The 45,911-nt window shown below is 57.7% G+C and carries 40 protein-coding genes and 2 pseudogenes; 13 read left to right on the top strand and 29 right to left on the bottom strand.

Annotation, left to right across the window (positions count from 1 at the left end; translation table 11 throughout):
• The coding region (locus tag B2W96_RS05915; RefSeq protein WP_293009364.1) for a cyclic nucleotide-binding domain-containing protein at positions 1-350 on the bottom strand (350 nt) is incomplete at its 3' end.
• Positions 351-540: 190 nt separating this feature from the next.
• On the opposite strand from B2W96_RS05915, the gene B2W96_RS05910 reads away from it, so the two are divergent.
• Positions 541-990, top strand: a complete 450-nt coding sequence (locus tag B2W96_RS05910) for a CBS domain-containing protein (RefSeq protein ID WP_293009363.1) — start codon at positions 541-543, stop codon at positions 988-990.
• A 205-nt stretch (positions 991-1,195) separates the two neighbouring features.
• Here the strand turns inward: B2W96_RS05910 and B2W96_RS05905 are convergent, their stop codons facing one another.
• The 4 genes from B2W96_RS05905 to B2W96_RS05890 form a co-directional block, all read right to left on the bottom strand.
• The gene (locus tag B2W96_RS05905; protein WP_293009362.1) at positions 1,196-1,696 is read right to left on the bottom strand and encodes a hypothetical protein; all 501 of its coding nucleotides are present in this window, start codon (positions 1,694-1,696) and stop codon (positions 1,196-1,198) included.
• Positions 1,693-2,613 (bottom strand): M56 family metallopeptidase, encoded by a 921-nt coding sequence (locus B2W96_RS05900; RefSeq protein WP_293009361.1) that lies wholly within the window; start codon positions 2,611-2,613, stop codon positions 1,693-1,695. Before B2W96_RS05900 ends, B2W96_RS05905 begins: the two co-directional genes overlap by 4 nt.
• A gap of 3 nt (positions 2,614-2,616) precedes the next feature.
• Positions 2,617-2,982 (bottom strand): BlaI/MecI/CopY family transcriptional regulator, encoded by a 366-nt coding sequence (locus B2W96_RS05895; RefSeq protein ID WP_293009360.1) that lies wholly within the window; start codon positions 2,980-2,982, stop codon positions 2,617-2,619.
• Positions 2,983-3,161: 179 nt separating this feature from the next.
• Positions 3,162-4,940: an ABC-F family ATP-binding cassette domain-containing protein gene (locus B2W96_RS05890; RefSeq protein WP_293009359.1), complete on the bottom strand. Its 1,779-nt coding sequence runs from the start codon at positions 4,938-4,940 to the stop codon at positions 3,162-3,164.
• A gap of 229 nt (positions 4,941-5,169) precedes the next feature.
• On the opposite strand from B2W96_RS05890, the gene B2W96_RS05885 reads away from it, so the two are divergent.
• Positions 5,170-6,087: an RluA family pseudouridine synthase gene (locus tag B2W96_RS05885; RefSeq protein ID WP_293009358.1), complete on the top strand. Its 918-nt coding sequence runs from the start codon at positions 5,170-5,172 to the stop codon at positions 6,085-6,087.
• A gap of 37 nt (positions 6,088-6,124) precedes the next feature.
• Here B2W96_RS05885 and B2W96_RS05880 read toward each other — a convergent pair whose 3' ends face one another.
• Positions 6,125-7,210, bottom strand: a complete 1,086-nt coding sequence (locus B2W96_RS05880; protein ID WP_293009357.1) for a metal ABC transporter substrate-binding protein — start codon at positions 7,208-7,210, stop codon at positions 6,125-6,127.
• A gap of 358 nt (positions 7,211-7,568) precedes the next feature.
• Complete coding sequence (locus tag B2W96_RS05875; protein ID WP_293009356.1) at positions 7,569-8,726, bottom strand: FtsW/RodA/SpoVE family cell cycle protein; 1,158 nt, start codon at positions 8,724-8,726, stop codon at positions 7,569-7,571.
• A 203-nt stretch (positions 8,727-8,929) separates the two neighbouring features.
• Here B2W96_RS05875 and tsaE point away from each other — a divergent pair, with 203 nt between their 5' ends.
• From tsaE to upp, 3 genes are read left to right on the top strand one after another with little or no spacing between them, the layout of a single operon-like run.
• Positions 8,930-9,358: a tRNA (adenosine(37)-N6)-threonylcarbamoyltransferase complex ATPase subunit type 1 TsaE gene (gene tsaE / locus B2W96_RS05870; RefSeq protein ID WP_293009355.1), complete on the top strand. Its 429-nt coding sequence runs from the start codon at positions 8,930-8,932 to the stop codon at positions 9,356-9,358.
• Complete coding sequence (tsaB, locus tag B2W96_RS05865) at positions 9,355-10,065, top strand: tRNA (adenosine(37)-N6)-threonylcarbamoyltransferase complex dimerization subunit type 1 TsaB (RefSeq protein ID WP_293009354.1); 711 nt, start codon at positions 9,355-9,357, stop codon at positions 10,063-10,065. Before tsaE ends, tsaB begins: the two co-directional genes overlap by 4 nt.
• On the top strand, positions 10,062-10,694 hold the full coding sequence (gene upp, locus B2W96_RS05860; protein WP_293009353.1) for a uracil phosphoribosyltransferase: 633 nt from the start codon (positions 10,062-10,064) through the stop codon (positions 10,692-10,694). The genes tsaB and upp overlap by 4 nt, the downstream gene beginning before the upstream one ends.
• A 244-nt stretch (positions 10,695-10,938) precedes the next feature.
• On the opposite strand, the gene B2W96_RS05855 is transcribed toward upp, so the two are convergent.
• From B2W96_RS05855 to B2W96_RS05840, 4 genes are all read right to left on the bottom strand, one after another.
• Positions 10,939-11,181 carry a DUF3343 domain-containing protein gene (locus tag B2W96_RS05855; protein ID WP_293009352.1) on the bottom strand — a complete coding sequence of 81 codons (243 nt, stop codon included), beginning with the start codon at positions 11,179-11,181 and terminating at the stop codon, positions 10,939-10,941.
• A complete protein-coding gene (locus B2W96_RS05850; protein WP_293009351.1) occupies positions 11,178-11,381 on the bottom strand; it encodes a sulfurtransferase TusA family protein in 204 nt (67 codons plus the stop codon). The genes B2W96_RS05855 and B2W96_RS05850 overlap by 4 nt, the downstream gene beginning before the upstream one ends.
• Before the next feature lie 15 nt (positions 11,382-11,396).
• Positions 11,397-12,512: a YedE family putative selenium transporter gene (gene yedE, locus B2W96_RS05845; protein WP_293009350.1), complete on the bottom strand. Its 1,116-nt coding sequence runs from the start codon at positions 12,510-12,512 to the stop codon at positions 11,397-11,399.
• Positions 12,513-12,696: 184 nt separating this feature from the next.
• The gene (locus tag B2W96_RS05840) at positions 12,697-13,602 is read right to left on the bottom strand and encodes a selenium metabolism-associated LysR family transcriptional regulator (RefSeq protein WP_293009349.1); all 906 of its coding nucleotides are present in this window, start codon (positions 13,600-13,602) and stop codon (positions 12,697-12,699) included.
• 288 nt (positions 13,603-13,890) lie between these two features.
• Between B2W96_RS05840 and B2W96_RS05835 the strand changes: the two genes are divergently transcribed.
• From B2W96_RS05835 to B2W96_RS05825, 3 genes are all read left to right on the top strand, one after another.
• A complete protein-coding gene (locus tag B2W96_RS05835) occupies positions 13,891-14,070 on the top strand; it encodes a hypothetical protein (RefSeq protein ID WP_293009348.1) in 180 nt (59 codons plus the stop codon).
• 87 nt (positions 14,071-14,157) lie between these two features.
• Entirely contained in the window at positions 14,158-14,559 is a 402-nt protein-coding gene (locus tag B2W96_RS05830) for a hypothetical protein (protein WP_293009347.1), read from the top strand.
• A gap of 795 nt (positions 14,560-15,354) precedes the next feature.
• Complete coding sequence (locus tag B2W96_RS05825) at positions 15,355-16,713, top strand: LysM peptidoglycan-binding domain-containing protein (protein ID WP_414692958.1); 1,359 nt, start codon at positions 15,355-15,357, stop codon at positions 16,711-16,713.
• A 183-nt stretch (positions 16,714-16,896) separates the two neighbouring features.
• On the opposite strand, the gene B2W96_RS05820 is transcribed toward B2W96_RS05825, so the two are convergent.
• The 9 genes and pseudogenes from B2W96_RS05820 to B2W96_RS05780 all read right to left on the bottom strand — a co-directional run bounded on the left by B2W96_RS05820 (position 16,897) and on the right by B2W96_RS05780 (position 23,360).
• Positions 16,897-17,259, bottom strand: a complete 363-nt coding sequence (locus B2W96_RS05820; protein WP_293009345.1) for a hypothetical protein — start codon at positions 17,257-17,259, stop codon at positions 16,897-16,899.
• Positions 17,184-17,729 (bottom strand): TRAP transporter large permease subunit, encoded by a 546-nt coding sequence (locus B2W96_RS05815; protein WP_293009344.1) that lies wholly within the window; start codon positions 17,727-17,729, stop codon positions 17,184-17,186. Before B2W96_RS05815 ends, B2W96_RS05820 begins: the two co-directional genes overlap by 76 nt.
• The gene (locus tag B2W96_RS05810; protein WP_293009343.1) at positions 17,726-18,271 is read right to left on the bottom strand and encodes a TRAP transporter small permease; all 546 of its coding nucleotides are present in this window, start codon (positions 18,269-18,271) and stop codon (positions 17,726-17,728) included. The genes B2W96_RS05815 and B2W96_RS05810 overlap by 4 nt, the downstream gene beginning before the upstream one ends.
• A 64-nt stretch (positions 18,272-18,335) precedes the next feature.
• Positions 18,336-18,971, bottom strand: a pseudogene (locus B2W96_RS05805) (TRAP transporter substrate-binding protein).
• A gap of 43 nt (positions 18,972-19,014) precedes the next feature.
• On the bottom strand, positions 19,015-19,425 hold the full coding sequence (dctP, locus tag B2W96_RS05800) for a TRAP transporter substrate-binding protein DctP (RefSeq protein WP_293009342.1): 411 nt from the start codon (positions 19,423-19,425) through the stop codon (positions 19,015-19,017).
• Positions 19,426-19,603: 178 nt separating this feature from the next.
• Positions 19,604-19,738 (bottom strand): helix-turn-helix domain-containing protein, encoded by a 135-nt coding sequence (locus B2W96_RS05795; protein WP_293009341.1) that lies wholly within the window; start codon positions 19,736-19,738, stop codon positions 19,604-19,606.
• Positions 19,739-19,855: 117 nt separating this feature from the next.
• Entirely contained in the window at positions 19,856-20,599 is a 744-nt protein-coding gene (locus B2W96_RS05790; RefSeq protein WP_293009340.1) for a sigma-54 factor interaction domain-containing protein, read from the bottom strand.
• A gap of 113 nt (positions 20,600-20,712) precedes the next feature.
• Complete coding sequence (locus tag B2W96_RS05785) at positions 20,713-22,434, bottom strand: hypothetical protein (protein WP_293009339.1); 1,722 nt, start codon at positions 22,432-22,434, stop codon at positions 20,713-20,715.
• Entirely contained in the window at positions 22,434-23,360 is a 927-nt protein-coding gene (locus B2W96_RS05780) for an AAA family ATPase (protein ID WP_293009338.1), read from the bottom strand. Before B2W96_RS05780 ends, B2W96_RS05785 begins: the two co-directional genes overlap by 1 nt.
• Positions 23,361-23,675: 315 nt before the next feature.
• Between B2W96_RS05780 and B2W96_RS05775 the strand changes: the two genes are divergently transcribed.
• From B2W96_RS05775 to B2W96_RS05760, 4 genes are all read left to right on the top strand, one after another.
• The gene (locus tag B2W96_RS05775; protein ID WP_293009337.1) at positions 23,676-25,514 is read left to right on the top strand and encodes an NAD(P)-binding protein; all 1,839 of its coding nucleotides are present in this window, start codon (positions 23,676-23,678) and stop codon (positions 25,512-25,514) included.
• Positions 25,508-27,253, top strand: coding sequence for a [FeFe] hydrogenase, group A (locus B2W96_RS05770; protein WP_293009336.1), 1,746 nt, complete (start codon positions 25,508-25,510; stop codon positions 27,251-27,253). Before B2W96_RS05775 ends, B2W96_RS05770 begins: the two co-directional genes overlap by 7 nt.
• A 65-nt stretch (positions 27,254-27,318) precedes the next feature.
• Complete coding sequence (locus B2W96_RS05765) at positions 27,319-27,690, top strand: RidA family protein (protein ID WP_293009335.1); 372 nt, start codon at positions 27,319-27,321, stop codon at positions 27,688-27,690.
• Between the two features lie 133 nt (positions 27,691-27,823).
• Positions 27,824-28,165, top strand: a complete 342-nt coding sequence (locus B2W96_RS05760) for a phenylpyruvate tautomerase MIF-related protein (protein WP_293009334.1) — start codon at positions 27,824-27,826, stop codon at positions 28,163-28,165.
• Positions 28,166-28,419: 254 nt separating this feature from the next.
• Here B2W96_RS05760 and rpoC read toward each other — a convergent pair whose 3' ends face one another.
• The 9 genes and pseudogenes from rpoC to B2W96_RS05715 form a co-directional block, all read right to left on the bottom strand.
• On the bottom strand, positions 28,420-32,208 hold the full coding sequence (gene rpoC / locus B2W96_RS05755) for a DNA-directed RNA polymerase subunit beta' (RefSeq protein WP_293009333.1): 3,789 nt from the start codon (positions 32,206-32,208) through the stop codon (positions 28,420-28,422).
• Between the two features lie 66 nt (positions 32,209-32,274).
• A complete protein-coding gene (rpoB, locus tag B2W96_RS05750; RefSeq protein WP_293009332.1) occupies positions 32,275-35,994 on the bottom strand; it encodes a DNA-directed RNA polymerase subunit beta in 3,720 nt (1,239 codons plus the stop codon).
• Between the two features lie 348 nt (positions 35,995-36,342).
• Complete coding sequence (locus tag B2W96_RS05745; RefSeq protein WP_293009331.1) at positions 36,343-36,528, bottom strand: hypothetical protein; 186 nt, start codon at positions 36,526-36,528, stop codon at positions 36,343-36,345.
• A 275-nt stretch (positions 36,529-36,803) separates the two neighbouring features.
• The gene (locus B2W96_RS05740; RefSeq protein WP_293009330.1) at positions 36,804-38,114 is read right to left on the bottom strand and encodes a D-serine ammonia-lyase; all 1,311 of its coding nucleotides are present in this window, start codon (positions 38,112-38,114) and stop codon (positions 36,804-36,806) included.
• Positions 38,115-38,358: 244 nt separating this feature from the next.
• Positions 38,359-40,491, bottom strand: coding sequence for a methyl-accepting chemotaxis protein (locus B2W96_RS05735; protein ID WP_293009329.1), 2,133 nt, complete (start codon positions 40,489-40,491; stop codon positions 38,359-38,361).
• A gap of 160 nt (positions 40,492-40,651) precedes the next feature.
• Positions 40,652-41,761, bottom strand: a complete 1,110-nt coding sequence (gene ychF / locus B2W96_RS05730; protein ID WP_293009328.1) for a redox-regulated ATPase YchF — start codon at positions 41,759-41,761, stop codon at positions 40,652-40,654.
• A gap of 64 nt (positions 41,762-41,825) precedes the next feature.
• Positions 41,826-42,014 carry a tyrosine-type recombinase/integrase gene (locus tag B2W96_RS05725; protein WP_293009327.1) on the bottom strand — a complete coding sequence of 63 codons (189 nt, stop codon included), beginning with the start codon at positions 42,012-42,014 and terminating at the stop codon, positions 41,826-41,828.
• Between the two features lie 185 nt (positions 42,015-42,199).
• Positions 42,200-42,442, bottom strand: a pseudogene (locus B2W96_RS11840) (site-specific integrase); the annotation flags it as partial.
• Positions 42,443-43,384: 942 nt separating this feature from the next.
• Positions 43,385-44,557 (bottom strand): IS110 family transposase, encoded by a 1,173-nt coding sequence (locus tag B2W96_RS05715; protein WP_293009326.1) that lies wholly within the window; start codon positions 44,555-44,557, stop codon positions 43,385-43,387.
• Between the two features lie 347 nt (positions 44,558-44,904).
• On the opposite strand from B2W96_RS05715, the gene B2W96_RS05710 reads away from it, so the two are divergent.
• Positions 44,905-45,911 (top strand): IS256 family transposase (locus tag B2W96_RS05710; RefSeq protein ID WP_293009325.1); only part of this gene is annotated, 1,007 nt, incomplete at its 3' end.

The following is a 45,911-nucleotide window of genomic DNA, read 5'->3' as shown; positions in this document are numbered from 1 at the left end:
CGCTTTAATATGTGGGGAAAATCAATATACAGCACGTCACAGGCCGTCCGGCACACCACCTCCAGACTGTCGCTCACATCCCCGGAGAAGGCAAGACTGCGGCCAAAGACATTTCCGGCGGTGAGGTTTTCCAGAACTGTTGAAACCCCGTCCTCGTCAATGCGGATAAGAGAGGCCTCTCCCCGCTCCAGAATCCCCACCTGCTCCCCGGCGCGGCTGAAATCGTAGACTACTTCCTCGGGGCGATAGCTCTTTTGCACCGCCTGAAAGCAGTTAAGCATGGCAAGATAATTCTCGTAGCTGATTCCTTCAAAAATCGGGCTTCCCTCCAATTCCTCTTTTGACAGCATGAGAGTGCCTCCCTTTTAATTTTGTTGCATTTATCACATTTTAACATAAATTGTTGCCATTGTAAAGTTTCTTTTCCCGGTCAATGCAATTTAAAAATTTGTTCATCATTCACAGGTAAAAATCGGTTATAGTAAACTTACAAATTCCGGCACACCGTTGCCAGAATAAAAAATGAAGAGAGGTATGCGTGTGAACATCGCTTATTTCCTGACGCCGAAGAACAGCGTGTCCTATCTGTATGACGATTTCACGTTTCGTCAGGGTCTGGAAAAAATGCGGCGGCATGGCTACTCCGCCATTCCCGTCATCGCACGGGACGGAACCTATATCGGCACCGTCAGCGAGGGCGATTTCCTCTGGCGGCTGCTGGACGTGGAGGACGCGCAGGACGGGGTTTTTACCAAAAAGACGGCAGAAAAGCTGTTTGTGCAGGACCTTCTCCGGGACAATACTTATACAGCCGTCCCCATCACCGCTTCTATCGAGCATCTGCTCTCTCTGGCCCTGAATCAGAATTTTATTCCGGTGGTGGACGACCTGGGGAAGTTTATCGGCATCGTCACCCGGAAGGACATTCTCAGCCGCCTTTCCCAAAGCGCCGAATTTGCGGTGGGACCCCAGCTTCAAAGAATTGTCTGAGCTTATCCCATCTCGCGGCGAGGCGCATAAAAGAACTGCGCCGGGAGAGGGACAACCTCCCCCCCCTACGAGTATCACAGCGCAAAACAGCCCGGACCTGATTGGGTCCGGGCTGTTTTCTTTCCGATTTTTCCGGTTGCTCCCGGGGCAGGAAAGTGAAGCGGTTCAAACTGCGGCGGTAAGCAGATACTCTATCCGCTTCGGCTTACACGCGACCGCCAATATCAATTGTTGTCTCCACCTCATCTCCGCTGGCAGCAAGAATTGTCACAATCAGTTCTGTTCCGCCTTCTGAAAACGCAAGCTCCCTGATGTACCCGCCGTCCTCCGGCAACTCCACGGACGCAAGATACCTGCCCTCGTAATCATAGATATCGGACCAGAAGGAGTAGACCGCCGTTGTGAGATCATCGCCCCGCCAGATAAGATCCGTGCCTGCAAAATCCTTTATAAACTGTTCCGCTTCGGTGTCAAACACACAGTAGATCAAGTTTTTCGGCCCCGTATAACCCTCGACAACGATATATTTTCCAACCGGATATTGGCCCGTCAGCGCATTGATGGACTGATTGCGATCCGCCAGGTCGTAGTCCACGCCGTGATAGGTAAAGATGCTTGAAAAGATGATTTCTCCATCCCTGTCGGGTAAAGACGCTTGCTCCGTCTCCGCCAGCATCGCCGCCGTTTCCTTTTTCGGGTTCGTCAAAAGCACACAGCCACGGCTACGCAGGTGCATACAGACACTGCGACGACCCAAAACGCCGGTCTTTTATAGTGCAGAACGGATTGAATCCGTTCCTTCACCCCCACCTCGCCAAAGGCCAGCGGGCAGGCCATCCTCTTTTTGCCCGAAACGCTGCACGAAAGCAGCGCCTCGGAATAGGCAATTCTGTCGCCTTTTTCCATTGAACAAACAACCTTTTCATCACAGGCCAACTCAATGTCTCGGCAAAACAGGCCGTATGCCAGCCATATGAGAGGATGAAACCAATACACCGCCAGAAGCAGAAATCCCAGCGGCTTCCACCAGTGGTCCCGGCGTTTCAGATGTGCCAGTTCGTGGGCAATTATATAAGCCCGCTGCAATTCGTCCATGGCGGACGGAAGATAAATGCGGGGCCTTGCAATGCCCAAAAGAAACGGCGTTTTGATATCATCGCAAATCCAGATAGCATCTCGGACATGGAGCGACGGCTTTACCCGCCTGTACAGCTTCAGATAGCTGATTACTGCATACATCAGCATGACCGCTATCCCCGTAAGCCAAACCCATGGCAAAAGCTCCGTCAGCCCGCCGCCGGTGCCGCCCAGCTCCCCCGCGCTTTCGTAGGCATACTTCCCGAAATACGCGTTGAACGGCGCATCGATTGCATTTAAGCCCGAATTGATATCAAACGAACCGCCTGTAATCGCCGACCGGGAAACAGTCTGTGCGCTTGGAATCAGGCTGAACATACTCTCGAATGAAACCGGGCACACCAGCCGCAGGGCAACCACGGCCCACAAAGCGCAGGGCGCCCACTTAGGCGCTTTTTTCAGGAAAAAGCGCAGGGTAGCCACGGCCAGAATCAACCATCCTGCTGCGATGCTCCTATTCAGTATTTCGAGAAATACCGCGTCCATGGCTCACCCCTTTTCCACAGCATTGTCAATCATGCGGCGAATTTCCGTAGCCTCCCCTGCCGACAAGTCCTTTCTCCGGGTAAACGCCGCGATAAACGCCGGAAGTGAACCGTCAAAGGCGTCGTCCACAAACTGCCTGCTCTGCACCGCGTAAAACTCCTGCCGGGACAAAACGGATGCAACCGTGCCGCCCTCGTTTTTAAAAATTCCCCGGTCGCAGAGCTTGCGAAGCACCGTATAGGTGGTGGAGCGGTTCCATTTTAGCTCCCCCTCACACAGCTTCACCAGCTCCCGCGAGTGCAGCGGTTCGTTCTCCCAAATAATCTCCGCAAAACGGGACTCCACGGCCCCAATCTTTATTTCAGGCATAACGCGCCCCCTTTCATTTAGTCTATTCATAATAAACCAAATTCAGTTTACTCCCAATAAACCAGCCTGTCAACACAATTTTAAAACCCATCGCATTGCTGTTTTAATGAAAAAAAAGCTACGCTGCACACGGCTTTGGGCCGGGTACAGCGTAGGTTATAGGTTGACTGGGCGACGCGCTATTCCTGCGCGTCAATCCGCTCCTTCAGTTCGTTCAGATACATCCAGCGCTCGGTTTTTTCCTCCAGCGCCGCCTGCACCGTCCCCTGCCGCTCCGTCAGCGCCTGAAGCTTCACATAGTCACTGCCGCAATTCCCCATTTCGGCGGCTACGGCCTTCAATTCCTCCTCCAGCGCGGCCATCTCCCCGTCGATGCTCTCAAACTCCCGCTGTTCTTTAAAGGTAAACTTCAGCTTCTTTTCCCTCGGGCGGCGGCTGTCCTCCCGTTCGGCCTTCTCCGGGGCAGCGGGCCGCTCCTCTTCCTGCCGCTTGCGCGTATAGTCCGACCAGTTGCCCGTGTACCGCTCTACCCGGCCTTCCTCGCCCACGGCGAATATCTGCCCGGAAAGCCGGTCCAGGAAAAACCGATCGTGGGACACCGCAAGAACCGGGCCGGGAAAGGTGTCCAGATAATCCTCCAAAATGGAAAGGGTGGTCACGTCCAGATCGTTGGTCGGCTCGTCCAGCAGCAGCACGTTGGGCGCGGACATCAGGATGCTGAGCAGGTAAAGTCTTCGCCGCTCGCCGCCGGAGAGACGGCCCACAGGCACCGATTGCAGCTCCGGCGGAAATAGAAACCGCTCCATCATGTCCTTGGCGGAGAGGGTTCCTTCCTCCGTTTTTACCTCGTCGGAAATGCCCCGGATGAAGTCATACACCCGCTGGTTCAAATCCAGTTCCCGCCCCTCCTGCGAGAAAAAGCCGATTCGCACCGTAGCCCCCACGTCCACACTGCCGCTGTCCGGCGCCAGCTTCCCGGCGATCAGGTTCAGCAGGGTGGATTTACCCGCGCCGTTGCGGCCCACGATGCCGATGCGGTCGTCCCGCAGGACGCCGTAAGAAAAATGGGAGAGGACGGTTTTTCCGTCAAAGGCTTTGGACACATCGTCCAGTTCGATAATTTTCTTTCCCAGACGGCTTGAGGACGCAGACAGGCGCACGGCCTCGTCCGTCTCCGGCGCGTCCTGATCTTTCAAGGCTTCATACCGCTCAATCCGGTCCCGGCTCTTGGTGCTCCGGGCGCGGCAGCCCCGCATAATCCACTCCCGCTCCACCTTCAAAATCGCCTGCCGCTTCCGCTCTCCCGCCTGGGCGATCTCGGCGCGCTGCTCCTTCAGCTCCAGATATTTGGAGTAGTTCGCCTCGTAGTGATAAAGCTTGGCCCGGTCTACCTCGGTGATGTGATTCGCCACTCGCTCCAGAAAATACCGGTCATGGGTCACCATCACAAGGCCCCCGGTCCACCGGCGCAGCCGCTCCTCCAGCCAGGAAACCATCTCCGCATCCAGATGGTTCGTCGGCTCGTCCAGAATCAGCACATCCGCCGGGTGAATCAGCGCCGCCGCAAGGGCCACCCGCTTGCGCTGTCCGCCGGAAAGCGTGCCGATTTTCTGTTCTGTGTCCGAAATTCCCAGCCGGGTCAGCATAGATACCGCTTCATATTCGTTCAGCGCCCGAAACTCTTTGGGAAAGCTGAGAAATACCTGCTCCAGCACCGTGGCGCCGTCGTCCAGCTCGGGGTTCTGGGAAAGAAAGCTCACCTGCACGTTGGGATCCCGGCGCACCGTACCGCTGTCCGGCTCAATCACCCGGGCCAGCACCCGCAAAAAGGTGGACTTTCCGGTACCGTTCACGCCGATGACGCCCACTCGGTCGCCCTCGTTCAGATAAAAATTCACATCCTCCAACAACTGCCTGCCGCCAAAGTTGATGGACAGCCGTTCCGCCGAGATCAGCATAGGGTCCTCCTTCAAGGCCCGGACACAAGGTCCGCACCGTTTGTTTTCTTTTTTATTTTACTACACCCGGCCCCATCGCGCAAGCCGGGTCTGCTTGCCCTGCCGCCCGGCGTATGCTAAAATAGCCTAGAAGCCATTTTTTTCAGCTTTCAGCCGTGTTTTTTAGCCTTGCGGCAATTCATTATCACCCCGCGGCGGATTTTACCGCCGGAGGAAGGGAGCGCAAGCCATGCCCTATGTTTCCCACCGCGTTCTGGATGCGGAGGCCGATCTCACCGTCCGCCATGTTCTAAAGCAAAAGCTGCACTTTTCTTCCCATGCTATCTCCCGCCTGACCCGCGCTGAGGGGGGCATTCTGGTAAACGGGCAGCCCGCCCGCACCACCTTCGTCCTTTCCCCCGGCGACACGGTGAGCGCCGAAAGCGGGGACGTCCGCCCCCAGCGCGAGGCCCCCGTGCCGGGACCGTGGCTTCTGCCGGTGGTTTGGGAGGACGAGCACCTTTTGGTTGTCAACAAGCCTGCGGGCATGACGGCCCACGTATCCAATTTCCTGCCGGACACCCCCACCGTGGCAGGGGCTCTGGCCTACTCCCGTGGAACGGACTTCATTTTCCACGCGGTAAACCGTTTGGACAAGGGTACCACGGGGCTGATGGCGGTTGCCAAAAGCGGCCACGTTCACGATCTGCTGCGCAAAACGCTTCACTCTGGAAATTTTTTTCGGGAATACAGGGCCGTGTGCGTGGGGACTCCCCAGCCAGCCGAGGGAAGCATTGACCTGCCCATCGGACGGGATGAAACCTCCGCCGTGCGCCGAACAGTCCGCCCCGACGGACAGGCCGCCGTCAGCCGGTATCAGGTTTTGGAGACACGGAACAGCTTATCCCTCCTGCGGCTGCTTCCCGAGACAGGGCGCACCCATCAACTCCGGGTCCACATGGCGGCGGTGGGCTGCCCTCTGGCGGGAGACTGGCTCTACGGTACGGAAGACCCAGACCTCATCGCCCGCCCGGCCCTTCACTCTTACCGGATGGCGCTGACCCATCCCATCACCGGCCAGCCGCTGGAGCTTTTCGTGCCCCTGCCGGAGGACATGGCCCGCCTGCTTGAGAAATCCGGACCCACAGACAAAGAACTGACAAAATAAACCGCCGGGAGACGAAGGTGTCCCCCGGCGGCCTTTTTTACTGCATGGTGGTTTTCAGCGTTTCCAGATTTCCTTCCATCAGCGTGAGATAGGTGGCTCCCGCGTCCATCTCCGCCTTGGAAACATTGTGGCAGCTATGGAACAGCGCGGTCTGCGCGCCGGTGGCTTCCGCGATGCTGTCCGCCACCAGATGGTTGGAAAATTCGATGTAGTACACCGTTCCAAGTTTTTCTTCCTTCACCTTCTCCGTCAAAAACGCAATGGTGGCGGCGGAAGGCTCGGTCTGGGTGCTGCATCCGGGGAAAGCGGCATAGCAGTTGATTCCGTATTCATCCGCAAAGTACCGCAGGGGGAAGCGGTCGCCAAACACCATGGTTTTATTGGAAACCGTTGCAAAGAAGTCCTCAAACTCCTTGTCCAGCGCCATCAGCTTTTCGGAATAGTCCGCCGCGTTGGCCCGATAATTCTCCGCATGCGCCGGGTCCAGCTCGGCCATTCGCTCACCGATGGCGGTGGTGATGGCGGCGGCGTTCACCGGGGAGGTCCACACATGCTCGTCGTACTCCAAAACCTGTCCGGCTTCGTTCTCGTCATGCTCGTCCTCATCGTTGGCGTGGACATCTTCATCGTGGTGCTCCGCGTCTTCGTCATGCGCATCCTCGTCGTGATCATGGTCGTCTCCGCTGTGGCTGTGGCCCTCCTCTGCGGTCATCCCCTCGATCTCAGCCTCTTCCTTCAGCTCCACGCTGTCCATCATTTTCATGCGGCTCACACCGTCGTCCACGGTCTTCAGAAGTGTCTCCACCCATGTGTCGGACTCGCCGCCCAGATACAAAAACAGATCGCTGCTTCCCACGTTCACGATATCCTTTGGCGTAGGCTCATAGCTGTGGCTCTCCGCCCCGGGGGGCAGCAGCAGCGTCACCTCCGCCAGATCGCCGCACACGGCCCGGGCAAAGTCATACGCGGGGAACACGGTGGTCGTCACCCGTAGCTTGGTTTCCTGCTCCTGAGAAGAGGCTGCGCCTCCCGCGCTTTGCGCGGCGCCCCCCGTCGCACCGCAGCCAGCCAGCACCGCTGCGGCGGACACCACCGCCAGCAGCTTTAACATATTTATCTTCAATGTAATGCTCCTTTCAATTTGAGAACGATTTTCATATTCGGAAGTATAGCACAGTCAAAATCAAAATGCAACCCCAAATTTTCCATCTTTTTGCTTTCAGAATGCAGACTTTTTCAAAGGACCCGGCTTCATCTGCGTGTCTTTTCCGTAATTATAGAAAGTGGGGACCTATCGCCCCTCCGCTTTCACATTTCACCCCCAGCACCTATGCTTTTGCGCTATTTTTGTGGTTTTCCGTAACAGTTTCGACTTGAGCGTTCCGGTTCGGATGTCTCCCCAAACGCTCCGAACGAAAAAGGACCCTGCGCTCCGCCAAAGCGGAGCGCAGGGTCCTTTTTTCCTTAATCAATCGCAGCCGCTATCGGTTCCAGTTCATCAACGCCCGCTTTTTCACACCTGAGACGATGCCCATGGCGGTATACAACGTAACAATAGAGGAGCCTCCATAGCTGAAAAAGGGCAGCGTCAGTCCGATGACGGGCATGACAAACAGGCACATACCGATGTTTTCCACCGTCTGGAAAATCAGCATTCCCGCGATGCCTACACACACCAGCCGGGCATAATCCGTGGTGGCCCGGCGGGCCACCCACAGGCAGCGCAGGATAATCGCCGTCAGCAGCACAATCACCAGGAGACACCCGAAAAAGCCCAGCTCCTCGCCAATCATGGCGAAGATAAAGTCCGTATGCCGCTCCGGCAGAGCGCCCCGGCCCGCCTGAGTCTGGGTCCCCTGAAACAGCCCCTGCCCGAACCATCCGCCGCTGCCCAGCGCCAGCAGTCCGCGGGTCTGCTGCCAACCAACGCCCCGTGGGTCAAAGCTGTGGTCAAACAGCACGCGGAACCGGTCCGCCATGTGGGAGGGCAGCTTTCCCATAAAATACAGCGCCAGAACCCCTGCCGCCATTCCCCCGCCGCCGAGGATAAACCACCGCCACGCAACCCCCGCCACCAGCGCGACGCACACAAAAATGAACACATAAACCAGCGCGCTTCCCATGTCGCTGGACACCACGTAAATCAGCCCCACCATAAAGAGGAGGTGGCCCGTGGGCCCCGCCACACTGCCAAGGCTCTTTAGCTCCCGCCGCCGCTCCTTCACCCATTCAAGCTGCTTGGACAGAAGAATGATGAAGGCAATCTTCACCACCTCCGCCGGCTGGATGGAAAAGGGCACATGGGGAATCTCCAGCCACGCCCGGTTTCCATTCCGTACGACGCCCAACGGCGTTCGCAGCAGCAGGAGAAGTACCACGCTGGCCGCCAGGATGAGCTTCCAGTGCTTCACCAAAAGCTCCACATTCACCATGGACAGCAGCACGTAGGCAACAAGACCAATCAGCATGGCCGCGCCCTGAACACCTACAAATCGAATCATACTGCCGGTCCCCATGTATCGGGTGGCACTGGCAATCAGCACCATTCCAAACAGAGTACACCCGCAGCAAAGGCCCAGCAGAACCAAATCAGCCTGCTGAAAAAAATCGGACAGTGTGGCGCGAAGACGGTTGAACATGGCAGCTCCTATCAGAAAAACCGTGATTTTACAGAGTATATAGTATACCACAGGAGGTACGGCGTGTAAACCAATGAAATTTGTTTTTACACGGAGAAAAAACTGTGCTATACTATTTCCGGTAATTTTTTAGGGCACGTCCACCGCATTTTTGGCCAAGGCCGAAAATTGCGCGGCGGCGTTCCGGGAGAGGAGGCGGAAAAATGGAGTATCTGTCCCACAGCGAGGCCGAGACGGAGGCCATCGGCGAGGCGCTTGGAAAGCGTCTGTCACCGGGAACCGTGCTGGCCTTCCAAGGAGAGCTGGGCATGGGGAAAACGGCGTTTACCCGGGGGCTTGCCCGGGGACTTGGCTGTACGGGCCGGGTCACAAGCCCCACCTTCACCATTGTCAACGAATACGAGGGCCGCATCCCTCTGTTTCACTTCGATATGTACCGCCTGCCGGACTCCGACGCGCTGTTTGACATCGGCTGGGAGGATTACCCGGGCCGGGGCGGCGTGTGCGCCGTGGAGTGGAGCGAGCGGGTGGAGGACGCGCTGCCGGAGGACACGGTGTGGGTTCGATTTTCCCGCCGTCCGGAGAGCGACGACTGGCGCGGCATTACGGTGGAGGGAGTGGACGGCTTTTGAAAATTTTAGCGCTGGAAACCTCCGCCAAGGCATGCTCTGCCGCCGTGACGGAGGACGGGCAGGTGCTGGCCTCCTGTTATCAGAACACCGGGCTGACCCACAGCCGGACTCTGATGCCCATGGTGGAATCTTTACTGAAAAACGCGGATCTAAGCGTGGCTGATTTGGGCCTGATTGCCGTGGCCGCCGGGCCGGGGTCCTTTACCGGCATCCGCATCGGCGTGGCTGCCGCAAAGGGGCTGGCCTTCGCCGCAAATCTTCCGGCCGCAGGCGTTTCCACGCTGTACGCCATGGCGCTGGGGCTGAGCCATATGAATGGCCTGATTGTCTGCGCCATGGACGCCCGCCGGGCGCAAGTCTACAACGCCCTGTTTGAAGCGAAAGACGGCAAGCTCACCCGTCTGCGTGAGGACCGGGCCATCGGCCTTGCGGATTTGGCCGAGGAACTGCGCAGCGACCCCCGCCCGCTCATTGCCGTGGGCGACGGCGGCGCTCTGTGCCAGCGAGCACTGGAGGAGGCGGGAATCTCCTGCGCCTTAGCACCTGCAAGGCAGGTGCATCAACACGCCGTGGGCGTGGCCCTTGCCGCCGGAGAACTGGCCGAAGCGGGCGCACTGACCACAGCCCAGAATCTTTCCCCCGTATATCTGCGCCCCGCTCAGGCGGAGCGGCTGCGAGACAGAATAAAGAAGGAGAACGCGACATGAACGACAACACCCACATTCTGAACCATCCTCTGCTTCAGCACAAGCTGACCATCCTGCGCAACAAGGACACCAGCACCAAGGACTTCCGGGAGCTGGTGTGCGAAATTGCCATGCTGATGACCTACGAGGCCACTCGCGACCTGCCTCTGGAGGATGTGGAGGTGGAAACCCCCGTGGCCCCCGGCATTTTCAAGACTCTGGCGGGCAAGAAGCTTGCCATTGTGCCCATTCTGCGGGCGGGCCTCGGCATGGTGGACGGCGTTTTGAAAATGATTCCCGCCGCCCGGGTTGGGCATATCGGCCTGTTCCGGGACCCGGAAACGCTGGAGCCGGTGAAGTATTACTGCAAAATGCCCGCCGACATCGCCGAGCGGGACGTGATCATCGTGGACCCCATGCTTGCCACCGGCGGCTCCGCCTCCGCCGCCATCACCTTTATGAAGGAATACGGCTGCAAGCATATTAAGCTGATGGACGTGCTTGCAGCGCCGGAGGGCATCAAGCGCGTGGAAAAAGACCATCCCGATGTGGAAATCTATATTGCCGCTCTGGACGACCACCTGAACGACCACGGCTATATTGTCCCCGGTCTTGGAGACGCGGGGGACCGGATTTTCGGCACCAAGTAATTTCCGGCACAGTTCGGATGGCCTAAAATATCCGCTTTTATGTCTTTGGCAAAATTTGATTACCCTCCATTTGCTGAAAAGGGGTCCCGCCGTTTCAAAACGGCGAGACCCCTTTTTGCAGCTTAAAGCAGTTCCAAAACGGCCAAAGGTACCCCTGGAAAGCCTTTAAATTCCACGGCAACACACAAAGCCGCCAAAGCTGACGGGCTGCTCCAATTTCCCCAAAAGCCATGTCCGCCGCGCGTCACGCGTTTTTGATCAGCACGATGTATTGCTCCTCCGCCTCCAGCGTGCAGACCTGCTCCATGTCCACATCCATATCCGAAAGGCAGGGGTCCTCAGCCTCGTAGCGCACACAGGTGCCGCAGGAGGAGCTGAGCTTCCGGGGCGTGGGCATCATCTTGGCGGAAACCCCCCGATTCGCCAGAGCGCGGGCGGTGGTCAGCGCCGACAGATGGGTGTGAAACGTGGCGACGTAGCAGCTCATTTCTTGAGCAGCAGGCGGAAGTCCCGGCCCTCCGGCGTCACGGACACCTGATAGCCGCTGCCGCCCGCATAGCGGGTCACGTTTTCCACGGAGCACTGGTTGTCTACCAACACCTCCAGCTCCGCAGGACTGCTCTGCTTCACCTCTTTTTGCACCATCACCACAGGGGTGGGGCAGGAATAGCCTCTTGCGTCAATCATTTTCAATTCCTCCTCTTATACCGCCGTCGTCTGCCGGGCGGCAACTTTTTCCTCTTTCGGCAGGTTTACCACGGAAATCACGGCCAGCACCGCAAAGCCCAGAAGCACCGCGACCTTGCCGGTGCTGGAGATTCCACCCACCACCAGCTCCTTGGCCTCGTTCAGCGCGTCGGGATTGCCAGCCAGACCAAAGTTGTGGGCCAGCGCGCCGCCCACGATCATTCCGAACACGGTGACAGCAGAATCGCCGTTGCCCTCACCGGCCAGAATCAACTGGCGCAGCGGGCAGCCGCCCAGTAGCACAGAACCCCAGCCCACCAGCGTCATGCCCAGCAGATTCCAAAGATGGCTGCTATGGGCCACAGGCTGGAGCGTAAAGCCGAAGTGGAAATTCCCATTGATTAGGTTGCCCACCAGCACCACAAGAAAAATGGCAATGAAGCCGTACAGCAGCTTGAAATCCTGAAACAGCAGCGCATCCCGGATACCGCCCACGGTGCACAGTCTGGCCCGCTGAGCAAGCGCGCCCACCGCCAGCGCAACCACCAGCGCAATCAGCGCGGGCGCGTGTTTAGAGCCGGGGCCCTCCTCGCTGAACTTCAGCAGAGAGGGAACCGCCAGCAGAATCAGAAGCAGCCCCGCCATCACGGCGGGCAACACGCCGCCCTCGGCCCGGCCCACCTCATAGGCCCGTTTCAAAGAGAAGCCCCGCTTGAGGAACTGCACGCCCACCAGAATGCCCAGCGTGAAGCCCACAAGGCCCACAATCGCGTTGGCATCTCCGCCGCCAAGGCGCAGCACCATCCGCAGCGGGCAGCCCAAAAATGCCAGCGCGCCGATCATGACAAAGATTCCCAGAACAAACCGCGTGGCAGGAGAGGATCCCGCCTTTGCCCGGAATTCCTTCCCGGCCACGGACATGATGAACGCGCCCAGCACCAGTCCGATGACCTCGGGACGGGCATACTGCACCTTGGCCGCACCGTGAAGTCCCACCGCGCCGGCAATGTCCCGCAGGAAGCAGGCAATACAAAAGCCCATGTTGGCGGGGTTTCCCAGCATTGTCAGCGCCACCGCCGCCAGACCCACCAGTCCGCCGGCAGCCACCACAACCCAATTCACCTTTTTCATTTCAACTCTCCCAGCTATACAAAATTTCCGTATTTTTCCACGGTTCTTGGAATTTATTATAAAATAGTTCCTTAGGAAAGGCCAATCTTTGTTTACAATTTCGCAATAGTTACTATCGTTTTTTACGATAGTCTGCGTTTTTGGGTAAAAATACGGAGAGCGGCACACGTCCGCTCTCCGTATTTTATCTTTTCAGCTCCGCCTTCAGGTAGCTCACAAACGCCTGCTCCGTCCGGCTGAGACTCACATCCCTGCGCCAGACGAGATAAATCCGCCGGGAAAAGCCTTCCTCGTCCAGCTCAAAGGTCAGCAGCCGACCGGCCTCCGCCTCTTCCCGCACGGACAGCTCCGACATCACAGAAACGCCCATTCCCCCCGCCACACTGCGGCGGATGGCCTCTGGATTGTCCATACAGGCAACAACATGCAGTTTCTCCGGCAGAATGCCGTGCTTTCTCCAATACGTGTCCGCGGCCTGACGGGTGCCGGAGGTCTCCTCCCGGATGATGAAGGGCTCTTCTACCATGTCCCGTCCGCAGGTCCCCCGGGCCTTCAAGGCCTGAAACCGTTCCGTGACGGCGGTGACCAGCACCAGCCGGTCCTCGCACAGGGTCTGGCAGGCAAAGGTCCGCCGATCCGGCGCGGCGCCCACCACGCCGATGCGCACCTCGCCCTGACTCAAAAGGCTGTGAACCTGCGCGCTATCCCCTCTGCGGAGAAGGAATCGGCTTTCCCCGTGGCGCTGGAGAAAGCCGGAGAGCAGCCCCGGCAGCAAATACTGGGCCGGAACCGTGGATGCGCCAACGCTCAACTCCACCCTACCCTCCGCCGCCATGGGGTCCTGCAACAGGCGGCAGCGGTCCAGAATGTCCCGCGCCGCACCATAAACCCTGCGCCCCTCCTCCGTCAGCGTCAGCTTGCGCCGTGCGCCCCGCAGAATCAGTTGAACGCCCATGGCCTCTTCCAGCGCAAGAATATGCGCGCTGACGGTGGACTGCGTGAGGTAAAGCTCCTCCGCCGCTCTGGTAAAGCTGCCGTATTCCGCCGTGGCGGTGAACGCTTCCAGTTGTTTCAAATTGATTCTCAGCATATCCATCCTCACAATCCCGGCGGGCACATCTCCCGTCCGGACAATCCTGCTTTGCAAACCCGGGACCTTCCGGGCGCAAAGCAGGCGCACAAGCTTTCTGTCGCTCTATGATAGGGCTTTTTCCCCCTGACTGTCAACCCCTCACCGTTTTTCGACGAATTTCGCGGGAATTTTCCTATAGAATCAAGGTAGGCGCAACGCACGCGCCCGGGAGGAACTATGAAACCTCATCGGCGCCCACATAGACGCGCAGGCCGGGCGGCGCAACGCACGCGCCCGGGAGGAACTATGAAACGTATCTTTCATCTTCCGCCGCGCATGCGGCTTCTGCTGGGCGCTCTGGCCCTCGCGGCGGGCCTTTTTCTGTCGTGGGCCCTTTGTGGGATGGACGGGCTGGGTCTGCTGATTCTGTCCCCCTTTGCCGCCCTGTTTATCCGGCTGAATCCGGAACTATGGCGTGGCCAGTAGTCCTTTCCAGCGGAACTCAGGCTGCAAAATCTCCAAAACGCTGTGTTATTCCGCTCTGCACCGTCATAAAATACAGTGAGGAGAGGAGTGATTGCGGACGTGTTTACCCAGCTAATCAACCCCAGTGTGGACGCTTACAACATCGAAACGGGCACTTTTTTAGGCGAGGCCCGATTTTTGCCCACTCAGGAATCTGAAACGGCCCTTTTGGATTGGATTAACTACGGCGTCAAGCCAAAATCTCTCTTAATGCTGGAGTCAAATTTCGAGCCTTCCGAACAGTACACCCCCATTACTCCCAATCAGACTTATCGTCAAAAGGGTATTTTTAGGGCCTTGGTCAAGGAGGGCACCTCCGGACGGTGGTTCCCCATCGAGGCACGGATTACATACGACTGGCGGACAAGGAGCGCAGGTCCGGGACTTTATTTCAACAGCGTTGAATTTGACAACATTGAGATAGTGGATTTTACCGAATCTCTCTACTAACCTCTCCGCACCCGGCAAGGCCGCTTTGTCCCAAATGCCCGGAACGGCATACGTCCGCAATAAAAAGGCGCCGTCTTCGGACGGCGCGCTTTTTCATTGCCTCCGGTTTAGGGGCAAACGTGCGCACCCTGCATAAGATGGAACAGCGAGCTGTTCCTCCCGTCAATTTTAACAGATGCAAGGTGTTTATATATGTATCAGATGTATCCGAAAACATGTCCTTCAAACTCTATGCAGCACACCATCAAAAGCGGAGATACGCTCTGGAAGCTCTCTCAGGCAAACGGCGTCAGTGTCCAGAGCATTCTGGACCTCAACCCGGGCGTTGATCCACGGAATCTGAAGATTGGCGCAACGCTCTGCATCCCTGCGTCCACATCCTCCGTATCTCCGTCGCCCCCATCCACGTCACCCGCGCCCCGCACTTGCCCAAGGGGTGCCTCCTCGTACATAATTCGTACTGGAGACACCTTGTGGAAGCTGTCCCAAACCCACGGAGTCAGCTTGCAAAGCATTCTGGACCTCAATCCGGGCGTGGATGCCCGAAACCTGCAAATCGGCGATGTAGTCTGCATTCCTCTTGCGCCCACACCCGCACCGCAGCCGCCAGCTCCTACTCCTATGCCTACTCCAGTTCCTATGCCTACTCCAGTTCCTACGCCGACTCCTACGCCTGTTCCAACTCCTATGCCGACTCCGCCCGCGCCGTCTCCCATCTGCGGGGACGAAACCTTCTCCTATGCGGTTCAGCGAGGCGATACCTTATGGCGGCTCGTGCAGGTTTTTGGCGTCAGTATGGAGAGCATCCTCAAGCTCAACCCGGGGCTGGAAGCCGACAATTTGCAGGCTGGAGACGTGATCTGCATTCCTCTCGTGCCCACTCCGAAGCCGGTTACTCCCGCGCCAAAGCCGGTTATGCCTGCGCCTAAGCCCATTGTCCCAGCGCCCAAGCCCCCTGTCGTCTGCGGGGATGGGACCTTCTCTTATACAATTCAACGGGAAGATACCATCTGGAAGCTCGCCCAGATTTACGGTGTCAGCGTAGAAAGCATTCTCAAGCTCAATCCCGGGATGGAATCCGAAAATTTACAGATGGGCACTGTAATCTGCATTCCATTTGCCCCCGCGCCAAAGCCCGTTACACCCGCCCCCAAACCTGTCACGCCTACACCGAAGCCCCCCATCGTCTGTGGGGACGAAGCGTTTTCCTATACGCTTCAACAGGGGGACACTCTATGGAAGCTCGCCCAGATTTACGGCGTTAGCGTGCAGAGCATTCTCAAGCTCAATCCTGGGCTGGAATCCCAAAATTTGCAGGTGGGCACTGTTATCTGTGTCCCATTTGCCCCCGCGCCGGAGCCGTCTGTTACGATGCCTATTACGATTACGCCTCCAACCATTACTGGCCCGACTATTACGGCTCCTTCCTTTACGTTCCCATCCATTACGTCTACGGGCATCACGCCGCCCTCTTTTACCCCTCCCTCTATCACCGCGCCAACCATTACCGCGCCCAAGATTACCTACCCCTCTGTGACGTCAAAGTCTTCGGAAACCACAACCACAAAACCCACCGCACCGACTGCTTTGCCCTCTATCTGCGGGGATGAAACCTTCCCCTATACGATTCGGCAGGGCGACACCCTCTGGAAGCTTTCCCAGACGTACGGCGTCAGCGTGCGGAGTATCATGGACCTCAACTCCGGTCTGGATCCCCAGAACCTGCGCATTGGAAGCGTGATCTGCATTCCGGCCGATATGGAACCCCCCGCGCAGATGCCTACGCAGCCGTCTGTACAACCGTCCACCCAGCCATCCACACAGCCGCAGGCTTCCACCGATACGTTCCTGTACAGAGTGAAAAAATGCGACAACATCTGCAAAATCGCAAAAGCCCACTGTGTCAGCGTGGAGAGCATTATTCGAAGCAACCCCAACATGCAGCTTTACTGCCTGAAGGAGGGCACGTATATCCTTATCCCCATGAATCGCTGCCAGGGGGCGGCCTGCCGCTACACCGTCAAGTGCGGAGACACCCTCAACCGGATTGCAAATCAGTTTAACCTCCCTCCCACTGCGATCATGGCAGCAAACCCCAATGTGGACTTTGAGAACCTTGTGAAATGCCAGCGTATCTGCATTCCCAAAGAATAAGCTTTTCGTGCTGTTTTCTCCCCTCCAAAATAGGGCAGGGGCCTCGCCAAAAGGTGGGACCCCTCAGTCTGTGGCGAAACCCGTATGGCACCTCCCCGTCATTTGAGCTTCTTCGACAGATTGAAGCGAGGGGCCGTTCTTTAAAGAACGGCCCCTCGCCTTTATGTGACAATCCGGTTTGATTCAGCTCTGCGATTTTGCCCGCTGTTTGCGGGTCGCTCCGAAGGCAGAGGCCGCGTGCATCGCCCGCATCAGTTCCTCCGCGGTGATGCCCTGCGCGATGGCGTCCAGCCGGTTGCCGGGAACGCACTGCTTGCGGCACCATGCCATAAGCTCCTCCTCCGGGACCTGATCCAGACGGATGTCCTCCATGGTTACGGGAAGGCCCAGCCGGACCATAAAGTCCACCAGCTCCTCCGCCTGCGCCATGTCCGCCTCCGGGTCCAGCATCAACTGGGTCACGATGCCAATCAGCAGAACACCGCACAGGATACCGGGGCCAAAGCCGCCCATGAACATGGTGGCGATGGAGGCGTTGGTTGCCACGCCATAATGGACGGCGGAATCAGCACGCCCAGCACGCCGGCGGCGGCGATCAGCGCATAGGAAAAGCCCTTGGAATAGCCCTGCTTAATCATGGAGAGAACCATGATGACGCCGATGGTGGCCACGGTGGCCGCCGCAGAGCCGGAGATAGCGCCGAAGAACATGCAGGCCAGAACGGTGACAATTGCCAAGCCGCCCTGCCTGTGGCCCACCATGGAGTCGGCAAAGTCAATCAGCCGTTTGCTCAGACCGCCGCCCTCCATCAGTGCGCCCGCCAGAATAAACAGCGGAATCGCCATCAGCGTGAAGGAATCGCAGGCTGTAAACATGGTCTGGGCAATATAGGAAAGGCCAAAGGAACCGGAGGTAAGCATGTACAACGTCACGGACATGCCGATGGACCAAGCGATGGGGACGTTCAGCACCAGCAGAATAAAAAAGGTGCCAATCAAAATCAATCCTGCATTCATTCTGCTTCTTCTTCCTGCTTCATCATTTTTTCGCTTTCAGTCTCTTCCGTGGGAAGAACGCCGATGAGCTGCTTTACAAGGACCACCAATCGCTGAAGCCCACTTACAATCATCATACCCGCGCCCACATAAGGCGCCGCGTATGCAAACTGCATATTTATTTTGTTGGCTGCGGAATACTGGGGCCGCACGCCCATGGAACTGAGAACCTGCATGCCCACATAGCACAGCATGAAAAAGAACGCCAGAGAAATCAAAGATGCGATGATATACAGTATGACCCGGGCCTTGCCCTTGAGAATCATGGGCAGCAGGTCCACCGACATGTGGTTGCCGTTTCTCACGCCCTTGCTGGCCGCAAGATAAATGACCCAGATACACAGGTAACGGGCGCTTTCCTCCGTCCAGCCCACGGGAAGTCCCAAAGCCCGGAATACCACCTGAATAAAAATAATGGCGCAGGTGATAAAAAAGAGAGCGGCGCAGACATAGGTTTCAAAGAAATTCAAAACCCGGTCCAAAATCTGGTTTGCTTTTGCCATTGTTATCTCCTCTCCGCTGCCGCCTCCCGGAGACTTCCGGGAGGCAGCGGAATTTCATGCGTACTTACTTCTCTACGCCGGTGATTGCTTCCAGCTCGCCGTTGGTAAACTTGTCGTTGCAAACCTGAATTTTCTCCATGTAGGTGTCCAGATTCGGCTCGGTACCCTGCTGGCGGAACCAGTCGTACACGTCGGTGGTGGTGACCTTAAACGCTTCGCGCTCCTCGTCGGTGAGCCGGGTGACGGTCATGCCGCCGGCGGCCAGCTCCTCAAACGCGCCCTCTTCGCCCTCGGCGGACAGCTTGAGCTGATACTGTGTGGCCTCCTGCGCGGCCTGATCCACCGCGGTCTGAAGCTCGGCGGGCAGGGACTAATAAAAGTCATAGTTGATGGAAATGGCCGTGGCGTCGTAAACGGCGGCCACATCGGTGATATACTTCTGCACCTCGTCATAGTTGCCGGTGGAGGCGATCAGCGCGGGATTCACCTGACCGTCGACGGTTTTCTGCTGCATGGCGGTGAACAGCTCGGAGAAGGCCATGGGCATGGGGTTGCCGCCCATGTCGGTGTAAACCTTCAGCAGGATGTCGTTCTCCTGCGTACGAATCTTCAGACCCTTCAGGTCTGCGGGGGTCTTAACTTCCCGCACGGAGTTGGTCAGGGCCTGCCAGCCGTTTTCAAAGAACGCCAGAGGATAAATGCCGCTCTCCTAGGCGATTTTCTTGGTCAGCGCCTTGCCGTCCTCACTGTTCAGGAAGTTCTGGATGGACTCGCGGCTGTTGAACAGATAGGGGAAGCTGCATGAACTTGAAGCTGTCGGTAAAGTTGGCCAGCACCACGGCACCGCCCTCGGCCATCTGGATGTTGCCCTGCCGGCACTGCTCGTAATACTCTCTGTTGGAGCCAAGCTGGCCGTTGGGATAAACCTCCACCTCGATGCGGCCGTCGGAGTATTTCTCCGCCAGCTCTTCAAACTTGTATAAGCCCTGAGTGATGGGATGCTCTTCAGCCACGGAACCGGCCAACTGGATTTTGTAGGTTTCTCCACCCGCCTGAGAGCCCTGAGAGCCCTGGCTGCCGCCGCCGCACCCGGCCAGCAGAGTGCTGACCGAAAGCACGGCCATGAGCAGTGCGCTTAACTTTTTCATCTTCATAGTCTTCCTCCATATTTAAATTGGCAATAAATCGTGCCTTATCAACCCTAGAGCAATTACCTTGCCATTTCAAAGAATATATTTTGCACAAATTTCAATTGAACATTTTGTCTGATGTTTATAATTGTTCTAAAAAGCCTAAAAATATAGACAGCTTGCAATTTTTACGCAGACACGCTTAATCCGGGCCTGCTGCTTTCAGTTTTTTATAAAGCCCGGAGCGGCTGACCTGTAAACAGTCTGCGGTTTTGTCCACGTCTCCGCCATTCTCCTCCAGAACCCGACGGATATAAGACGCCTCCAATTCCGCCATCACCTGCTTCAGCGGTCTCTGCCCCTCGGGCAGGGCCGGGGGGCCGCCTCCTTGGCGGCATTGCCTCCGCCTATTTCCGTCTCCCACGAGGATAGCTCCCCAATGAGCACAAAGCGCTCAATGGTGTTGCGCAGTTCCCGGATGTTGCCGGGCCAACTGTAATTTTGCAAATTTGCCAGCTCCTACGCGGCGGAACTCTCCGCTCTCCAGTACCCGGAGAAGCTTTGCCTGCGCAGTCAGGGGCAGCTCTCCCACCTCGTCCATAAAGATAATTCCGCCGTTGGCCACCTCGAACAAGCCGGCCCGGCCCTCCTTCAAAGCGCCAGTAAAGGCCCCTTTTTCATAACCAAAAAGCTCAGCCTCAATCAGCTCATTGGGGATGGCCGCGCAGTTCACCGGCACAAATACCGCGTTCTTCCTTCCGCTGTGGCGGCGGATGAAGTTGGTGGCAACTTCCTTACCCACGCCGGACTCTCCGTAAAGCATAATCGTGCTGTCCATCCGTGCCAGCGTTTCCAGAATGGAAAATATCTTCCGGGTGGCTGGGTCGTCCGCCACAACCTGATTTTCCCCGCGGTAATCGGTCATCTCCATGGCGGCCTGATAGCCCTTGAGCTTTTCCTTTTCCCGCTGCAGCTCCTTTTGAAACGTCTCCAGAATATCCAGTCTGCGGCTGTATGTCACCACCATGCGCAGCTCGCCCGCCTCGTCAAAAATCGGTGTACTGACACAGGCCACTTCCTGTCCGGTCTTATTAAAATATGTGCCCAGCGCCTGCCTGCGGGTGCGAAGCACCTCGTCCGTCATGGAGTAGCTGACATAGCCCTCTGCCCGACATCGGCCCCTCCATTGCCATACCATTCACCAGCAACAGCCATCGATTCCCGCATTCGGCTAAAAAAACGCAGAGGCCCCGCCAAAAGGCGGGACCCCTACATTTTTAAGCGCCGGCTCTCGCCGGACCTTTCAAATTTTCACAGGTTGCAAATCTGATTCTGGAGAAGCGTTCCCACTGTGTCGGCAAACTGGTCCAGCCGCCGGATGCGGGTGAAATTTCGCCCGTAGATAGTCCGGGCGGCAGACAAGTCCTCATCCTCCCCGGTAAAAACGCACACTACGGCCGCGCCGGTGCGGGAAAGGCTGCGCACCTCCTGCGCCGTATCCACCACGCCCATGCGGTCCGCATAATCCCGGAAGCCGCCGCTCCGGGCAATTTTAATCACATCGTTGGGCTTTGCGTCAGACAGGAGAATCACCAGCCGGTGCTCGCAGGGCGCATCCTCCAAATCCCGGCCCAACGCGCGGACAGCCAGCCCGTCCCGATTGCAGCCGGTGGTGAAATAGTGAAAGATCATCTCGTTCCGATCCGTCTCCCCATAGTCCCGGAAGCGGGTCAAAACTGTGTAGCCGCTAAGAGAACAAAACGCCGTCACCCGCACGGGAATGCCGCATCGCGTCAGGCTCTCCGCTATCATATACCCCTGCGTGGAAACAGTCTCCTGCCGGGAAATCTGGGAGGTGGAGGAATCCAGCAAAAGGTCCACGCACAAATCCCCGGGGTCCCCCCGCAAAGTGCGGGTAAACACCTTGTCGTCTCCCAGACACTCCGCCCGCCAGACCCGCGCCGCGTCCAGCAGCCCCGCGGAGGTGCGCACGGTTTCAGGCTGCAAATGGGTCTGCATGGCGTTGCGGATACGGGCGGTCAGTCGGGCCACGGTCATCCGGTTGACGGTGGAGTTTGCCTCATAGGCCGCCTTGTTCTTCTCCATCTGCCGCAGCGCCGCTCGGCGCTGCTCCGCCGCGAAGCCCCGAGCGTGCTTGTCAAGCTCCGCCCCGCCCCGTGCATAATAAAGGTTGCAGCCCTTGTGGTCCCCCGTGCACAGCTCCCGCTCCAAGCGCTGCACTTTGTCCGTCGGGTACAGCGACGCGCCGAAATAACTGGAAATATAGGCCCGGAGAGCCTCCTCGCTCTGTGCCAGAGTCATCTCTCCCAGCCGCCGCTGGGGCGCGGGGCCGCCGTCCCCCTCCACAGCCTGCGCGTGCTCTCCAAAGCCGAAGCCAAACTCCCGAAGGCTGGGCAAAGGGGCTTTATTCTTCTGCCGCCTGCCAAACAGGCGCAGTCTTCTCACGGCTCGCAGCTTCTCCGGGTCTTCGGCATCTGGGGTATCCGCGGGCGCATAGCCAAACCAGACCGCAAGGGTCTGCCCCAACCGCTGGGCAAGCGCCGCCCCGTCCAGCTCTCCCGGCAGGTCCAGCGCGGCCAGAAGCTCCCGGTCGCTGCCCTTCAGCCCGCAGTCCTGTCCCAAAATCTCCCGGCAGCGTCCGACCGAAAGAACATGGACAAGCCGATCCGAAGAAGCCCGTTCAAATGCCTCCAGCGTTTTGCGGGCATAGCTCTGCCGCAGCGCCGCCATGGCAGGGCGGCGGTCCTGTTCCCGGGCAAACGCCGCGCTCTCCAGTCCCAACCACGCAAGCTGCTCATAAATCCGGCGGTCCGGCAAGCCATCGAAGGAAGCAAACAGACTTTCCAGTTCACCGCCCCAGTCCCGGCGGACGCAGCCCGCCACCGTGTTCCAGTATAAATCCGCGCGGCCTTCGGCATCATAGGTTTTCAGCTCCGGCTCAAACTCGTATTCCTCCGCCGCCGTCCAGACCTGGTTTTTCGCCCGGCGCTGCTCGTGCTCCTGAATCTCCATCAGAGTGCAAAGGCTTCCCGGCCAGACAGGTCCTCCGGCACCCGGCTTTTCACCACGTCCTCCACCAACTGGCGCTCGAACTCATCAAAGCATTTGTTCACAATGCCAAGTTCCAGCGCCCGTGCGGCGGGCAGTCCCTGCCGCATCAGGCGGACGGCGGCAAGCAGGCCCCGCAGGTCCAGCGCCTTGGTGGAAATCTCCGCGCTGTCGCACTTTCTGCGGATGTCGGTAAACAAACTCGTCATCTGGTCGGCATAGGCGGGCTTCAGCTCCGGAAACTCCCGTCCCAGAAGCTTTAAAAGATTTTCCTCCGTGATGGATGGCATATTGATGACAAGGAACCGGGAGGCCAGCGCTTCATTCAAGTCCCGGGTTCCGGCATAGCCATAGTTCATGGTGGCGATAAAGCGGGAGGCTTCAGACAGTGGGATACGGTCGTAGCCCGGCACGTCGATGCAGCGGCGAAAGTCCAGCGCCGCGTGAAGCACTGCCAGTGATTCGTTTTTTGCCATGTTGATTTCGTCCAGCACACCAAAGCCCCCCTCCAGCGCACAGCGGGCAATTGGCCCGTGGCGCAGAGAAACCTCCCCTCCGCAGAGGGTATCCGTCCCGATCAGAGAGGCCGCGTCGGTGTTGATGTAAAACGACACGTCCCACTGGGGCCGCCCGAACAGGGCGGAGAGATTTTCCGCCAAGTCATTTTTCCCTGTGGCTTTGGGGCCTGCCAGCAACAGATGCTCGCCGCTCAAAAGCGCGGAGATGGCCTCCTCCCAGATTTCCTTACCGTAATAGGGATAGCGGGGCTTTGGAATGCGGTGGAGCGCCGCTTCCCGCACCGGGGTCTGGTGAATTTTCCAGTCCTCCGTCGCCTGCAAAAGGGCCTCACTCACGCCCTCAGCCCGTAAAAACTCCATCAGCTCGCCCATATCGTCCTCCGTTCCGCAGGCGGCTGCGGGTCGCCTGCCTCGTGTTTTTCCTTCTTTTGTTATACGCGGGTTTTTCGGTCTTGTCAAACTTACAGCAATTCCGACAGCATTTTAAGAAAAACCGACAAAAGACGGTTGTATCTTGCCGCCGGAGGTAGTAAACTGACAAAAATGCTTTCTCACGGGCGCGGGTCTGCACCGGGCAGCTTTATGGCAGCTTTCCGGAATGCGCAGGTCTCGAAGCCACGCCCGCGGGCGGCTATTTTCATGAGCTATGCAAAGCAGACAGGAATATGGAAAAGGAGTGAGAAGCCTATGAGCAGACTTGACATCAACACGCCCAGTCAGGCCCAATCCGTGGTGGATCAGCTATACCGCGGCATGGAACGCCGCATCGCAGCCAGTCCTCCGGGCCTGTGCCCCATCGACATGGCGCTGAACTTTCTGAATCTCTGCCATGCCCAGACCTGCGGCAAGTGCGCCCCGTGCCGCATCGGACTGGGGCAGCTTTCCAATATGCTGCGAGGCGTTCTGGACGGAGAGGCGGATGTCCGCGCCATTCACCGCATCGAGGTTACAGCTCAAGCCATTGTGGACACCGCCGACTGCGCCATCGGCATCAACGCCGCCCAACTGGTTCTCATGGGGCTTTTGGGCTTCCGGGACGATTATGAGGAGCACATCCTCCGCCACCGGTGCTTGGGCAGCCTGAAAAACCCGGTGCCCTGCGTGGCCCTGTGCCCCGCCGGGGTGGACATTCCCGGCTACATCGCCCTCATCAACGCTGGGCGGTATGGCGACGCGGTGAAGCTCATCCGCAAGGACAATCCCTTCCCCACCGCCTGCGCTTACATCTGCGAGCACCCCTGCGAGGCCCGCTGCCGCCGGAACATGGTGGACGATCCCCTGAACATCCGGGGGCTGAAGCGGTACGCCGTGGATCAGGCCGGAGAGGTGCCCCAGCCTGCCTGCGCACCTTCCACGGGGAAGACCGTGGCCGTGGTGGGCGGCGGCCCCGGCGGTCTGTCCGCCGCGTACTACCTCACATTGATGGGCCACCGTGTCACCGTGTTTGAAAAGCAGAAGCACCTTGGCGGGATGCTGCGCTACGGCATCCCCAGCTATCGCTTTCCCCGGGAAAAGCTGGACGAGGAGATTGCCTCCATTTTGTCCCTCGGCGTGGAGGTCCACACCGAGGTGGATGTGGGCACCAGCCCCTCGCTGGATGAGCTGCGCCGGAAGTATGACTGCCTGTATCTCTCCGTGGGGGCGCATACCGACAAGAAGACAGGCATTCCCGGGGAGGACAGTCTGGGCGTGGTTTCCGCGGTGGAGCTGCTGCGCCGCATCGGCGACGGGGAACTGCCGGACTTTACCGGGATGAAAGTGGTGGTCATCGGCGGCGGCAACGTTGCCATGGATGTCACCCGCTCCGCCCTCCGTCTGGGGGCGGCAAAGGTCTCCTGCGTATACCGCCGCCGTCAGGCGGACATGACTGCCCAGCAGGAGGAGATAGAGGGTGCTATCGCCGAGGGCGCGGAGGTTTTGACGCTGGAGGCCCCTCTGCGGATTGAAGCCAATGAGTCGGGCCGCGCGGTGGCCCTGTGGGTCAGGCCCCAGATCATCGGCGAGATGGACTCTCTGGGCCGTCCCCGGCCCAACGACGCGGACGTGGAAACACGGCGCATTCCCGCTGACGTGGTGATCGTGGCCATTGGGCAGGGCATTGAAACCCACGGCTTTGAGCAAAGCGGCGTGAAAATCCAGCGTGGCGGCACGGTGCTGGCGGCTTCCAGCACCCAGCTTCCGGACGTGGAGGGCGTGTTCGCCGGGGGCGACTGCGTCACCGGTCCCGCCACCGTCATCCGTGCCATTGCGGCGGGGAAGGTTGCCGCCGCCAATATTGACGAGTACTTAGGGTTCAACCACGAGATTCTCACCGACGTACAGATTCCCACCCCCGACCTCTCCGACCTGCGGCCCCGTGGCCGCATCAACACCGGTGAGCGGGACGCGGGAGAGCGCGTGCACGATTTCCAGTGCATTGAGTGCGGCTTTACCGATCAGGAGGCCCGGGAGGAATCCTCCCGCTGCCTACGCTGCGACCACTTTGGATACGGGATTTTCAAGGGAGGGCGTGTGGAAAAATGGTAAATATCGAAATTAACGGACGTTTTCTTTCCGTCCCCGAAGGGTCCACGATTTTAAGCGCCGCTCAGGAGGCGGGCATCCCCATTCCCCACCTGTGCTATTTGAAGGAAATCAACGAAATTGCCGCCTGCCGCATCTGCGTGGTGGAGCTGGAGGGGACCCAGCGGCTTATCCCCGCCTGCAACACGCAGGTGGAGGAGGGCATGGTCATCCGCACCAACAGCCCCCGGGTTCGCTCCGCCCGGAGAACCAACCTGCGCCTGATTCTCTCGGAGCACAACTCCACCTGCACCACCTGCATCCGCAGCGGAAACTGCGCCCTGCAAACCCTGTCCCACGATTTAAACATTCACTTTCAGCCCTACCGGCTCCAGCCGGAAAAATCCCGGGTAGATCTGGACGCACCGGTGGTGCGGGAGGCGAGCAAGTGCATCAAATGCATGCGCTGCGTGCAGGTGTGCGACAAGGTGCAGGGAATGCACATCTGGGACGTGGCGGGCACCGGCTCCCGTACCACGGTGGACGTGAGCTTTAACCGGCTTCTCAAAAACACGGACTGCACCTTCTGCGGTCAGTGCGTCACCCACTGCCCCACTGCGGCCCTCACTGTCCGGGACGACAGCAACAAGGTCCTGCGGGCTTTGGCGGACCCGGAGATCACCACGGTGATTCAGGTGGCGCCCGCCGTGCGGGTGGCATGGGCGGAGGCGTTTAATCTCTCCCCCAAATTTGCCACCGCGGGGCGAATGGTGGCAGCTTTGCGCCGGATGGGCTTTGACTACATTTTTGACACCAATTTTGCCGCTGACCTCACCATTATGGAAGAGGGCAGTGAGTTTTTGGAGCGGTTTACCCACCGGGGGAAGTACCGCTGGCCCATGTTCACCTCCTGCTGCCCCGGCTGGGTGCGGTTTGTCAAGTCCCAATACCCGGCGTATACGGAGTGCCTGTCCACCGCAAAGTCCCCCCAGCAGATGTTCGGGGCCATTGCCAAAAGCTACTTTGCGGAGAAAAAGGACGTTGACCCCCACAAGCTCTTTGTGGTGTCTATCATGCCCTGCTCCGCCAAAAAGGCGGAATGCGAGCTTCCCAACATGAACGATGCCTGCGGCGATCCGGACGTGGACGCGGTGCTCACCACCCGGGAGATGGTCCGCCTGCTGCGCAGCGACTGCATTGTCCCCACGGACCTTCCGGAGGAGCCTTTCGACAGTCCTCTCGGCTCCGGCACCGGCGCGGCGGTGATTTTCGGGGCCTCCGGCGGCGTGATGGACGCGGCGCTCCGCTCCGCCTATTACCTTGCCACCAGCAAAAACCCCAAGCCGGACGCGTTTTCCAACCTCCGCAGTGGAACCCCCTGGCGGGAGGCCAGCTTTGCCATCCCCGGTGCGGGGACCGTGCGGGTGGCGGTGGTCAGCAGCCTTTCCGGCGCGCGGGAGCTGATGGAAGCGGTGGAGAGCGGGTCATCGGAATATGACTTTGTGGAGGTGATGGCCTGTCCCGGCGGCTGCGCCGGCGGCGGCGGGCAGCCCATCCACGAGGGCGCGGAAATGGCCGCTTCCCGGGGCGACCTGCTCTGGGAACTGGACGCGGGGAGCAAGCTCCGCTTCTCCCACGAGAATCCCGACGTGAAAAGCTTGTACAGCGAATATCTCCGGGAACCGCTGGGAAAGCGGTCCCACCATCTGCTCCACACGGACCATTCCGCCCGGTTGGCCTCCATGGGGAAAGATTCCCTGTAAAGGGTTGAAATTCCCCCGCGCATGAAGTACCATGGAAGAAACTGAATGATGGAAAGGAGTTTCTTATGAAACTGATTCACACCGAATACGCCCCCGCTGCCATCGGCCCCTATTCTCAGGGCTATGTTGTAAACGGCCTGCTGTTCACCTCCGGCCAGTTGGGGCTGGACCCCGCCACCGGCGCGATGGCGGGCGAGGACATTGTCTCCCAGTCCGAGCAGGTGATGAAAAACCTGTGCGCTCTGCTTAACGCTGCGGGCAGCGATCCCTCCCGCGTGGTGAAGGCCACCTGCTTCCTCTCCGACATGGGCAACTTTGCCGCCTTTAACGAGGTCTACGGCAAATACTTTACCGAAAAACCCGCCCGCTCCTGCGTTGCCGTGAAGACCCTTCCCAAGGACGGGCTGGTGGAAGTGGAGATCATTGCGGAGGCCTGACGCTCACGCTTTGCCGGGGGGACTTCCGAAAATTGGATTTACCGCCCGTGGGAGGCGGCATTCATAAAAGAGCCATGTCCCGCTCAGGTAACCGCCAAATCGAATCAATCCTATCAAAACGGAGGATGCACCTATGCCTTATATTGGGATTAACACCTCGAAGTCCCTGTCCGCCCCGCAGAAGGATGCACTGAAAACCGCGCTGGGAGCGAAAATTTCGCTGATTTCCGGAAAGAGCGAAAGCAAGCTGATGGTGGACATTTCCGACGGGCGCACCATGTATCTGGCCGGTGAACAGCGGGACCTTGCCTATGTGGACGTGAAGTGCTTCGGTTCTGCCGAATTTGCGCACAAAAAAGCGTTTACCGAGGCCGCGTTTGAAGCTGTCCAGCAGGCCACCGGTCTTCCTCAGGACGGAATTTATCTTACGTACAGCGAGTTTGAAAACTGGGGCACGCAAGGTACGATGAAATAAAACCGGCTGGAGCGGTGCGGATTTTTCAGAAAAATTCCGCTCGGGTCTGTACTCTGCTAAGGATTCCTGCTTTTCCAAGTTTTTCCCCCGCTGATTCTTTGCCCTTACGGAAGCTTTCCGGGGCCTTGGATTTCCCTTTTTTGCCCCGTCCTTTCTGCCCTTGCCGCTTATTTTGTAAATTTCCGCTTTCCCGACATAAAAAACCGCCCGGACGCGACTGCGTCCGGGCGGTTTTTGTAAGTTCAATGCGGGTTTCAGTCCTCGTATGCGGGGAGTTCGTCTCCCGCGCCGACCATGGCCGGGGCAGGCACAAGCTCTTCCGCAAATTCCTTATAGGCCGCAAGACCGGTACCGGCGGGAATCAGCTTGCCGATAATCACGTTCTCCTTCAGGCCCAGCAAATGGTCCACCTTGCCCTTGATGGCGGCCTCGGTCAAAACCTTGGTCGTCTCCTGGAAGGAAGCGGCGGACAGGAAGGATTCGGTTGCCAAAGACGCCTTGGTAATACCCATCAGAAGCTGAGTCCCCTCTGCGTGGCGCAGAAGCTCGCCGTCTTCCCTGCGCTCGCCCACCGCGTTGCGGCGGTCAACCTCCGTGTTGGCGTCCTCCAAATCCAGAAGGTCCACCATGGAGCCGTCCAGCAGCTTGGTGTCGCCCGCATCCTCCAGACGAACCTTGCGCATCATCTGGCGGACAATCACTTCGATGTGCTTGTCGTTGATATCCACGCCCTGCTGGCGGTAAACCCGCAGGACTTCCTGAATGAGATAGTTGTACACCGCGTCGCTGCCCCGCAGGCGCAAAACCTCGTGGGGATTCAGAGCGCCGTAGGTCAGGGCAACGCCCTGCGCCACACGGTCCCCGTCCTTTACCAGAAGGCCGGTGTGGGGCACGGAATAGATACGGGAATCGCCGTCGTCGGCGGTGATAATAATGTTCAAAAGGCTTCCCTTAGTGGCCTCTTCAAACTTGACCACGCCGGAAATTTCCGCCAGTTGAGCCATCCGCTTGGGCTTGCGCGCCTCGAACAGCTCCTCCACGCGGGGAAGGCCCTGCGTGATATCGCCGCCGGCCAGACCGCCGGTATGGAAGGTACGCATGGTCAACTGCGTGCCGGGTTCGCCGATAGACTGGGCGGCGATGATACCAACCGCCTCTCCGGGGCCCACAGGCTGGGAGGTGGCAAGGTTCATGCCGTAGCACCGGGCGCACACGCCGCTGTGAGCACCGCAGGTAAGCACCGTGCGGATCATCACCGTGGGCTTTCCGCCCTTTTCCGGGTCGAAGGAGCACATATCTCCCTCCCGGTTGTTTTTCTGAATCCAGCGGCGGCCTTCCAGTATCTTAGCGTCGTTTTCGTCCATCATCCGCTCGTTGGAGATCAGCTCCTCGCCGGTGTCAGCGTCCAAAACGCTGCCCACCAGGAACCGGCCCCGCAGACGGTCGGAGAACTTCTCGATAACCTGCCCGTTTTCGCTGATTTCGGAAACACGGATGCCGTGGATAGAGCCACAGTCCTGCTGGCGGATAATTACGTCCTGAGACACGTCCACCATTCGGCGGGTCAGATAACCGGAGTCCGCCGTACGAAGGGCGGTATCGGCCAAGCCCTTTCGCGCACCTCTGGAGGAAATGAAATACTCCAGCGCGGTCAGGCCTTCGCGGTAGTTTGCCTTAATGGGGATTTCGATGGTGCGGCCCGCCGTGTTGGCGATCAGGCCGCGCATACCCGCAAGCTGACGAATCTGCTTCATGGAACCACGAGCGCCGGAGTCCGCCATCATAAAGATGGGGTTATAGCGGTCCAGATTCCTTTGCAGCGCGTCGGAAACCTCGTTGGTGGTCTTTTCCCACTCGGCCACAACCTGCTTATAGCGCTCCTGATTGGTCATGAAGCCCATTTTATACTGGCTCTCAATATCCAGAACCCGCTTTTCCGTCTGCGCCACCAGTTCATACTTCTTGGGAGGAACAGCCATGTCCGCAATGGATACGGTGATGGCAGCGCGGGTGGAGTACTGATAACCGGTGGCCTTTACCGCGTCCAGCACCTCGGCAGCGATGGTGAAGCCGTGCTTGTTGATGGTGCGGTCCACGATACGGCTCAGCTCTTTCTTGCCGCACTGGAAAGCAACTTCGTAATCCAGCGCCTTTTCGGGGTCACTGCGGTCCACAAAGCCCAGATCCTGAGGGATATTGCGGTTGAAGATAATGCGGCCCGCGGTGGCCCGGATGATTCCAGTGCGCTCTGCGCCGTCCACCGTCCGGGTGACCCGCACCAGAATGGGGCAGTGGGGGCCGATCACGTGGCTGTTGTAAGCCATCAAGGCCTCGTCCTCGCCTGCATAGACATGAACAGGCCGGAAGGTCGCTTCCTTCTTCCCCTCGTTCTTCGCCGCCTTATTGGCAGCCAAGAACTCATCGGCGTCCACCTCCGTGTCGGCGGTGAGGCCGGTTTCACCCGCTTCGTCCACATACACCGTCTCCGCACCCATCTCGGCCTTGCCGATACGCTCGTAGGTCAGGTAGTATGCGCCCAGCACCATGTCCTGCGTGGGCACGGTGACGGGGCCGCCGTCCTGCGGACGCAGGAGGTTGTTGGCGGAAAGCATGAGAATCCGGGCTTCGGCCTGCGCCTCGGCGGACAGGGGCACATGAATCGCCATCTGGTCGCCGTCAAAGTCGGCGTTAAACGCCGTGCAGTTCAGGGGATGGAGCTTCAGGGCGCGTCCGTCCACCAGCACCGGCTCGAAGGCCTGAATGCCCAGACGGTGCAGCGTAGGGGCGCGGTTGAGCATGACGGGGTGATCCTTGATAATCACGTCCAGTGCGTCCCACACGTCGGCGGTACCCTTATCCACCATCTTCTTGGCGGACTTAATGTTGTTGGCGGTGCCGTCCTCCACAAGCTTTTTCATGATGAAGGGGCGGAACAGCTCCACAGCCATCTCCTTGGGCACGCCGCACTGGTAAATTTTCATCTCAGGACCGACGACGATAACGCTTCGGCCAGAGTAGTCCACACGCTTGCCCAAAAGGTTCTGACGGAACCGGCCCTGCTTGCCCTTGAGCAGGTCGCTCAGGGATTTCAGCGCCCGGTTGTTTGCGCCGGTGACGGCGCGGCCCCGGCGACCGTTGTCGATCAGGGCGTCCACAGCCTCCTGCAGCATCCGCTTCTCGTTGCGGACGATAATGTCCGGCGCATTGAGCTGGATAAGCCGCTTGAGGCGGTTATTGCGGTTGATAACCCGGCGGTAAAGGTCGTTCAGGTCGGACGTTGCAAACCGTCCGCCGTCCAACTGCACCATGGGGCGCAGCTCCGGCGGTATCACCGGAAGCACGTCAATTACCATCCACTCGGGCTTGTTCTTGGAGATGCGGAAGGCGTCTACCACCTCCAGCCGCTTGACGATCCGGGCCTTTTTCTGGCCGGAGGCGTCCTTCAGCTCGGTGTGGAGCTGCTGGGAGAGCTGATCCAGATTCACGTCCTGAAGCAGCTTTTTCACGGCTTCCGCGCCCATTCCGGCGTGGAAATCGTCCTCATACTTCTCCCGGTAGTCCCGGTACTCCTTCTCGGAGAGAATCTGATTGCGCATCAGGGGCGTTTCGCCGGGGTCGGTGACGATATAGTTGGCAAAATACAGGACCTTCTCCAGAATCCGGGGGCTGATGTCCAGCAGCAGGCCCATCCGGGAAGGAATGCCCTTAAAATACCAGATGTGGGAAACGGGAGTGGCCAGCTCAATGTGGCCCATGCGCTCCCGGCGCACCTTGGCCCGGGTGACTTCCACGCCGCAGCGGTCGCAGACCTTCCCCTTGTAGCGGATTTTCTTATACTTGCCGCAGTGGCACTCCCAGTCCTTGATGGGCCCAAAAATCTTCTCGCAGAACAGGCCGTCCCGCTCGGGCTTCAGTGTGCGGTAGTTGATCGTCTCCGGCTTTTTGACCTCGCCGTAGGACCACTCCAGAATCTGCTCGGGAGAGGCCATGGCGATCTTAATAGCATCAAAAGCAACATTGTTGCCGGTAGCAGTGTCAATCATTTGGTTTCCTCCTATCATGATTCAGAAATGTTGAGTTTTCCGTGTGGATATCGCTCAAGCTCTGAATCACTTGTCGTCAAACCCGGCGTCCTCGCCCCCGCCTATGCCTACGTCTGCGCCGGCGTCGTCGGGAGCTTCCTCGATGTCAAACCCGGACTCCTGAAGCTCCGTCTCCTCCACCACAGGGTGATGGCGTCCGTCCTCGGCGTCCATGCGGGCCAGGTTAAAGGTGTCCATGGCGTCCTCGTCTTCCTTCAGCTCGATCTGGTTGCCGTTCTCATCCAGCACCCGGATATCCAGGCACAGGGATTGCAGCTCTTTCACCAGCACCTTAAACGCCTCCGGCACGCCGGGCTCGGGTACGTTGTGGCCCTTGACAATGGCCTCGTAGGTCTTCACACGGCCCGTCACGTCATCGGACTTGACGGTGAGCATCTCCCGCAGGGTATATGCCGCGCCATAGGCCTCAAGCGCCCACATTTCCATTTCGCCGAAGCGCTGGCCGCCAAACTGGGCCTTGCCGCCCAAAGGCTGCTGGGTCACCAGAGAGTAAGGGCCAGTGGACCGGGCGTGAATCTTGTCGTCCACCAGATGATGGAGCTTCAGGAAGTACACATAGCCCACGGTGACCTTATTGTCAAAAGGCTCGCCGGTCCGTCCGTCAATCAGTACGCTTTTGCCCTCGGGGTCCAGCCCCGCCTGCTGAAGCATATCGGTGATGTCGCCTTCGTCGGCTCCGTCGAAAATGGGGGTGGCCACCTTGCAGCCAAGAGCATGGGCGGCATAGCCCAAATGGACCTCCAGCACTTGCCCGATGTTCATACGTGAGGGCACGCCCAGAGGGTTCAGCACGATGTCCAGCGGCGTACCGTCAGGCATAAAGGGCATATCCTCCTGGGGCAGAACCCGGGAAACCACGCCCTTGTTGCCGTGGCGTCCGGCCATCTTGTCGCCCACCTGAATCTTGCGGCGCTGGGCCACGTACACGCGAACCACCTGATTCACGCCCGGCCCCAGTTCGTCGCCCGCCTCGCGGGTGAAGACCTTCGCGTCCACCACGATGCCGGTTTCGCCGTGGGGCACCTTCAAAGAGGTGTCCCGGACCTCACGGGCCTTTTCACCGAAAATGGCCCGCAGAAGCCGCTCCTCAGCGGTGAGGTCCGTCTCGCCCTTGGGCGTGACCTTACCCACCAGAATGTCGCCGGCGTGAACCTCCGCGCCGATGCGGATGATGCCGTTTTCGTCCAGATCCTTCAGCGCATCCTCGCCCACGTTGGGGATGTCGCGGGTAATCTCCTCGGGGCCAAGCTTGGTATCCCGGGAGTCGATTTCAAATTCCTCGATGTGGATGGAGGTGTACATATCCTCCCGGACCAGCCGCTCGTTCAGCAGCACCGCATCCTCGTAGTTGTAGCCTTCCCAAGTCATGAAGCCAACCAGAATGTTCTGGCCCAGAGCAATTTCGCCCTGCTCGGTGGCGGGGCCGTCCGCCAGAACGCTGGGCGTGATCTCCCTGCCATCGGCGTCAAAGCCGGGACCGTGGACCCGCTCGCCCACATCCACAATGGGGCGCTGGTTGATGCAGGTGGTGTGGTTGGAGCGAAGGAACTTCACCAGCTTATAGTCCTTCGTCACGCCGGAGTCGTACTTCACGGCGACATGCCGGGCATCCATGGACGCGACCACGCCGTCGCCCTCCGCCAGCACCACCACCTCGGAGTCGATGCAGATTTTGTGCTCCATGCCGGTACCGACAATGGGAGCGTGGGGTTTGAGCAGAGGCACGGCCTGCCGCTGCATGTTTGCGCCCATCAGGGCGCGGTTGGCGTCATCGTTGGGCAGGAAGGGAATCATGGCCGTTGCAATGGAAACCATCATTCGGGGGGACACGTCGATATAGTCCACCCGCTCCCGGTCCACTTCCACGATTTCGTCCCGGTGCCGTGCGGTGATACGCGTATTGATGAGGCAGCCGTCCTCGTCCAGAGGCTCGGCGGCCTGACCGACGATGTAGTTGTCTTCCTCGTCGGCGGTCATATAGGTGATATCCCTCGCCACGTGGAAGCTCTCTTTGTCCACCGCGCGGTAGGGGGCCTCAATAAAGCCGTATTCATTGATGCGGGCATAGGTGGAGAGATAGGAAATCAGGCCGATGTTGGGACCTTCCGGCGTCTCGATGGGGCACATACGGCCATAGTGGCTGTAATGCACGTCTCGGACTTCCATGTTGGCGCGCTCGCGGCTCAGGCCGCCGGGGCCGAGGGCGGAAAGACGGCGCTTGTGGGTCAACTCCGCCAGCGGGTTCGTCTGGTCCATGAACTGGCTGAGGGGGCTGGAGCCGAAGAACTCCTTAATGGCGGCGGTGACGGGCCGGATATTGATAAGACTTTGGGGCGTGACGATGTCCATATCCTGAATGGTCATACGCTCACGAATTACCCGCTCCATCCGGCTGAAGCCGATGCGGAACTGATTTTGCAGCAGCTCGCCCACGCACCGCAGGCGGCGGTTGCCCAGATGGTCGATGTCGTCCCGGTTGGACACATTCCGGGCAAGGCAGTTCATATAGTTAATGGAGGTGAGGATATCGTCGATATTGATGTGCTTGGGAACCAGCGCGTCCCGATGGAGACGAATCTGCTCCTTCAGCTCCTCGCCGGAGTACTGGTCCAGCAGCTCCTGAAGTACGCTGTACCGCACCCGCTCCTTGATCTTGCACTCAGTCAGAGGGTCAAAGTCCACAAAGTGCTTTAGGTCGCACATGCCGTTTCCATAAACCTTCATAGGTTCGCCGTCGGCAATAATGCTGACCTCGCTGACGCCGCAAGCGTCCAGCCGTTTGGCCTCCTCCGCAGTGAGCAGGTGTCCGTCCTCAAACAGGATTTCTCCGGTGGAGGGGTCCGCCACGGGCAGGGCCAGCTTATATCCGGTGATTCTGGGCCACAGGCACAGCTTTTTATTGAACTTATACCGGCCCACGATGGACAGATCGTAGCGCCGGGGATCAAAGAACAGATTGTTCATCAGCGTCACGCAGGCCTCCACCGTGGGGGGCTCGCCGGGACGAAGCTTGCGGTAAATCTCCAGCATGGCCTCTTCATAGGTCTTGCAGGGGTCCTTTTCAAGGGTCGCCAAAATACGGGGATCATCGCCGAACCGGGCGAGGATCTCCGCGTCGGTCTTCATTCCGAGAGAGCGCAGCAGGCAGGTGACGGGCAGCTTCCGGTTTTTGTCAATCCGGACCCAGAAGCACTCGTTTGCGTCCGTCTCGTACTCCAGCCACGCGCCCCGATAGGGAATCACGGTGGCGCTGAGGATGGGAAGATCGGTCTTGAGGTCAATCTCCTTGCCATAGTACACGCCGGGAGAGCGGACAATCTGCGAAACCACAACCCGCTCCGCACCGTTGATGACGAAGGTACCGCCGTGGGTCATCAAGGGGAAATCTCCCATGAAGATCTCCTGCTCCTTGATTTCCTCCGTCTCCTTGTTGCGCAGGCGGACCGTCACCTTCAGGGGGGCCGCGTACGTGGCGTCGCGCGCCTTGCACTCCTCCACATTGTACTTGGGGGCCTCGTCCATCTTATAGTCGATGAAGGTCAGCTCCAGATTTCCCTGATAGTCGGCGATGGAGCCCACGTCGGCAAAAACTTCCCGCAGGCCCTCGTCCCAGAACCACTTGTAAGACTTCTTCTGAATCTCCAGCAGGTTGGGCACAGGCATGACTTCTTCGTACCGGGCAAAGTTCTTACGAAGGGTCTTTCCGTAATACTTGTCTTTGGACATCTCTGATTCACGCAGCCTTTCTGTCCGCTCCTCCGGCCCTGTCCGACCGGGAAGAGGACTTTAAGTTGTAAGCGGGCAATCAAATCGACACACCCGGATGGGTTGTTAAAATTTCATTGCTCGCTCTTGCTTTTTTATAGGAACTATGCTATCTTAATAACAGTAAATAAGAATGGGGTGGTATCTGTGCTGTCCATAAAGCACCTCATCATATCATTTTTATCTCCGCCTGTCAAGGCGGTTTTTCTATTTTAAGGGTGTTTCTGCGGCATTTTCACCCAGCACGGCTGGAAAATCCTTCAAAAATGCAAAAACGGGCCGCCCTTGGTAAAAGGGCGGCCTGTTTTCTCAGGTGTAGAGCTGCTCGTCGTTGTAATCGTCGTATTCGCTGCCAAAGCGCTGATCCATCCGCTTTTTCAGGCCGCTGTATCCCACGCTGAGATCGTGCCAGCCGCCGATCAGCAGGCAGACGAACGCCGCCAGAGCCAGACTTGCTCCCACAATTTTCATCACCATGCGTGCGGTTTTACTCATATCGTGTCCTCCTTTTACGGGTGCTTTTGACTGCTTCATCAATGAACCTTGAACTGCCTTAATATGATACACCAGCGGGGAAAATATTACAAGTGCGGCGCCTCACAATTCTTTTCTGCGGGAATGTTTTGCTGAATTTTTTGTCAACTTTCACAGAAGCCGCCCATCCGTCTCTCCTTTGGATGAAAGTCTTCTGTGCAGGACGACATAGGACGCAGCGCAGTCAGCGCGCCAAATCGGCACGGCAACATCCATCGGAATGCCTTCCCACCGTCTTACAATCGCTTTGCCAGATACTCCTTCCGCGTAAGCGCGGGCACCAGCCGTCCCCCGGTGGCCCAGAGAATGTGAGACGCGTTCTCCATCTTCCCGATAAGTCCGTGGGCCTTCAGATAGCTCTGCGCCGCCGGGAACCGGGCAAGACCCCGATAGCCCGCAAAGGCCGCGCAGGCAGATGGCTCGATAAAAAGCTTCTCTGCGGCGTGGAGCGCCCGCAGATCCTCGTACAGCCGCCCGTCCGCCACGGTGAACTCCCCGGAGAGGGTGTACTCCATCACGTCGCACACCAGCTTCGACGGGCGGGCCACCGCCAGTCCGTCCGCCTCTGTCACGCCGGTGAGGCCCGCATCCTGTACGCACACGCCGTCCTTTTCCCCCGTTGCAAGTCCCAGCAGCATACAGGGACACTGGACCGGCTCCGCGAAGAACACATGGACATTGTCTCCGTACAGCAGCTTCAGTCCGTAGGCCACGCCCCCCGGCGCGCCGCCCACGCCGCAGGGAATCGTAACGAACAGGGGGTGATCGTCGTCCACCTCTACATCCTGCGCTGCAAGCTGCTCCGCCAGCCTGCGGGCAGCCACGGCATAGCCGAAAAACAGGTTTTTTGAGTGCTCATCGTCCACAAAATAGCTCATGGAGTCCGCGTCGGACAGGGCGCGGCCCTGCTCCACCGCCTTGCCATAGTCCCCGTCATACTCCCGCACGTCCACGCCCTTTTGCCGCAATAAGTCCTTTTTCCACTGCCGTGCGTCGGCGGACATGTGCACCACCGCACGGTAGCCCAGGGCAGCGGCCATGATGCCGATGGAAAGGCCCAGATTTCCCGTGGAGCCCACCTGCACCGTGTATTTTGCAAAAAAGTCCCGCTGCTGGGCAAGAGCGGCATAATTTCCGTCTGGGCGAAGTAGCCCCGCTTCCAGAGCCAGCTCCTCCGTGTGCTTGAGTACCTCGTAAATCCCGCCCCGCGCCTTGACGGAGCCAGCCACCGCCAGCTCGCTGTCCAGCTTTAAGAACAGCCGTCCCGCCGGAACCCGCTCCCGCCAGCTCAGCTTTTCCCGCAGAGCGGGCAGCTCCCGCAGGGGCGACTCAATCCGCCCGCAGTCCGCTTCTGTCTCGGGAAACAAGCTGCGCAGCAGCGGCGCGAAACGGTCCAGCCTGTCCGCCGCGTCGTCCACCTCGCCCGGCTTCACAGGAAGACCGTCCGCCACGGCGGCAAAAGGCTTCTTTTCAGGGTTGATCCAACAAGTCTCCGCTGCCGCCAGCACATCCCGCAGCGCCGGGTCCTCTTTCCAAGCGGCGTTCATATGGGTTCCTCCCCGCGCAGACAGCGCCGCGCCCGCTCAACCAGCTTGTTCATCCGTCGCCCTCCTGTATGAAATTTGTTGTTTCCTTTCGCCCCGCGCAGTCCCCGAATATTCTTTGGGTGGCGCACGGCAGCCCCGAAGGTTTCTCTCTCGTCATTATAGCATACCCCGTTTTCCAAGGGAAGCGGAAATCATTTTCGCAAAACGGCCCCCGCGCTTGTTGCGCGGGGGGCCGTTTTCTATCTTAATACTTTCCCGCGAAAGATGGAGACGGGGCTCTTGCGTAAGACACCGCCGAAGGCTCCTCCCGGCTCTCAACAGCCGAAATAGGGACAAACTGCTCTTCTCTCAGCTTGAACTGGCCCACCAGCTCCCGCAGGGTCTGTGCCTGAGCGGACATCTCCTCGCTGGAGGCCGCACTCTCTTCGCTGGTGGCGGAGTTGTTCTGCACAACGCCGGAAATCTGATCGATACCCTGAGAGATCTGGGCGATGGAGGCAGCCTGCTGCTGCGCAGCGTCTGCAATTTTCTCCACCATCTCCGCCGTGGCCTGGGAGCTAACAGCCGCCGCATCCAGATTTGCGGCTGTGGTGTCCGCAATGCCGGTGCCCTTGGCAACAGACTGCACCGCAGCCTCAATCAGCGCGGCAGTGTCCTTGGAGGCAGCGGCGGATTTCCCGGCAAGGTTGCGCACCTCGTCCGCCACCACCGCAAAGCCCTTGCCCGCCTCGCCCGCTCTGGCGGCTTCCACGGCGGCGTTCAGTGCCAGGATGTTCGTCTGGAATGCAATATCCTCAATGGTTTTGATAATGCGGCCAATCTGCTTGGAGTTTTCGCTGATTTCGTCCATGGCGGACACCATGTCCTTCATCTGCCGGTCGCACGCCTGCATCACCGTCCCCGTCTCGTCCACCTTGCGGCGGGCCTCCTCCGCATTTTTGGAGGTTTCACCGACCTGAACCGAAACCTCCGTCACGGTGGCCGCCAGTTCTTCCACAGAGGACGCCTGCTCGGTGGCGCCCTGGCTCAGCGCCTGGGCGCCCGCAGCCACCTGCTCGCTGCCAAGAGCCACCTGGTCGGCGGACAGGCCGATCTGGCTCATGGTTCCGTTCATGCGCGAAACCATGTCCCCAAAGGAGGCCAGCATCGGCGCAAAATCGCCCCGATACAGTTCGGTATTGGTGCTGGAAACCGTCAGGTCGCCGTGGGCAACGCCGCTCAGTCCCTGTTCAAAATCCCGGATAATCCCTGAAATCGTACTGGTGATAGAGGCCGTGGCCTCCGCCAGGCGTTTTGTCTCGTTCCGGGTGCGAACCTCCGGCACCGGCGATGCCAGATCCCCCTGCGCCAGCAGCTCCAGCCGCTGGGTGCATTTTGCCACGGGGTCGCCAATCCGCTTGGACACCCGCAGGGCAACCACCACAGCCCCCACAATCGTCAGCACGATCAGCACCATGGTAATGAAAATCGCCCGGAAGGTGGAGCCCATAAAATCATTCACAGGCGCGTTGATGGCAAGGCTCCAACCGTCAGTGTCTCCGATGGGCGCGTAAGACAGGAACTTGGTCACGCCGCCGTAGGTATACTGCCCAAAGCCGGCCTCGCCCGTTGTCATCTTCGTCTCCAGTTCAGCCAACGCCGCAAGGGAGGCGTCCGTCTTGGCATCCTCAATGGTGTTTTCCTCATTGATAACATTGTCCATGTTCCGGTGGGCAATGGTGGTGCCATGCTTGTTCAGCATATAGGCGCCCCCGTTTTCGCTGACATGAATTTCGGTCACGATATCATTGAGAAACGTCTCGTTGGGAACGAAATACACCACGCCGACCACAGAAGTTCCGGAAACGCCGCCCTTCCAGATGGGCGCGGCGACAACCACGGTCATGGCCCCGGTCTTATTGCTAATCAGAGGGTCGGAAACCCATGCATTGCCCGCTTTGGCCTGCTGGAAATACTCCCGGTCGGAATAGTCGATCCCGTCGAAAATGCTCTTTCCATCCAGATTCAGCACATTGCCCCGCTGATAGCCGTGCTCTCTCGCCCGCTGGTCGATGATGGCCTGCTTGTCCTCCTTCGTAAGGGAATCGTCGGACAGCCGGGCCACGTAGCCGGTTTCCACGGCCACGTTTTTGATGGACTCCAGCTCTGCCTGCACCTTGTCGGCCGCCACCTCGGATATCTGCTCCATGGTCTGCTCCAAGGTATCTTGCGTGCTCTGGAAAATCAGGAACGAAGTTAGCGTTCCCAGCAGAATGACAGGAATGGCAGCCAGAATGCAGATTGCCCGCATCAGTTCCTTTCGAATTGTGCTCTGCGCCTTTTCCCTCCCGTTAACTTGACCATCGGATTGGTCTTTCTTCTTAATCACCCGTTTCATAAGCATTCTCCTTCTTTAACCCTCTTCTATCTAAGCCGCACGGCGGCCAATTTATACATCTGTCGCCCGTCCCAAAGCAAGCGGCCTGCGCGGAGAATTGCTTTTCTCCCGCACGGCCGGAGACTCTCCGGCATTTGTCCCCGGTGATTCCGCAGGAAGCTTACACGTTGAAGCGGAAATAGATCATGTCCCCGTCCCGGACCACATAGTCCTTGCCCTCGCTGCGCAGAAGGCCCTTCTCTCTGGCCTGATTGACCCCGCCGCAGTTCACCATGTCCTCGTAGGCGATGACCTCCGCACGGATAAAGCCCCGCTCGATGTCGGTATGAATTTTTCCGGCGGCCTGAGGGGCCTTTGTCCCCTTCCTGATGGTCCATGCGCGGCACTCGTCCTTTCCGTAGGTCAAAAAGGAAATCAGGCCCAGCAGTGAATAGGAGCATTTGATGAGTCGGTCCAGCCCGGATTCCTCCACGCCCAGCTCCTCCAGAAACAGCTCCTTCTCCTCGCCCTCCAGCTCCGCGATGTCCTGCTCCAGCCGGGCGCAGATGGGCAGCACCTGACTGCCCTCCCCCTCGGCAAGCGCCTTCACCTGCTGATAATACTTGTTTTCCTCTAGCTTGGTAAAGCCCGTCTCGTCGGTGTTGGCGGCGTAAATCACGGGCTTCAGGCTCAAAAGGTCGGCGGTGGCAATCATCGCCAGCTCGTCCGGCTCGCAGTCATATGTGCGGGCAGGTTTGCCCGCGTCCAGATGCGCCGCCAAAGCCCGGAACACCGCCTCCTCCCGCAGGAATTTCTTATCACCCTTGGCCGCCTTGGCTGCCTTTTCCGCGCGGCGGTTAACCATGTCAAGGTCCGCCATTACCAACTCCAGATCAATGGTCCCGATGTCGCCCAGCGGATCCACCGGCACATTGGTCCCCGCGTCCGCCACCACGTGCATGATGTTTTCGTCGTCAAAGCAGCGGACCACATGGACAATGGCGTCCGTCTCCCGAATGTTGGCCAAAAACTTATTGCCAAGGCCCGCGCCCTGACTTGCGCCCTTCACCAGCCCCGCAATGTCCACAAATTCCACGAGGGCGGGAGTTTTCTTGTCCGGCTCATAAATCCGAGCCAACTCGTCCAGCCGCTCGTCCGGCACGGCCACCACGCCCACATTGGGCTCGATGGTGCAGAAGGGATAGTTGGCGCACTCCGCGCCCGCGTTGGTAATCGCGTTGAACAAAGTGCTCTTGCCCACGTTGGGCAGGCCCACAATTCCGAGCTTCATAGAATTTTAATCTCCTTTGTTTTCAATGGTTTGCGGCATTTTGGGAGTGGCGGCTACACCATCTTTACTCCACGCTGGCAGTTTGATAGGATTCAAATTGTCGAACGCCATTCAATAATGAATCGTCTGTTACATGAACATATCGATCCATAGTCGTTTTAATACTTGCGTGTCCAAGCAGCTTTTGCAGCACTTTGGGCTGCATGCCGCTCTCAATTGCTCTTGTGGCGTATGTGTGTCGGAGGGTGTGCATAGAGAAACGTTTGATACCGGCTTCGTCGCGTTGTGCGACCTTTTCGCAGTCTCCAAAAACCTCTGTTGTTCTTCTATTGTAAGATATTTATTATCCTCCACAGCACGAATCGGTTTTGTATATCTTACACCATTCATTGGGTGTTTTGCAATCAAATCGTTCATTAAAGCAGACTTGAGCATAGCCCCCATCGCAATATAGACCTGACGAATCGTAGAACCTGCGTATTTATCTCCCATCTTATTCAAGACCATTTTGCAGTGCATAGGCTTAATCTCTGCCAACAGCATACTGCCAATAACAGGTTGGATATTATGGATGTACCGCTCTCGATAATTTCTCCGAGTGTTGGGGGCCAAATCTCCCACAATGTTATCAATCCAGTATTCAAACCATGTGTCCAAGATTATATCTGCCGGAGCAAACATATTATCATGTCTATCCGCATACCTTGCGTCTTCCAGCCAGTTACGAGCCTCCGCAAGTACGAAGAAGTATTTTCCTTGGCGCTTACCATGCTTATTTACGAATCTGGCGTAAAATCTACCATCTTCTCTTTGGCCAATGCCTGTTCCGCATTCCTTCCCTTTCAGGCTTTTATCCACTTATTGAACTCCTTTCCCATTAAGAGAAAAAAGGCCAATGCAATATATTAAATTTTAACACAATGGCTTCTATTTCTCAAGAGTAGTCATTCATATAATTAATTTTTTGCGGATAAACTCTTCGAATTTCTTTCATTTCACCAGCTTTTTTTATCCAATATTAAAGAGCAAACGGGCAATTTCGTACTTTTCATTTTCTATATCCACTTTTATTTCTCCTCTCTAGTGCATCCAGAAAGGACAGCCAAACAAAAGGTTGCGTAGCACTGCCAAAAATAAAGCATTCTAACTTTAGACTCATCATCAGCCCATTTCCTGCGCCATTTTTCAGCCGCGTATTTGCAGGCTGCCGCTATGCGGCATATCATCTGTGGGTGAGCTCGGCAAATGCTTTGTGGCACACTGTCCGCAGATCCTGTATAACTTCCGATGAAGATCGATGAAATTATCAAGGTACAAAAAAGGCACATAGGGTCGGCAGCTTGGCCGATTTTCCTATATGCCAATAAACAGGTAGTAATTTTCATGTTTTTGCATGATGTAAAAAATAATGGACGCATTTTTGTGCGTTTCCTTTCCGATGCTCATCAAATTTCCCAGAATTGTAAATACCGTCAAGTTTGTATGTTGTCAGCAGGCGATAAGACTAACTATTAAAAGTCAAGCCCCAAAGCCAGGAGAAACGGTGAATTGGCAAGACGGCAAGAGAAGCGTAACTACAAGGGCGTCCAGAAAGGCGCCCTAAACAAGCGAGAAGGGGAAAAATTAAGCTACATGATAAATCTGCCCGGATTTCTCCATGGCAAAGATCAAACGCACGAGTTTTTTTGCCGCATGAGAGATGGCAACATTATAGTGTTTTCCTTCGGCACGTTTCTTAGCAAGATAGGCAGCAAAAGTAGAATCCCAAAGGCAAGCGTATCTTGCTGCGGTATAAATTGCGAACCGAAGATAGCGCGAACCACGCTTTTCCATGTGAGCATGGCCGCTTATGTACTGGCCAGATTGGTAAATAGACGGTGAAAGGCCAGCATAAGCAAGAATCTTATCTGGAGAATCAAATTGGGAGAAATCGCCAATCTCGGCTAAAATCATGGCTCCCATGCGTGTGCCAATACCAGGGATGGTGATAATGGGAGAATGGATTTCAACCATCATAGCTTCAATCTGCACTTCAATCTCGCCGATCTCCATATCCATCTCTTGAATGAGGCGAATGGTATGTTGCAGTTCCAAGGACTTTGCAGGCATTCTGGAACCAACAGATTGTCTGGCAGCATCACGAATCTCAATGGACTTATCTCTGCCGTAGCGGCCTTTGGAGGCGTCCGCAAGGATGGTTTTTAAGTGCGTCAGGTTGCAGGCGGCAATCTGGTAAGCACCGGGCAGTTCGCTGAGAAGCGCATAAACAGCCGCCCCGTGAAGTGAAGGAACCAATTTTTCGAGTTCTGGGAAGAGAATATTGACCAGCCTGGCGACAGACTGTTTGAGCTTAGCACGTGCCCGGACTTTGTCAAAACGGTATCGCGTGAGCGATTTTAGCTCTTCGTTGTGGTAAGCTGTGTCCGTGTAGGACTTGAGGTTCACATCAGACATGAGCATAGCTGCAATTGTTCGTGCATCCACACGGTCTGTCTTGGTCTTTCTAAGGCTTAGGCTTTTCCGGTAAAGATTGGTGTGCAAGGGGTTAATGACAACGCTGTCCAGGCCATTGTCCAGAAGGAATCCAAGAATGTTGTAGCTGTAGTGTCCGGTAGCCTCAAGCCCTACCTTTATTTTCTCGGATTTTCCGGCACAGGAACGGATCTTCTGCAGTAAGCATTCAAAGCCGGCTTTGTTGTTGGTAATGGTAAACACCTCGGCAAGGACTTCGCCTTCTAAGCTGATGATAAAGCAATCATGCTTGTCCTTTGCAACATCGATTCCAACGAAAACCATTACAATACCTCCGGAGTGAACTATTTGATGCTGAGTCCACAGGACACTTTGCTCTTGTAACCTCGTTCAAAATAAACCGTCTGGCGGTATCTAACTAATTAACAATACTGCAAAGGGCTGTGGTTGGAGCCTTATCGAAACCGTCTACGCGGTAGTAGAATAATACCAATCCACAGCATCCCTTACAGTGTAGCACAAGACCCTGGAGATCGTCTCTAATCACTACTACTCTATAATACGAGGTAGAATAAGTTGCGCAAATTGAAAAAGGGATAAAAAGAGACACAGTTTGCAGTCTTTGATAGAATGAAGTACCCACACACCATTCTGAGAGGAGACAGCAAACCATGTCCGAGAAAATTGTACAGCTAAACGAGGAAGTAATCAAGGGGCAAATCAAGGAATTAGTCCGTGGGAGCGTGGAAGAAACGCTAAACGGCCTGTTGAAAGCTGAGGCAGAGAAGCTGACACAAGCCGCCAAATACGAGCGCAGCGAGGAGCGGCAGGCGTATCGCAGCGGCCATTACCAGCGCAACCTTACCACCACCTCGGGCGATGTGACTTTGCATGTGCCTCGGCTGAAAGGTGTAACCTTTGAGACGGCAATTATTGAGCGCTACCGCCGCCGGGAGAGCAGCGTGGAGGAGGCGCTTATTGAGATGAATCTGGCCGGCGTTTCTGTGCGCCGCGTGGAGGATATCACAGAGGCGCTCTGGGGCAGCAAGGTATCTCCCTCAACCATCAGTGAGCTGAACAAAAAAGCCTACGTCCACATTGAGGACTGGCGCAACCGTCCCTTGCAGGGCGGCAAATACCCGTATGTATATGTAGATGGCATCTATCTGCGCCGAAACTGGGGTGGAGAGTACGAGAATGTGGCCATCCTGGTAGCGATCGCGGTGAACGAGGACGGCTACCGTGAGGTTTTGGGCGCTGCCGAGGGGATGAAGGAGGACAAAGCAAGCTGGATCAGCTTCTTTCAGTGGCTCAAGGGACGCGGACTTGAGGGCGTAAAGCTCGTGGTTGGAGACAAGTGTCTTGGCATGCTGGAGGCAGTGGGCGAAGTCTACCCCGAGGCCAAATACCAGCGCTGCACCGTCCACTTTTACCACAATATCTTCTCTGTTGTTCCGCGTTCCAAGAGGAAACTGGTTGCCAAAATGCTCAAGGCTATCCATGCTCAGGAAAGCAAGGCTGCGGCACTGGCAAAGGCCAAAGATGTGATTGCTGCCTTGAAAGGCTTGAAACTGAAGGAGGCCGCCAAAAAAGTTGAGGACAGTGTGGAAGAAACGCTTACTTACATGGCGTTTCCCTTTGAGCATTGGACGCGTATCCGCACCAATAACGCCATTGA

This window comes from Oscillibacter sp. UBA6647 (assembly GCA_002455655.1).
Classification (GTDB): domain Bacteria; phylum Bacillota; class Clostridia; order Oscillospirales; family Oscillospiraceae; genus Oscillibacter.
This window is presented reverse-complemented; position numbering and strand designations above follow the sequence as displayed.

What these genes read in the sequence shown, in the direction of transcription:
- B2W96_RS05900 (WP_293009361.1), bottom strand. Translation starts at nt 2,613, where the DNA reads ATGGACGCGGTATTTCTCGAAATACTGAATAGGAGCATCGCAGCAGGA.
- B2W96_RS05895 (WP_293009360.1), bottom strand. Translation starts at nt 2,982, where the DNA reads ATGCCTGAAATAAAGATTGGGGCCGTGGAGTCCCGTTTTGCGGAGATT.
- B2W96_RS05890 (WP_293009359.1), bottom strand. Translation starts at nt 4,940, where the DNA reads ATGCTGATCTCGGCGGAACGGCTGTCCATCAACTTTGGCGGCAGGCAG.
- B2W96_RS05885 (WP_293009358.1), top strand. Translation starts at nt 5,170, where the DNA reads ATGCCCTATGTTTCCCACCGCGTTCTGGATGCGGAGGCCGATCTCACC.
- B2W96_RS05875 (WP_293009356.1), bottom strand. Translation starts at nt 8,726, where the DNA reads ATGTTCAACCGTCTTCGCGCCACACTGTCCGATTTTTTTCAGCAGGCT.
- tsaE (WP_293009355.1), top strand. Translation starts at nt 8,930, where the DNA reads ATGGAGTATCTGTCCCACAGCGAGGCCGAGACGGAGGCCATCGGCGAG.
- upp (WP_293009353.1), top strand. Translation starts at nt 10,062, where the DNA reads ATGAACGACAACACCCACATTCTGAACCATCCTCTGCTTCAGCACAAG.
- B2W96_RS05855 (WP_293009352.1), bottom strand. Translation starts at nt 11,181, where the DNA reads ATGAGCTGCTACGTCGCCACGTTTCACACCCATCTGTCGGCGCTGACC.
- B2W96_RS05850 (WP_293009351.1), bottom strand. Translation starts at nt 11,381, where the DNA reads ATGATTGACGCAAGAGGCTATTCCTGCCCCACCCCTGTGGTGATGGTG.
- yedE (WP_293009350.1), bottom strand. Translation starts at nt 12,512, where the DNA reads ATGAAAAAGGTGAATTGGGTTGTGGTGGCTGCCGGCGGACTGGTGGGT.
- B2W96_RS05840 (WP_293009349.1), bottom strand. Translation starts at nt 13,602, where the DNA reads ATGCTGAGAATCAATTTGAAACAACTGGAAGCGTTCACCGCCACGGCG.
- B2W96_RS05835 (WP_293009348.1), top strand. Translation starts at nt 13,891, where the DNA reads ATGAAACGTATCTTTCATCTTCCGCCGCGCATGCGGCTTCTGCTGGGC.
- B2W96_RS05825 (WP_414692958.1), top strand. Translation starts at nt 15,355, where the DNA reads ATGGAGAGCATCCTCAAGCTCAACCCGGGGCTGGAAGCCGACAATTTG.
- B2W96_RS05815 (WP_293009344.1), bottom strand. Translation starts at nt 17,729, where the DNA reads ATGAATGCAGGATTGATTTTGATTGGCACCTTTTTTATTCTGCTGGTG.
- B2W96_RS05810 (WP_293009343.1), bottom strand. Translation starts at nt 18,271, where the DNA reads ATGGCAAAAGCAAACCAGATTTTGGACCGGGTTTTGAATTTCTTTGAA.
- dctP (WP_293009342.1), bottom strand. Translation starts at nt 19,425, where the DNA reads ATGAAGATGAAAAAGTTAAGCGCACTGCTCATGGCCGTGCTTTCGGTC.
- B2W96_RS05795 (WP_293009341.1), bottom strand. Translation starts at nt 19,738, where the DNA reads ATGGCGGAATTGGAGGCGTCTTATATCCGTCGGGTTCTGGAGGAGAAT.
- B2W96_RS05790 (WP_293009340.1), bottom strand. Translation starts at nt 20,599, where the DNA reads ATGGTATGGCAATGGAGGGGCCGATGTCGGGCAGAGGGCTATGTCAGC.
- B2W96_RS05785 (WP_293009339.1), bottom strand. Translation starts at nt 22,434, where the DNA reads ATGGAGATTCAGGAGCACGAGCAGCGCCGGGCGAAAAACCAGGTCTGG.
- B2W96_RS05780 (WP_293009338.1), bottom strand. Translation starts at nt 23,360, where the DNA reads ATGGGCGAGCTGATGGAGTTTTTACGGGCTGAGGGCGTGAGTGAGGCC.
- B2W96_RS05775 (WP_293009337.1), top strand. Translation starts at nt 23,676, where the DNA reads ATGAGCAGACTTGACATCAACACGCCCAGTCAGGCCCAATCCGTGGTG.
- B2W96_RS05770 (WP_293009336.1), top strand. Translation starts at nt 25,508, where the DNA reads ATGGTAAATATCGAAATTAACGGACGTTTTCTTTCCGTCCCCGAAGGG.
- B2W96_RS05765 (WP_293009335.1), top strand. Translation starts at nt 27,319, where the DNA reads ATGAAACTGATTCACACCGAATACGCCCCCGCTGCCATCGGCCCCTAT.
- B2W96_RS05760 (WP_293009334.1), top strand. Translation starts at nt 27,824, where the DNA reads ATGCCTTATATTGGGATTAACACCTCGAAGTCCCTGTCCGCCCCGCAG.
- rpoC (WP_293009333.1), bottom strand. Translation starts at nt 32,208, where the DNA reads ATGATTGACACTGCTACCGGCAACAATGTTGCTTTTGATGCTATTAAG.
- rpoB (WP_293009332.1), bottom strand. Translation starts at nt 35,994, where the DNA reads ATGTCCAAAGACAAGTATTACGGAAAGACCCTTCGTAAGAACTTTGCC.
- B2W96_RS05745 (WP_293009331.1), bottom strand. Translation starts at nt 36,528, where the DNA reads ATGAGTAAAACCGCACGCATGGTGATGAAAATTGTGGGAGCAAGTCTG.
- B2W96_RS05740 (WP_293009330.1), bottom strand. Translation starts at nt 38,114, where the DNA reads ATGAACGCCGCTTGGAAAGAGGACCCGGCGCTGCGGGATGTGCTGGCG.
- B2W96_RS05735 (WP_293009329.1), bottom strand. Translation starts at nt 40,491, where the DNA reads ATGAAACGGGTGATTAAGAAGAAAGACCAATCCGATGGTCAAGTTAAC.
- ychF (WP_293009328.1), bottom strand. Translation starts at nt 41,761, where the DNA reads ATGAAGCTCGGAATTGTGGGCCTGCCCAACGTGGGCAAGAGCACTTTG.
- B2W96_RS05725 (WP_293009327.1), bottom strand. Translation starts at nt 42,014, where the DNA reads ATGCACACCCTCCGACACACATACGCCACAAGAGCAATTGAGAGCGGC.
- B2W96_RS05715 (WP_293009326.1), bottom strand. Translation starts at nt 44,557, where the DNA reads ATGGTTTTCGTTGGAATCGATGTTGCAAAGGACAAGCATGATTGCTTT.